We start from the raw sequence: 41,874 nt of genomic DNA, 5'->3' as shown, positions 1-41,874 counted from the left end.
GAGCGCGGCAGAATACCGCGCTCTCCTCACCGAACTCTTTGAGAAGCTCACAGACCAGCTGAGTTTCGCGGCCTCTTGGATCGATAATCATCTCGGCAATTATCTTCAAAAGTTACGCTAGGTACTAAGGTCCCTCTGGCAGCCGGCGCGTAGCGCCGGCGACCTCGCGCGTGCTGGCTTCGCGACCGCCGAAGGCGGCCGCTCGCAGGCACGCGCCACCGCCGCGTCCGGGCGACTTCTATCGTCGGCGCCGGGCGCTCCGCCCGCCCGCAACTCGCAGCCTTTTTACCTGCGCTGGCGGTAGAAGTGGCTACTATGACTGAGGACAAGGCTCGAAGCACCGGCAGCGCGGGCCGATTCGGCGCTCGCTACGGCCGGGTCTCCCGCAAGCGGGTCCAGGACATCGAAGAGGAGATGCGCAACGCGACCGTCGACGGCGACGACGTCAAGCGCGTGGGTACCGGCATCTGGGTCAACGAGGAGACCGGCGAGACGTTCACGGGCGGCGCGTACCGCCCCGAGACGCCCGGCGGTCGCACCGTCCGCCGCTCCATCCGCGCCGCGCTCGCCGACGAGGAATAGGACGATGAGCTACAAGTGCTCCCGCTGTAAGCGCGACGTCACCCTCGACGAGTACGGCGGCGTGCGCTGTCCGTACTGCGGCCACCGCGTCCTCCTGAAGGAGCGCGGCGGCGGCATCAAGGAAGTCGACGTCGAGTAACGTCGTCTCCCGGACCGTGACGGCACCGCGCGCACACGAGACGGTCCTCTCGTTCACCTACCCCTCCGAGCGGCGCGCTCGCGTCGTGGCCGACGCGCTCGGGCCCGAGATCGGCGAGATCGACGACGCGCGCTCCGGCGCGACCGTCGACCGCGACGGCGACGCGGTCCGCGTCCGCGTGCGCGCCGACGACCTCGTGGCGCTGCGCGCCGGCGTCAACAGCTGGTCGCGGCTGGTCGCCGTCGCCGAGCGCGTCGGCGCGCGCCGGGATTGAGCGTCGGGCGGAGACGCCGATAACGGCCTTTTTCAGGGCGCTAGGCTCCGAATTGCTCCTCGTCGGAGAAGTCGGGGGTTTTTCCGTCCGGGCCGCCTCGGTTCGTCCATGCAAGGGAACATGCCGCCCGAGGCACAGGAGAAGATCGAGGAACTGCAGGAGCTTCAGGAGACCGCACAGCAGGTCGCCGAGCAGAAGGAGCAGGCGCAGTCCGCGCTCAACGAGTCAAAGACCGCCCTCGACGCTCTCGAAGACGTCGACGAGGATGCGGGTATGTACCGAGAGATCGGCGAGGTCCTCGTCGAGACGGACTACGAGTCCGCCTACGACGACCTCGAGGACAAGGTCGACTCGCTCGAAGTCCGCGTCGAGCAGCTCGCGAAACAGGAGGAGCGCGTCGAGGAGCAGTTCGACGACCTCCAGAGCGAGCTCCAGCAGATGCTCCAGGGCGGCGCCGGCGGCGGCGGCCCGATGGGACCGGGCGGCCCGGGCGCTGGCGGCGCGTAAGGCCGTGACCGACGACGCCGACGCCGCCTCGGAACCGAGCGACGACGAAGTCGTTCGCACCGCCGCCGAGGCGGCCGAGGGGATCGTCTTCAAACACTACGACCAGTCGGCCGTCACGGACCTCGATATCACCGTCACCTTCGAAGACGGGGTCCTCGACGTCGACGTCTACCTCAACGCCCCCGCGGACGCCGAGCCCGACCGAGAGGCGGTCGCGCAGGAGGCGGTCGAGACCGCGGGCGAGGCCGTCGACGAGCTGTTCGACGGGTAAGCGCTCGCTGCCTTCCGTTTTTTCCACCCGACCACTGACGGGTCTCGCGGTTCGCGCGACGCCGTCAGGCCGACTCGCAGATCGCGACGAAGTTCTCGAAGACCTCCTCGCCGCGCTCCGTGTGCGCGACCTCCGGGTGCCACTGGACGCCGTACAGCCCCGCGTCCGGGTCGGCCATCGCCTCGATGCCGCAGACGTCGGAGGTGGCGGTGCGGGCGAACCCGTCGGGGAGTTCCGTCACCTCGTCAGCGTGGGACGCCCAGACGCGTGTCTCCGGCGCGAGCGAGCCGACGAGCGGGTCTTCATCGTCGACGATCTCGACGTCGACGTCGGCGTAGCCGCCGTAGTCGCCGGCGCCGACCGCACCGTCGAGCTCGCCGGCGATCAGCTGCATCCCGAGGCAGATCCCGAGGACGGGGACGTCGCGGTCGAGGTAGTCCGGGGCGTTGCCGACGCGGTCCATGTCGGGGCCGCCCGAGAGGACGATCCCGTCGGCCTCGACCTCGTCGGCCGGCGTCTCGGCGGAGACGATCTCGGTGTCGACGCCGAGGTCGCGGAGCGCCCGCCGTTCGAGGTGCGTGAACTGGCCGTGGAGGTCGATGACGACGATCCGGGTCATGGCCCCGATTGACGACAGTCGCACAAAAACGGCTCGGAACGTGTCGCAGTATCGTGATGGTTTCGGCAGTAGATGATCCTCTATAATACACGAACGCGGATCGACTACAGGTCGAGCGGCCCCCGTTTCGTGAACTCGCGGAGCAGCACGGTCGCGTACGACCCGCTCGGCAGCGCGAACGCGAACCGCGGGTCGCCGTCGTCGACCGAGGCGTCGAGGTCGATCCGGAGGAGGATCGCTCGCCGGGTCCCCGCGGAGTCGAACTCGCCCGGGAGCGCGAAGTCGCCCGGCTCGATCCCGGCGTCCCCGAGCACCTCGCGCTCTATCTCGCCGGGCTCGCCCTCACCGAGTTCGGTCTCGGTGCCCACGAGCGGCGCGGTGACGAACGCCCGTCCCCGCTCGCAGTGCCTGGCGACCACGTCGACCCGGTCGGCGTCGACCCGCTGGAGCCGGTCGGTGTCCGGGGCGTACAGCTCCCCGGGCGCGTCGCCGTCGGCGAAACACGCCACGTCGCCGGCGACGGGGCGGTCGAACGGGAGCCCGCGGCGCAGCCGCTCGCTGACGATCCGGTTGAACAGGAACGACTGCGCGGCGTTGACGAACAGCCGCTGGAGGTTCGACGGGACGGCTTCCAGCGCGTGCCACCAGTCCTCGTCGTCGGGCGGCGCGGCGGGGTCGACGCCGCGGTCGGCGAGCCGGTGGACCATCGACCGCTCGAACCGGAGCTTCCCGGGGATCGCGTCGAGACACGCGGCCCAGTCACCGTCGCCCACGCCGAAGGCGGCGGGACCGTCGACGACGTCGGAACCGTCGTTGCCGGCCTCCGAACCGTCGCCCACGCCGAAGGCGGCGTCGACGCGGTCGCGGGCGGCGCGGGTGTCGTCCGGCTCCGTCTCGGCCGGGTTGCCCGCGTACAGCCGGACCGCCTCGCGTGGGTCCTCGCGGGCGATCGCGAGGCCGACGACGTGGGTGACGGGCCGCCGGCTGCCGAAGCGCTGCTGGCCGAAGTAGTTCGGGACGCCGACGGTCGCGTCGAGCGGAAGGCCTCCCGCACCGCCGGCCGAATCTGCCGCGCCGCCCGCGAACGCCCGGAGGTCCCGCACCGTCTCGGCGACGCGCTCAGGGGCCGCCGCGACCGCGTCCGCGACCCGGATCTCGAAGGCGTTGCCGGCGAGGTCGCCGAACGAGAGGCTCCGCCCCGCCCGGCCGAGCGCCTCGATCTCCGCGCCGCGGATATCGGGGAGCGCGTCGGCGTCGATTCCGCGGACGGTGAACAGCTGCGTCGTGACGGCGCGCTTGTCCTTCGTCCCCGCCCACGAGACGCGCTCGCGGCTGATCCCGAGGGCGTCGGAGAGCCGGCGCGCGAAGTCGTTCGTGTCCCAGTCGCGGAGCGTCGCCCGGAGGACGAGCTCGGGGTAGCTCCCCGTCTCGGCGGCCAGCGGTTCGGCGTCGAACGCCTCCAGCTCGCGGACCCGGAAGTCCTCGGGCGACTCGCGGAGCCGCCCGCCGATCCCGTCGGCGTCGCTGACGTAGTGGTCGATCCCGACCGCCCGCTCGGTCGGGTGCGCCTCGCGGAGGGTGCGTTCGGGGGCCATTCAGTACAGCGAGAGGTCGCCGGTCACGCGGTCGACGCTGTCGTCGCGGGCGGGGCCGACCGCAAGCGCGGTGACGGTGCCGGGCTCCAGCTGGGTGTGTCCGGCGTCGCGGACGATGGCGTACGGGAGCCCCTCCGTATCGGCCTTATCGGCCAGCTTGAACAGCTGACTCTCGGAGTCGCCCTTGAGGACGACCTTCTTCTGGCCCTCCCCCTGCCACTTCTTCCGCGCCCGCTCGCTCGCGTCCTGATACGCCGACAGCGACGCGTGCGCGACCTGCGCGGCGAGTTTCCCCTCGCCCATCCCGATGTCTGTCCGCGCGACGATCGCCTGCTTCATACGGTCTCCACCCCCGCCGCGGGTTTAGCGCTTGTCTCTCGGTCGCCACGGCCGCGGCTGGCGGGGGCGGAGCGATGCGAAAGAAAACCGTCAGATTAGGACCGCGTCGTCAGTCGTCGGCCGGTGCGGCGCCGCTGCGGGCGGCCGACCCGAGCCCGGACGCCATGTCGGCGACCGTGCGCTCGTTCTCGACGACCCAGCGGAGCAGGAGGAACGCGAAGAGGTACTTCGCGATGATGTCCATCCCGCTGTAGGCCCAGGACGTGATCGCGACGTCGAGGACCGCGAGCCCCTCGGCACCGAGGGCCCAGAAGATCGGGTAGCCCAGCCAGAGCACGACGGTGAGCACCTTCAGCGTGTTGAAGATGTCCGCCGTGCCGGCGACCTCCGCGTCCCGCGCCCACTCGGCGAGCAGGATGTAGAGGACCACCACGAAGAACGCGCAGCTGATGGCGTACCAGACCCACCGGAGCAGGAGCGAGGACGTGGTCAGCGCGGCCGCGAGGCCGGTGACACACATCCCGACGTCGGCCACCACCGCCGTGAACAGCTTGCTCAGGTTCGACCCGGCCAGCAGGCCGAGCGCGACGAGGATCATCGGCGTCGAGAACGCCCACGTGAGGTAGCGTCCCCACGGCGTGAACACGCCTCCCTCGGGTCCGGCACCGGCGCCGGCGAGCGCGTGCCCGGCCGGCATTTCGAGGAAGCTGACCGTCAGTCCGGAGACGAGCCCGGTGTAGCTGGAGATGGACACCAGCGGTACCATCAGCGTCGCGACGAAGATCAGCTGCGCCCGGGGGTCCTCCACGTTCCGCCCCATATAGACGAACAGGAGGATCGACAGGCCGGCGAGAGCGATGTTCACCCAGAGCGACGCGCTCAGTAGGGCGTTGTCCTGAATGAACTGGAAGATCTCCGTCTGGGTCATTTCGAGCGGGACCATTCCGCTTGCGAGTAAGTCGGCCGCTGCTGTTTCGATCATGCGTCGGTAACGATCACGTGGCGTGTTTATTAAATGTACTAACCTGACTGGTAAGGTTTTCTAACCGATTTCGATATTCGGCGACGTTTTTTTGAATTTCTCTCACTTCATCCGAAAAGAGTGGACGAGTGTCGCACCCCGGCGGAGCTCACCGACCGACGAGCGGCAGCCGGTCGAACCGCCCCCCGCCGACGTCCGCCTCGACGGCGGCCGCGCAGTGCTCCCCGCCGAGCAGGCACATCGGCACGCCGATCCCCGGGTTGCTGCTGCCGCCGACGTAGTAGAGGCGGTCGGTCCCCCGGACGCGCGGCCCGGGGCGGAGCGGGCCGGTCTGTCGCATCGTGTGCGCGAGCCCGAGCGCGCTCCCGCCGGGCTGATCGAAGCGGTCCGCGAACTCCGAGACGCACGCCGACTCCTCGGCCACAATCCGGTCGCGGAGGTCGACGCCGGTCCGCGACGCCACCGCATCGAGGACCCGCTCCCTGAGCGCCGTGCGCCGGTCCGGCGTGTCGTCGAGCCCCGGCGCGAGCGGCACCAGCGTGACCACCGCCTCGTGGCCGTCGGGTGCGACCGACGGGTCGGTTCGAGACGGGACGTTGACGTACACGACCGGCTCGATATCTCCCGTCGGCCACCCGGGGTCGTCGAATATCGCCGCGAAGTGCGGGTCCCAGTCCGTCGGCAGCGCCAGCGTGTGGTGTTCGAGCTCCGGCAGCTCCCCCTCGACGCCGAGGTACAGCAGGTGCGCCGAGGGGCCGTACGTCCGCCGGTCCCAGTAGTCGCCGAGCCGCGAGACGGTCCCGTCGGGGAGCAGTTCTCGTTCCACGTGCGCGGGCGGCGCGTTACAGACGACCCGGTCGTGGACGTAGCGATCGCCCCCGAGCTCCGCCGCGACGCCTCCCTCGATCGGTTCCAGTCCCGTCACCTCGACGCCCGTGTGAACGTCCGCGCCGGCGTCGCGGGCGACCGTCTCGACCGCCTCGACCACCTCGTACATCCCGCCCATGGGGTAGTAGACACCGAGCCCGTAGTCGACGTGGCTCATCAGCTGGTACAGCGCCGGCGTGTTGTGCGGCGACCCGCCGAGGAACACCAGCGTGTACTCCAAGAGCTGTCTGAGCTTCGGGTGGTCGACGTACGACCGCACCGTCTCGTCGAGGCTGGAGAGCAGGTCGAGCTCTCGCCCCCCGGCGACCACGTCCAGTGAAAGGTAGTCCCGGAACCGCGACCGGCCGGGGAGGACGAACCGCTCCATCCCGGCGTCGTACGCCCGCTCGGCGTCGTCGAGGTACTCGCGGAACGCCGCCCCCGCGCCCGGCTCGTACGACTCGAACAGGTCCGCCGCCGCGTCCGGGTCCGCTGGCACGTCGGCGCTGTCGCCGTCGTCCCAGAACACGCAGTAGTGCGGGTCGAGCCGCGTCAGCTCGTAGAACTCGTCCGTGGACCGCCCGAAGTCCTCAAAGAACCGGTCGAACAGGCCCGGAAGGAGGTACCACGACGGGCCGGTGTCGAACCGGAACCCGTCGAGTTCGAGCCGGCCGGCGACCCCCCCGACCCGCTCGGCCCGCTCGTACACCGTCACCTCCGCCCCGGCGGCCGCGAGGTAGGCGGCCGCCGAGAGCCCGCCGATGCCGGCCCCGACGACCCCCACCGACTGCTCGCGGAGCGACTCGTCGCTCATGGTCGCTGTACGGGTTCGCGCCCTGTGAGTCGTTGCCAACTCTCGACGGGACTTTATCAGGACGGCGGCGCCGCCGCCGCGAGGCGTACTCGTTCGGCTCGCTTTTTTTCCGACCTCGACCGCATAGATCGACGTATGGGACGGCGGTCGCGATCGTCGGAGTCCAGTCCCGCCGAGCGCCTCGGGGCCGGGTCGACCGGCGCGGCCGGCTCCGAGGAGGGGGGTCGCTCGGCCGCGGGCGAGACCGGCGCGGTCGACGCCGGCAGCGCCGGCGGAGCCGCGGACGTGGACGCGCACCGGAACGGCTCGGACGCGCCGCGCTCCGGGGGCCGCCCGGGCGACGCCGGCGTCCGGGTCGAGATCGTGGTCCGCGACCCGACGCCCGCGCCGGTCGCGGAGTCGCTGCCGCCGGGCGCGGTCGCCGAGGACGTCGACCGCGTCCGGGTCGACGGCGCGGTCGTCTCGCAGTTCCGCGCGGACCGCGCGGTCGACGCCGAACTCGTCTTCGACGGGGGCGACGAGTTCGTCTACCGCTGTCGGAGCCCGCCGGCGGGGTCGTTCCCGTCGGACGCCGTCGAGTCGCTCGGCTATCCGGTCTCGTCGGTCACGGTCCGGACGGCGCCGAACCGCGTCCGGCTCGGACTGTCGCTACCGGCGGCGGACCCGCTCGGCGACGTGATCGACGCGCTGGAGGCGAACGGCGGCTCGGTCCGGCTCGAACGGCTCACGAGCTCCGGCGGCGCCGACACCCGGTCCGACCCGGTCGTCGTCGACCGCGGGCGGCTCACCGAGCGCCAGCGCGAGGTCGTCCGGACCGCCCAGCGGCTCGGCTACTTCGAACACCCCCGCGGGGCGAGCGCGACGGAGGTCGCCGACGCCATCGGCATCGCCCGCGCCACCTTCTCGGAGCATCTCGCGGCGGCGCAGCGCCGCGTCTTCGAGGACCTCGTCGGCGGGTAATCCGTTCTCACGCGCCGGGGGCGACCGCGGTATTGAAACCGTTCTGGCCCCGAGGAGAGGTATGTACCGGAGACGGTTCCTTCGACGGGTCGGCGCCGCCGGGAGCGCCGCGACCGCGGTCGGGCTCGCCGGCTGCGCGGGCGTCGGCGGCGAGCCCGACTTCGACGTCGGGATGCTCGCCTCCGCCTACCAGCCCCGAGAGATCACGGTCGCTGTCGGCGACACCGTCGTCTGGGAGAACACGAGCGCGCGGTCCCACACCGTCACCGCGACGGCGGGTGGGCTCCCGGAGGGCGCGGAGTTCTTCGCCTCCGGCGGCTTCGACGACTACGCGACCGCTGAGGTGGCGTGGCAGTCCGACTTCGGCGGCATCTTGGAGAACGGCGACCGCTTCGAACACACCTTCACGGTTCCCGGTGCCCACGAGTACGTCTGTATCCCACACCGCGAGGGCGGCATGTACGGAACCGTCGTCGTCGAGGAGTGAGCCGTGCCTCCGTCCGACGACGCCCGTCGAAACCGGTTCCCGCCCGCCCGCCGAACGAGGGGTGACTGACGAATGGACCTCTCGCTGCTCCTCGGGACCGATGTCCTGCTGTTCGTCGCGATCGGCCTGCTCGGCGGGGCCCACTGTATCGGGATGTGCGGCCCGCTCGTCACGGTGTACGCGAGCCGGATGGACGCGGATGCCGGGCGGACCGACGGCGGCGGGTCGGGGACCGCGAGCGCCGCGGGCGCGGCGACCGGCCGCGAGGGGCACCTCACCACCTACGAGGTCCGCCAGCACGCGCTGTTCAACCTCGGGCGCGCGGCGAGTTACGCGACGATCGGGACCCTCCTCGGCGCGCTCGGCGGCGCGGTGTTCGTCACCACCGCGACCCTCACCGGCGCCGCCGAGACCGTCCGCGGCGGAGTCGGCCTCCTCGTCGGCGCGGCCGTCATCGTCGTCGGCGTCCGCTACCTCCTCGGGGGCGCGACCGGCGGGGTCCACCTCCCCGGGCTCGAGCGCGTCACCGGCTGGCTCACGGGGTACGTCGACCGGCTCGCGAACGGCCCCGGGATCGTCGCGCTCGGCGCGGTCCACGGACTGTTACCCTGCCCCATCCTCTACCCGGCGTACCTCTACGCGTTCGCCAGCGGCTCGGCGGCCGCGGGCGGCGTCGCGCTCAGCGCGCTCGGGCTCGGCACGATCCCGGCCGTCTTCGCCTACGGGACGCTGATCGAGAGCGTCGACCCCGTCCACCGCCGCCGGGTCCACCGGCTGCTCGGCGTCGCGTTCGTCGCGCTCGGCTACGTGCTGTTCGCGCACGGGCTGATGTCCGTCGGGATCCACGTGCCGCACCCGCGCCTGCCGTTCTGGAACCCGCTCGACGCCGGCATGGGGGGGATGTGAGATGAGCGGGACCGCGCGGTCGACAGACGCGGGCGACGACCCCTCGGCGTGTACCCTCTGCGAGCTCCCGACCGAGGGCGTCGACGTCACCGACGGCGACGGGACCCGCTTCTGCTGTACCGGCTGCCGCGACGTGTACGGCGCGCTCGGGGACGTCGACGTCGACGCGGACGCGGTCCGCGAGCGCCGGCAGGAGCGCGGCGACGACGGCGCGGGCGAGCCGGACGCCCCCGACGGCCACGAGGCGACGTTCCTCGAGGTCGACGGGATGCACTGTGCGACCTGCGAGGCGTTCATCGAGACGGTGGCGACCGACGCCGACGGCGTCAGCGGCGCGAGCGCGAGCTACGTCACCGACACGGTGCGCATCGACCACGACCCGGACGCGGTCACCATCGACGACCTCACGGAGACGGTGAGCGGCCTCGGCTACAGCGCGTACGACCGCGAGGACGCCTTCTCCCGCCGTCAGGCGAACAACATGGCGACGGCGCGGCTCGCGGCGAGCGTCCTCGTCGGGATGGCCGTCATGCTCCAGTACATCGTCCTCATCTACCCGACGTACTTCGCGTTCCCCTTCTACGACGAGCGCACCCTCACGTACCTCAACGAGGCGATGGCCTCGACCTCCGGCACGTACTTCTTCATCGTCATCGCCGTGCTGACCACCATCGTCCTCTTTTTCACCGGGAAGCCGATCCTCCGGGGCGCGTACGTCAGCGCGAAGACGCGCTCGCCGAACATGGACCTCCTCGTCGCCATCGCGGCGGTGAGCGCCTACCTCTACAGCACGCTCGCGGTGATCTTTGTCGAGTCGCCCTCGATCTACTACGACGTGACCGTCGCCATCGTCGTCATCGTCACCGTCGGCAACCACTACGAGGACTCGGTGAAGACGCGCGCGACGGAGCTGCTCTCCGAGGTCACCGCGGTTCAGGTCGACGACGCCCGGCGGCTGACCGCGGACGGGGAGACGGAGTCGGTCTCGGTCGACGCGCTCGAACCGGACGACCGGCTCCTCGTGCGCGCCGGCGAGCGGATCCCGGTCGACGGCGAGGCGGTCGACGGCGACGCCGCGGTCGACGAGTCGGTCGTCACCGGCGAGTCGCTGCCAGTCCGGAAGGTCGCCGGCGACGCGGTCGTCGGCGGCTCCGTCGTCGCGGACGGCTCGCTCACGGTCGCCGTCGGCCCGGACGCGATATCCAGCCTCGACCGCGTCGCGGAGCTCGTCTACGACCTCCAGAGCGGGAACCACGGCGTCCAGAAGCTCGCCGACCGGCTCGCGACCGTGTTCGTCCCCGCGGTCCTCGTCATCGCCGCCGTCGCCGCCGGGGCGTCGCTCGCGCTCGGCGGGGCCCCGACCGACGCGATGCTCGTCGGGTTGACGGTGCTGATCGTCTCCTGTCCGTGCGCGCTCGGGCTGGCGACCCCGCTCGCGGTCGCCGCCGGGATCCGCGACGCGTTGGAGCGCAACATCGTCGTGTTCGACGACACCGTCTTCGAGCGCATCCGCGACGCTGACACCGTCGTCTTCGACAAGACCGGGACGCTGACGACCGGCGAGATGCGGCTGACCGCCCGCGAGGTCGACGACGACCTGCTCCGGCTCGCGGCCGCGCTCGAGTCGCGGTCCGCCCACCCGGTCGGGCAGGCCATCGCGGCGGCGCGGGCCGACCCCGACGACGCGGCCGCCGGTCCCGGCGAAGCGACCGACGACGGCGCGGCACCGGCGGTCGCCGACGGCGGCGCGGCGGCGGCCGAGCCCCCCGCGGGCGACGCGCCGACGGTCGAGTCGTTCGAGAGCCACGCCCGCGGCGTCTCGGGCGTCGTCGACGGCGTCGAGGTGGTCGTCGGGCACCCCGACCTGTTCGACGAGCGCGGCTGGACCGTCCCCGACGCGATCCGCGAGGCGGTCGCCGACGCGCGCGACGTCGGCCGCGTTCCGGTCGCCGTCGGCCGCGACGGGGCCGCGGCGGGGTACGTCGTGGTCGGCGACGAGTTGCGCGACGGCTGGGCGGAGACGGTGACGGCGCTCGACGAGTCGGGCGTCGAGGTGATCGTCCTCACCGGCGACGACGAGCGCGCGGCGACCGTGTTCGCCGAGCACGACACGGTCTCGTCGGTGTTCGCCGGCGTGCCGCCGGAGGGGAAGGCCGAGGCGGTCGGGCGGCTGAAGGAGCGCGGCGTCACCGTGATGGTCGGCGACGGGACCAACGACGCGCCGGCGCTGGCCGCGGCCGACCTCGGCGTCGCGCTCGGCGGCGGCACGGCGATGGCGGCCGACGCCGCCGACGTGGCCATCGTCGACGACGAGCTCGGCTCCGTGGCGACCGTCTTCGAGCTCGCGCGGGCGGCCGGCCGGCGCGTGAAGGGCAACATCGGCTGGGCGTTCTGTTACAACGCGGTCGCCATCCCGCTCGCGGCGACCGGCCTGCTCAACCCCCTCTTCGCCGCGGTCGCGATGGGCGCGTCGAGCCTGCTCGTGGTGACGAACTCCTCGCGGGCGCTGCTGTCGGACGACTGAGCGCGGCCCGCCCGCGACGCGGCCGTGCCCGCCCCTACCGCAAGGGACTTTCGGCTCACGCGAGTAGACGTGAGCGATGACAGACCAACAGCAGCAGCCCGCGACGCCGACGCGGAACGGAATGCCCGTGTTCGGGCTCGGCACGTGGGAGAACGACGACCCCGCCCAGTGTACCGAGTCGGTCGCGAACGCGCTCGACGCCGGCTACCGCCACGTCGACACCGCCCAGATCTACGGTAACGAGGCGGCCGTCGGCGAGGGGATTGCGAACAGCGGCGTCGACCGCGACGACATCTTCCTCGCATCGAAGGTGTGGATCGACGAGCTCGCGCCCGCGGACGTCGCCTCCTCGACCCGCGAGAGCCTCGACAAGCTCGGTGTTGACGCGGTCGACCTCATGTACGTCCACTGGCCGGCCGGGGAATACGAGCCCGCGGAGACGCTGCCGGCGTTCGCGGAGCTCCGCGACGACGGGCTGATCGACCGGATCGGCGTCTCGAACTTCGAGCCGCACCACCTCGACGCCGCGACCGACGCGCTCGGCGAGGCGCCGTTCGCGAACCAGGTCGAGATGCACCCGCTGCTCCGCCAAGAGGAGCTCCGCGAGTACGCTGACGCCAACGACGTCGAGCTCGTCGCCTACTCGCCGCTCGCCCGCGGGGAGATCCTCGACGACCCGGCGATCGCCGACATCGCCGAGAAGCACGGCGTCAGCGCGGCGCAGGTGAGCCTCGCGTGGCTGCGCGAGTCCGGCGTCACCGCCATCCCGAAGGCGACCGGGATCGACCACATCCGCGACAACCTCGCGAGCGTCGACTTGGAGCTCGACGACGAGGACGTCGCGGCCATCGACGGGCTCGGTCGGACCGACCGCCAGCTCAACCCCGACTTCGGGCCGGACTGGTAGCCGTCGAGCGCGCCCCGCTCACTCCGCCGCCCGCGGCAGCGACACCGTGATCCGGTTGCCGCGCTCGCGCCCCTCAATGTCGGCGTCGACCGCGATGCTGCCGTTCGACAGCTCCACGCTCCAGTAGACGAGCCAGAAGCCGAGGCCACTGCTGTGGTAGACGTTGGTCATGTCGTGGTCGCCGGTGAGCACGTCGGCCTCGACCGCCGGTATCGTCCCGAGGTCGTCCTCGATCACGAGCGTCGCCCCGTCGTCGGTCCGGCTGAGCCGCACCGTCACCGTCGGCGCGCCGTCGTCGCTGTGCTGGAACGGGTTCTCCAAGAGCTCTATCACCGCCGAGCGAAGCTCGCAGCGCCCGTCGACCGTGACCGCGTCGAGCCCCTCGACCGCGATCGACCCCTCGGAGTACCGGTCCCTGACGGTCTCGACGCACTCCTCGACCACGCTCCGGAGGTCGATCCGAGCGGTCTCGCGCTGGTCGGTGATGAGCTCGATGACCTCGCGCTCCTTCTGGGCGCTCTCTAAGAGCCCCTCGCTCACCCGCCGGATCACCGCGGTGCGTTCCGCCACCTCCGGGACCTCGTCGTCGAGTAGCTCCAGTTCGCCGAAGACGACGTTGAGGTCGTTCCGGAGGTTGTGACGCAGGAGGTTGTCCATCACCACCAGCTGTCGCTCGCGCCGCCGCCGGTCCGTGACGTCCTTCGTGAACCCCGTGATCCGGACCACCTCGCCGTCCTCCGTTATCGGCTCCCCCTGGACCCAGACCCACCGGTTGTAGCCCTCGTCGGCGTTCACCCGGTACTCGATGTCCACCGACGAGCCCGCGGCGAGCAGCTCCATCGCCTCCCTGACCGCGGCTCGATCGTCCGGGTGAGTCGCGTCGAGGAACCGACTGGGGTCGCCGCGGAGCTCCTCGACCGACGCGCCATAGATCTCCTCGTACGCGGGGTTGACGAAGAGGAGCTCCGACCAGTCCGCGTCGAACATCCAGAGGACGTCGCTGGAGACCGCCGCGATCTCCTGGAGGTGCGACGTGGCCTCCGCGCGCTGCCGCTCCGCGCGGACGCGGTCGGTCACGTCGCGCGAGCTGATCACGTACCCGTCGAGGTCCTCGTCGGTGAGGTTCGACATGCGGCTCTCTAACCACACCCACGAGCCGTCGCGTGTCCGGTGCCGGTAGTCCACGGTCACCTCGGTGAACTCGGCGGCCCGGATCGCCTCCTCGAAGGTGCGCCGCGCGGCCGCCCGCTCGTCCGAGTGAATGTACTCGAAGGCGTTGGTCCCGATCAGGTCGTCGCGATCGAACCCGAGGATCCGCTCCGCGGCCGCGTTGACGTACGTGTACGTCCCCGTCTCGTCTAACAGGGCCACCTTGTCTTGGGCCTGGTCGAGCAACACCCCGTGCGAATCGGACCGACTCATCCCGTAACTATCTCTCGCGTGTCAGTATAACCGTCACGGCCGGGGTATCGGCGGCTCCGACGGCGCGGCAGTGCCGCCGTCTCGCGTCGTCACGCCGCCACTACCCCCGGAGATCAGACGTGCTCGGCGAGGAAGTCGACGATCTCGCGGTACGCCTCGATCCGGTTGTCGAGCTTCGCGAAGCCGTGCCCCTCGTCTTCGAATATCAGCTTCCGGACCGGGACGCCCTGCTCGCGGGCCTCCTCGACGATCTGTTCGGCCTCGCCGACGGGCACCCGCGGGTCGTTCTCGCCGTGGAGGACGAACAGCGGCGCCTCGATCCGCTCGATGTTGTTGATCGGCGAGACGGACTCCAAGAACTCGCGGTCGTCTTCGAGCGAGCCGTACTCGGCCTCGCGGAGCGACCGCCGCCAGTCGCCGGTGTTCTCCAAGAACGTGACGAAGTTCGCGATGCCGACGATGTCGACCCCGGCGGCCCACAGCTCCGGATACTCCGTCACCGACGCCAACACCATGAAGCCGCCGTAGGAGCCGCCCATCGCGACGACGCGGTCCGGGTCGACCTCGGGGTGGTCGTGTAGCCAGTCGACCCCCTCTCGGATGTCCTTCACCGAGTCCATCCGGTTCTCCACGTCGTCGAGGCCGGAGTACGCCTTGCCGTACCCCGAGGAGCCGCGGACGTTCGGCTCGAACACGGCGTACCCGTTGTTCAGCAGGTACTGGGTGACGGAGGCGAAGGAGGGGCGCCGCTGCGACTCCGGCCCGCCGTGGATGTCGACGACGACCGGGTAGCCCGACTCCGGCGGCTCCGTCTCGGGCACGGAGAAGAAGGCGGGGATCTCGCGGCCGTCGAACGTCGGGTAGTGGACCAGCTCGCGCTCGACGAACGTGTCCGCGGGGATCCCCGCGGTCGAGGCGCACGTCCACCGCTCCGCCTCGCCGGTGGTCGCGTCGACGACGTAGACATCCGCGTTGTGGGTGCTGCCCGTCGTCGTCACCGCGAACCGGTCGCCGCCGGGGCCGAAGCTCACGCCGCCGGCGACACCGCGGGGGAGGTCCGGCTCCGGGAACTCGTCGACGCGGTCCGGCGCGACCAGCTCGCCGGCGGTGAGTTCGGTGTAGCCGTCAACGTTCCGGGAGTAGACGACCCGGCGGGTGTCCTCGTCTATCGCGACGCCGTCGACGTTCCACTCGCCGCCGTCGGCGACCACGGCGAACTCACCGGTCTCTAGGTCGAGCCGCTCCAAGCGGAGCGTGTCGGTGTCGCGGTCGGTGACGAGGTAGATCCCCTCGCTGTCGGGCCCCCACTCCGGGCCGGCGTACCGCACGTCCCCCTCGTGCGGGGTGTGGTGGGTCAGGTCGCCGGTCGCGAGGTCGAGGGTGTACACGTCGTGGTCGAACGAGGAGTGCGCCTCGTGGACGATCAGCCGATCGTCGCTCGGCGACCAGCCGGCGACGGAGAGCCAGCCGTCGCCCTCGTGGACCAGCTCCGCGTCGTCGCCGGTGTCGTCGCGGCCCTGGACGTACACGTCGAAGACGGCCTCGTCGCGGCGGTTCGACGCGAACGCGAACCGGTCGCCGGCCGAGTCCCAGCCGCCCCACCGGTGTTTCGCCTCCGGCATGGCCGTCAGGTCGGTGATCGCGCCGGACTCGTAGTCGAGCCGGTACAGCTGCGCGCGCTCGTTCCCGCCCTCGTCCATCCCAAAGACGGCCTCGGACCGCTCCGGCGACGAGTCGACGAAGGAGACGGACTCCTCGAAGAACGTGTGCTGCTCGGGCCACGACTCGGGCTCGCGGACCGACCACACCTGCCCCGTACCCGTCGTGTCGAGCAGGAAGGAGAGCCGGCCGTCGGGACCGAGGTCGGCGCCGCCGGCGTTCCGTACGTTGAGATAGCGCTCGATGTCGTACTGTCGCATGGCACTTGATCCCACGCCTGCGGTGAAACCGTTTCGGGTGACGGAACCCGCACGGCGGCCCGCCGCGCCGACGAGATGCCGTGTCTTTTTATCAGCGCCACCCGTGCGGTCGGCGTATGCGTGTCGCGTTCGTCTCGCTCTTCGCCCCCGGACACGGGGAGACCCCGGCGCGAACGCGAACCCTCCGGACCGCTCGCGGCCTCACCGACCGCGGGCACGACGTGATCTGGCTCTGCGCCCGGTGGTGGGGCGGCGACCACGACGCCTTCGAGGAGGACGGGATCGAGTACCGGGCGGTCACTGCCGAGCCCGCGCCAGCCGCGTTCGCCGCGCGACTCCCGGCCGCGGTCCGGCGCGCGGGCGCCGACGTCGTCCACGCGGTGAACAGTCCCCCCACGCCCGGGCTCGCAGCGACGGTCGCCGGGTCGCTCTCGCGGGTCCCGGTCGTCGTCGACTGGTGGCGCGACCACCCGGCCGACGCACGCCGGTGGTACCGACCGCTCGCCCGGCGCGCGGACGCGGTCGCGACCCCCTCGCGGACCACGAAGACCCGCGTCCGCGAGCACGGCGCAGACGGCGAGGATGTCCGAGTGCTCCCCGAGAGCATCGACTTCGACGCCGTCGAGTCCGCCGGCGTCGACGACCGCTTCGACGCGGTGTACGCCCGCCGGCTCGACCGCCACGCTAACGTCGAGACGTTCCTGCTCGGGCTCGCCGAGCTGCGCGGCCGCGACTGGACTGCGGCGGTGATCGGCGACGGTCCCGAGCGCAGCCGGATTGAGGCGACCGCCCGCGACCTCCGGGTCGCCGACCGGGTCGAGTTCCTCGGCGACCTCCCGCGCCGCGAGCGCATCGAGATTTTTAAGGGGACCCACGTCGTCGCCGCGACGGCGACGTGGGACACGTTCGCGACGGAGCTGCTGTGGGCGCTCGCGTGCGGCTGCGTCGCTCTCGTCGAGTACCAGGCGGACTCCAGCGCTCACGAGCTCGTCGAGGGACGCGAGCGCGGCCGCCTCGTCACGAGCCCGGCGGAGCTCGCGGACGAGTTCGTCGCGGTCGGCGACCTCCCGCGACGGACCGTCGAACCCGACTTCGCGGAGTACGACCGCGAGCCGATCTTAGATCGGGTATTCGACGTGTATACGCGACTTCTCGACGGCGACTGAGGGTGTCGCTGTCCGACCCGCTCGAAACGTTCTTTCGATTTCGTCTCTTAACACATGTAATGCGACTGTTCCATACGGACGGGTCCGGGGGCGGCGATGGCACAGCGGCCGAGGTGCCACGCTCCCGCCGGCAGTTGCGGGCGGACCCCGTGGTGACAAACTGCGAACCGTCGCGACTGCGCCGGCGAAACCTTCTCAGCGCGGTCGCGACCGGCGCAACGGCTTTGACGGTGGTTGGCGGCACGCCGGGAACGGCGACCGGCCAGTCTGACTCGGCGCCCGAACCGGACGCGACCCTGATCCTCGACAACGTGTACGCGAATGCTTGGGAAGTGACATCGATCGACGGGGAGGGCGCGACTGCCGACGTCGGTGCGGAGAACCCGGAGCTCACGCTCCGGATCGGGAACCGGTACGCCGTGCGGAACACCGCCGGACAGAATCATCCGCTGGCCTTCCGCGACGCGGACGAGAACCCGGTGCTGAGTCAGTCCGGTCGGGGGTCCTTCGAGGCGGACGACGAGGTACAGTGGACAGACGAGGACGGGACCGTCTCGTTCACGCTCACGCCCGACTTGGCGGCGGCGATGTCCGAGTACGTCTGTACGCTCCACTCGAGTATGGCCGCCCCAGTCGCCGTTGCGCCTCAGAAGGCGACCATCGACGTGACGGCAGCTGCGACGTCGACGACGTCCGCGGCGGCGGAGCCAATCACCGTTGAGACCGCTGTCGAGCGGACGACGGACGTCCCGCCGGTGAACGCCAGCGTCGATCTCACTATCGCGACCGTGGAGGGCGACCTCGTCTACTCGTCGACGGCCCCGATCGGCGAGTTCTCCGGGCCCGACGTGCGGGTGGCGTTTCCCGGCGACGCGTCGAGCGAGACGACGGAGACGGGAGCTCGGACGACAGTCACCGAAAACGGTATCGTAATCGACCCTGAGACGGCTCGCGAGTACGCGATAACGGTCACCGCGAACGCCGACAACGCGGAGCGCGCGAGCGCGGAGACCTCGTTTTCGGTGGTCGTCGAGGCGGATCCGTCAACGTCGAACAAGACGAGCGGAGCGGCGAGCGGCGATAACGCCGACGGGAACGCGAGTTCGTCGAACGAGACGAGTGAGAGTGATGCCCCGGCTGAGGGCGAGGCCGCCGCGGATGATTCGGCGATGGAGACGAATCAGCGCGACGAGCCGACGAGCGACGACGTCCCCGGGTTCGGCGTCGGGAGCGCGCTCACGGCGCTCGCAGGCGTCGCGTACGCCGCCCGCCGCCGCAAGGGGAGTGAGTGATCCGCAGGGATACCGGCCGAAGGGGGAAGCAAAGCGTGTTTGAGTCACCCTTTTAATTGACCGACTGTGACGAAATCTCCGTCGAACGTGGCGCTGTCGCTCCGGCCCTCGATTTGCTCACCAGCGGCAGCAGGGGCGACAAGATACACAGACCGGGGCAGCGGACGACCGACGTGTTCTACCGATCGAGCGCCGTGCGAGAACGGGAGGACCGACTGCCGTCCGCTACGCCTGCTCCTGACCGGTGATCGTGCCGCCGTACTTCATGAAGACGAACGCCAGCCCCAGCGTGCTCACCATCGCGATGAACGTCGCGACGCCGAGCGCGCGGGCAGCGTCCGGGACGAACACCGCGTCCGACCCGCCGCCACCGACCTCGACGGTGGCGACGTCCTCGCCGACGGCGAGGCCGGCGTGCATGCCGACCGCGGTGTGGGGGACGCAGTGGTAGTGAGTGATTCCAGCGTCCTCGCTCGACGTCTCGTACTCGTAGGTGGCCCCTTCCTCGCCGACGGGGTCGCCGCTGTCGAGGCTGGCCGGGCCGCCATCGTCGACCGTCTGGACGTTGTGGGAGCCGCCGGCGCCGGTCCACTCCCAGGTGATCGTCGTCCCCTCGTCGACCCACACCAGCGTCGGGTCGAATGCGAGCCCCTGGTCGCCGGCACCGACCGAGATGGTCACCGAGTCCTGGCCGCGGGCGTCGGTGTACGACCCGACGTTCCCTTGGGTCCCGCTGGGCCAGTCGGGTTCCACTTCCTGTGCCGCCGCCGTCCCCGCCGTCGCCGTCGCCGCGCCGGCGGCGGCCGCCGCACCGCCGGCCGTCCGCATGAACGCGCGCCGAGAGACGTCGTCCGAACTCATACGCCTCGGTTCGTGGTGGCCCGTAGTGAATATGTTGATCCGACGGCGGTCTCGAGGACCGTCGATCGCGAGGCGTCAGCCTCTGGTCGGTCTCCGAAACAACTACCGAGCGGAGCGCTACCGCCGGATCCGGTCCAGGTCGTCGAAGAAGGCCCGCAGCGCCGACCGCGTCACGTGCGGCATACACACCACGCGGAGCTCGCCAGTCCCGGTCCGCGACACCTTCCAGCCCGCGTCGCGGAGCGCCGAGAACGTCGAGTCGGGGACCGCCGCGGCGACGAGCGGGAGCTCGGGTTCGACGACGTCGTACCCGCGGGCGGCGAGCTCGCCGGCGAGCCAGTCGGCGTCGTCGGCCGCGCGCTCGGCCGCCTCGCGGTAGCCGTCCGGCCATAGCGCGTCCATCGCCGCGACGGCCCCGGCGACGCCCGCGCCGCTCCGGGTCCCGGTCAGCGTCGCCTGCGACCGCGTCTCCAGGTACGGGGTGTCGACCGCGAGTGCGTCGAGCGCGGCGTCCTCGCGGGCCAGCAGGCCGCCCGCCGGGACCGGCGCCTGCCCGTACTTGTGGGGGTCGATCGTCAGCGTGTCGACCGCGGCGTCGGCGAACGACCAGGCGTGGTCGGTGAACGGGAGGACGAACCCACCCCACGCCGCGTCGACGTGGAGCCGCGCCCCGACCTCCTCGGCGATGGCCGCCAGCTCCGGGATCGGGTCGACGCGGCCGTACTCCGTGCTCCCGGCGACGCCGACGACCAACGCGGTGTCCTCGTCGACCGCGGCCGCGACGGCGTCGGGGTCCGCCCGGTAGTCGTCGTCGAGGGGGACAGTCCGGAGCTCCACGCCGAGCACCTCGGCCGCCTTGGTGAACGAGAAGTGCGCGCTCGTCGGCGCGACGACGTTGACGTCGCTCCCGTCGTGTCGGTTCCGCGCCGACCGGACCGCCTGGACGTTCGCCTCGGTGCCGCCGGAGGTGACGTACCCGGCGGCCTCGGCCGGCGTCGGGTGGGCCGCGAGCGTCGCGAGCCCCTTGACCGCACGGCGCTCCAAGTCGGCCACTGTCTCGTAGGTCGCGGGGTCGCCGGGATTCGTCGCGAGGAACCGCTCGGCGGCCTCGCGGGCCGCCGGATGCGGCTCGGTACACATCGAGGAGAGCACCCGGTCGAACGACTGCGGTTCCGGCTCCGGCTGTTGCATCCGCCCTGCTGTTACGGGGGACGGCTCTTACCCGTTCCGCTCTTGAGGTCGGTCGAGAGACGCGGCCGTTGCTCGGCTCAGCGGACCGAATCGAGCAGGAGGCGCTGCTCGGTCCGCTTGACCTCGTGTTGGACGTCGCGGACCGCGTCGATGTTCGCGGAGATGGAGGAGACCCCCTTCTCGACGAGGAACTCGACCATCTCCGGCTTCGAGCCGGCCTGCCCGCAGATGCTGGTGTCGACGCCGAGCTCGCGACAGGTCTCGATCGTGTCGCCGATGAGCCGCAACACGGCGGGGTGGAGCTCGTCGAACCGGCCGGCGACGTGCCCGTTGTTGCGGTCGACCGCGAGCGTGTACTGCGTGAGGTCGTTGGTGCCGAAGGAGGCGAAGTCGATCCCCGCCTCGGCGAGGTCCTCGATCTGGAGCGCGCTCGCCGGGGTCTCGATCATCACGCCCCAGCGGTGTGTCTCGGGGTCGATCCCGGCCTCCCGCATGTGCCGCGTGATCCCCTCGATGTCCTTCGCGTCGTTGACGAGGGGGAACATCACCTCCAGATTGTCGTACCCCATGTCGTAGAGGCGCGCGAACGCGGCCAGCTCCTGCTGGAACGGCTCCGGCTTGTCGAGGCTCCGGCGGATCCCGCGCCACCCCAGCATCGGGTTGTGCTCGGCCGGCTCTCCCGCGCCGCCCTCCAGCTCGCGGAACTCGTCCGTCGGCGCGTCGATGGTCCGCACCCGGACGGGCCGCGGGTAGAACTCGTCCGCGACCCGTCGGACGCCCTCGATGAGCTCGTCTTGGTAGGCGCGGGCGCCGTGGTCGGCGATGTACCTCTCGGGGGTCTTCCCGAGCGACAGCACCATGTGCTCGATCCGGAGCAGGCCCACGCCGTCCGCTCCCGTCGCCGCGGCGCGCTCGGCCGCCTCCGGGATCGAGACGTTCACCTTCACCTCCGTCGCCGTCATCGGCTTGACGGGGGTCTCGGGGCGCGCCGCCTCGACCGGCTCGAACTCGTCGCCCGGCTCGGCCGACGCCGACTCGCCCGCCCGGATCGTCCCCTTGTCGCCGTCGAGCGTGACCTGTCGGCCGTCCTCGAGGACCCGGGTCCCGTTCCCGGTCCCGACGACCGCGGGGACGCCGAGCTCGCGGGAGATGATCGCCGCGTGGCTCGTCATCCCGCCCTCGTCGGTGACGATGCCGGCGGCGCGTTTCATCGCCGGCACCATGTCGGGCATCGTCATCTCCGTTACCATCACGTCGCCGTCTTGGACCTGATCGAGGTGGTCGAGCTTGTGGACGATCCGGACGGCTCCGGAGACGACGCCCGGGCTCGCGCCGAGCCCGTCGACGAGCACGTCCGCCTCGTCCTCCCCGCCGACCGCGCTCGCTCCCCCGTTGACGGCGCTCCCCGCCGCGCCGCCGTCGCCGGTCGCAGCGCCCGTCGCGGCGTCCGCGCCGTCCGTGGCGGCCGCCTCCTCGCCGCCGGCGTCCTCGCGGATCGTCGTGATCGGCCGCGACTGGAGCATGTATATCTCGCCGTCGTAGATCGCCCACTCGACGTCCTGCGGGGTGCCGTAGTGGTCCTCTACCCGCTCGCCGAGCGCGACGAGGTCGTCGATCTCGGCGTCGGAGAGGACCCGCTCGGTCCGGCGGTCCTCCGCGACGTCGAGTTGGACCGTCTCGCCGGTCTCGGCGTCCTTCACCATTTCCACCTTCTTGTCCGCGACGGTGACCTCGTCGACCTCGGCCCGCCCGCGGTCGTACACGTAGTTGTCCGGGGAGACGGTGCCCGAGACGACCGCCTCGCCGAGCCCCCACGCGGCCTCGATGGTGACCTGCGGCGCGCCCGTCGACGGGTGACTGGTGAACATCACGCCGGACTTCTCGGCGTCGACCATCCGCTGGACGACGACCGCGATGTCGACGTCCTCATGCGGGAACCCGCGCTGCTGGCGGTAGTAGATCGCCCGCTGGGTGAAAAGCGAGGCCCAGCACTCCTTGACGCGCCGCAGGAGGTCCTCCTCGCGGACGTTGAGGAACGTCTCCTGCTGGCCGGCGAACGAGGAGTCTGGCAGGTCCTCGGCGGTCGCGGAGGAGCGGACTGCGACGAACACCTCCTCGCCGTCCTCGCCCATCGCCCGGTACTCCGAGAGGATCTCCTCTCGGACCGAGTCAGGGAACGGCGTCTCCAGAATGAGCTCCGCCGCGCGCTCCTCCGCCTCGCGGAGCGCCGCGGAGTCCTCGGGGTCGACGTCGACGGCGTCGAACAGCTCGACGTCGATCCCGGCCTCCTCGATGAAGGTACGGTACGTGCCCGCGGTGACGGCGAACCCCGGCGGGACGGGGAGTCCCGCACCGATGAGTTCGCCGAGCGACGCGGCCTTTCCGCCGACGGTCCCGACGTCGTCGGCGTCGACGTCCTCCAGCAAGAGTACTGCCATTCGTGTACTCGGAGGATCCGCGAGGCGACCTATGAAGGTTCCGGCGGGCGAACGACTGAATAAAATATTACTCGCCGCCGAGTTCTTTTCGGCGGACGCGGCCCCTCGCGACCGCTCGCCGTCCGGGTCCGCATCTGTCGCTCCCGGCGGTTCGGCGCGGCGGACCTCCCGGGCGTCACCGTCACCTTCACCGCGGACGCCGAGGCGCTGGGCGCGTCGCCGGCGGACGTGCGGCTGTTCCGCCTCGTCGACGACGAGTGGACCGCGTTGGAGACCACGGCGCAGGGCGACGCCGTCTACACGGTCGAGACGCCCGGCCTCTCGTACTTCGCCGTCTCGCACGCCGACGCCGGCGCGTCTGACGCCGAGAACTCGTCGAGCGCTGACGACTCCGACACGGGCGGTGACGGAGCGGGTGCGGGCGACGGGTCCGGAACCGACGACGACGCCGGTAGCGGTGCCTCCGGCGAGAGCGGCGAGGGCTCCGACGGAGGTGCCGGCGCTCCGATAATCGAGGAACAGACGCCGGGGTTCGGTCCGCTCGCGGCGGTCGCGGCCGCGCTGCTCGCTTGCCGGCGCTGACGAACTGACTGGTGGCCAGGAGAGACTTAGGCGGTACCGACCGGTAGCCGGGAGAGACGCGACGGAAATCAGCCGCGGTGAACACGCCGCGGCCGCGGGCGAAACGAGGGCCAAAGGTGGGGGACAGCGAACCGAACCGTGGTTCGTATTCCTTTGTAACGGTCAAACCAGGCTATACTTACCTGCCGTTTTGCGGTCAGACCCGGTAACTCGTTACGGGGTCTGTAACACACTCGTATCGACCGGTGCTCACTCCTGGCCGAGCCGCCGCCGTTCGTCGCGCAAGAGCCCCTCCCACACGCCGAACAGCGCGCTGTCGAGGTCGTACGCCTCGTCGACGCGGCGGACCCAGCGGTCGTCAGCGAAGAGGTGGCGCTGGAACCGCCGTACGTCGGGCGAGAGGCGGTCGCGGCCGCCCCCGTAGTACGACAGCGACTCCTCCCGCGCCCGTGTCACGAGGCCGTCCGGCACCTCGATGCCGTCGGCCGCGGCGACGTGGTCGAACCACTCCAGGTGGAGCAGCGAGTCGGCGAGGAGGAACCGGTCGCGGAAGCCCGAGACTCCCGACAGCGCCGGGGCGCCGTCGATCCGAACGTCGGTCGGCCGCGAGAACCGCGGCGCGGTCGCGGTCACGGACGCGCGGTCGGCGACCGCGCCGGCGACCCGCCGCAGCCGCCAGTCGCAGTAGCGCACCGGCGCGATCAGCGCGAGCTCGTACCAGGTCGGCAGCCACTCGCAGTAAGGCTCGGAAAACGCGCCGTCCGCCAACAGGGTTGTTGCGACCGAGCGGGCCTCCTCCGGCGTCAGTTCCTCGGGGGCCGTCCGGAGGCGGCGCTCGACGCGGTCGCCGTCGAGGGAATCGACGCCGGCGAAGTCCATCCCCTCGGCGACGCCGGTCGTGTACGCGCGGCCGGCGGCGTACCAGCTCGCGAAGTCGGCGGTCGCCGTCAGCCGCAGCAGTCGGAGGACCGTGATACCGATCGGACGGGGCGGGCCGGAATAACCGTTCGGTCAGCGACCGACCGCGCCGTCGCTCGCAGCTCCCTCTCCGGCCGCCGCGCCGACGTCGTCCCCGTCCGGTTTGCTCGGGCCGTCGAGCGCATCGTCGAGCCCCCACTCGGCGGCGCGGTCGCGGGCCTCGGCCCGGGCCTGCTCGCGGATCGCGTCAATCCGAGCGTCGTCTGCGAGGAAGGCGGCGACGGCGTCGTCCTCGTCGGCGTCGTCCCGCAGCCGGTCCGCCGGGGCCGCCTCGCGGGTCCGGTCCGCGAGCGCGGCGTCGTCGGCGAGTTCGGTCGCGGCCGCGTCGGGCGCGACGCGCAGGGCGTCCTCCCCGTGGGCCGCGGCCAGTCCGTCGGCGTCGACGGCATACAGCTCGACGCGGTAGGGGCCGGGGACCGCGAGCTCCGCGAGCGCGTCCGGCCCGCCGCTGTCCGTCACGGTGTTGTACGCGAGCACGGGCACGCCGTCTTCGAAGGTGAGGACGCCGCGGGCCTCGCCCGAGAGCAGCAGCGTCTCCTGCGGGACGAGCGTCGCGTAGCCGGTGAGCCCGCGGTCGAGCGCGCGCGACAGCGTCGTCCCGACGTCCGAGACCACTCGCGAACGCAGGAGCGTCCCCCGCGGGATGGTGAGGGTCGGCGACTCCTCCGCCTCGTCGCGATCCGACCTCTCACTCATGGCGCGTCGGGGACAACGGCGCTGCGGAACCGGTCGGCGACCGCGTCGCCGTCGCCGTCGCGCACGTCGAGGCGGCCGGCGGCCCGTCGGTAGCGCGCGGCGGCGTCGCTCTCGGGAGCGTGCGCGAGCAGCGGCTCGCCGGCCCGGCGCGCCGCGCGGACCGCATCGCTCTCGGGGACGTTCGCGAGGACCGGGCCCCCGAAGTGCCGCTCCGCCTGCGCGGCGACGTCGTCCGCCTCGCTCCGGACCTTGTTGAACAGGACGCCGGCCGTCTCCGTGCCGTACGAGCGCGCGTACTCCTGGACCTTCAGCCCATCCGAGAGCGCGGGGATCGTCGGCTCGACGACGACGACGACGCGGTCGGCGAGCACGACCGGCAAGACCGCCGACTTCGACCCCAGCGCGGCCGGCGAGTCGAGCAGGAGCACGTCGGTGTCGCGCGCGAGCTCCGCCACCACGTCGCGGAGGCGCTCCGGCTCCGCGGCCTCGAAGCCCGCCAGCGAGGTGCCGCAGGGGACGACCGAGAGCCCGAACCGCTCGTAGGTCGCCTCGTCGACGTCCGTCGCGGTCCCTTCGACGAGCAGGTCGTGGAGGGTGACCGCCGCGTCGTCGAGCCCGGCGTGAAAGAGCAGGTTCGCCATCCCCGTGTCGGCGTCCACGACCGTCACGTCGTGGTCGGCCGCGAGCGCCATCCCGAGCGCGAGCGTGCTCGTCGTCTTCCCCGTGCCGCCCTTCCCGCTGGCGACCGCGAACGCCTCGACCATACGCCCGCTCGCCGGGCGGTCCGAATAAATCCTCTTCATCGCGGTCGTCCGCTCGGACGGCCCTCGCGCCGTCGACAGCGCTTTTGATTCCTCGGTGCGAGGCTCCGGTATGGCCGAGACGATATCCGCCGACGAGTTCCGCGACAGGATCGACGCGCGTCGGCGCGGCGAGCGCTCGTTCGCCGTGGTCGACACGCGACCCGAGGAGAGCTTCGCGGGCTGGCGCGTGGCGGACGCGGTCCACTACTTCTACAAGCCGTTCCACGAGTTCGATGTCGACGACTTCGAGCGGGAAACCGGGCTCTCGCCGGACGACAGCGTGGTCACGCTGTGCGCGAAGGGGAAGGCCTCCGACGACTTCGCCGCCGAGCTCTCCGCCGCGGGGTACGCGGACGTCACCGTCGTCGCCGACGGGATGCGCGGCTGGTCCGCGGTGTACGACCGCGCCGAGGTCCCGCTCCCCGATCGACGGGACGCGGCCCCGCCGCTCGACGTCGTCCAGGTACAGCGCCGTGCGAAGGGGTGCCTGGGCTACCTCGTCGTCGGCGGTCGCGAGGCCGGCGGAGCGGATCATATCCCCGCTGCCGGCTCAGACGATGACCGCGTCGCCGTCGCTGATTCCGACGGCTCTGACCGCGTCGCCGTCGCCGTCGACGTCTCCAGACACGGCGACGAGTGGGTCGCGGCGGCCGCCGAACGCGGCGCGTCGATCACGGCCGTCCTCGACACGCACGTCCACGCCGATCACCTCTCCGGCGGCCGGGCGCTCGCGGACGACCTCGGCGTCCCGTACTACTTGCCCGCGGCGGCCGCCGCCCGCGACGTGGCCTCCGACTTCGAGCCGATCGAACGCAACGAGACGCTCGACGTCGGCGGCGTCGACCTGAAGATGCTCGCGACGCCGGGCCACACCGACGACGGCGCGAGCTACCTCGTCGGCGACGCCGCGGTGCTCACGGGCGACACGCTGTTCACCGACAGCGTGGGCCGGACGGAGCTCCAGTTCTCGGCCGGCGACGACGGTGGGGACGCCGGAGACGCCTCGGACGCGGGCGCGGCGGCTGCGGCCGGGCGGCTGTACGACTCGCTCCATGGGACGCTGCTCGCACAGCCCGACGACGTCGTCGTCTGCCCCGGCCACTTTGCGGTCGCGAACGACGGCACGACCGGTGACGTCGAGCCCGGTACACCGGTCGCCACCACGGTCGGGACCGCGCGCCGCGAGATCGAGGTCCTCAGCCTCGACGCCGACGAGTTCGTCGAGCGCATCACCCGTACGCTGCCGGAGAAGCCGCCGAACTACGAGTCGGTGATCGCGGCCAACCGCGGCGGCGAGTCGCCCCCGGACGAGACCGCGGCGATCGAACTCGAACTCGGCCCGAACCGCTGCGCCGCCGGCCCGGACGCGGACTCCGCCGCGAACGACGACTGACGGCCGCGACGCCCCGATCGCCGTCGATGTCGTCGCCGCCGGGCTGCGACGCTCACTCGTCGTGGATGAAGACGAGCCGCTTCGACTCCGTGTTGACCAGACAGAGGTCGATCCCGTCGCGGGTCGCGCCGATCTGCTGCCAGCCGTGGTCGCTGACGAACAGCGTCTGGAAGACGCCGCGGTCGCAGTCCGGGTTCGGACAGCCGACTCCCGCGGCGTTCTTGTAGACAGTCGTCCCGCCGCCCGAACTCTGGCGCACCAAGCCGTCGGTCAGCGACCGGAACTCCTCGGCGGACATCGGTCTCTCCGCGTCGTCGTCTCCCATGTCTCCGCGTTCGCGGGCGATCGTCTAAAAACCGCCTGCCCGTGGCAACAGGTGACACGGAGCCGCCATCGTACGGCCTCCACACTCACTCCGCGTCGCCTTTCGCCCGCTCCGCGTGCGCGTCCGCGAGCCGCGTCGGCTCGGGGAGCTTGTAGCCCGCGCACAGCGCCGCGACAAGGTCGACCGCGGTCGCCGCGGACACGCGGTGTCCGGGACTGACATAGAGGGGGTTCACCCGCCTGCTGTTCGGGTACTGGCGCGACTGGAACGCGTGGCCGACCACCGTCCCCGGCTCGGCCGTCGTCACCGCGTCGTCCGCGCGGATCGGCGTCCGCCAGCCCGCGGGGCGCTCGGCCGTCGGCTCGTCGGGCTCGCCACAGAGGAGGCTCTTCGCCACGCCGACGCTCGGCACGTCGCACAGGACGCCGACGTGGGTCGCCAGCCCCGCCTCGCGGAAGTGGATCCGCCCGGAGCCGTCACAGACCAGCAGGTCGGCGTCGGCGTCGAGCGCGTCGAGCGCGGCTAGGATCGGCTCACCCTCCCGGAACGCGAGCAGGCCGGGGATGTACGGGATCGACAGCGGCGTCGTCGCGCTCGCGTACTCGACTACGGTCCCGCCGCGGAGCGCGACCGCGGCGGAGACGGCGGCGTTGGGACGGTCTCCCGCGCGATCGGTGCGGAACGCCTGGTCGACGCCGACGACCGTCGGGGGGTCAGATCCGTCTCCGGTGCCGCCCGTCCCGGGGAGCGTCTCGTTCGCGACCGCGTCCGATCGCGCCGGCGGCAGCCCGTCCGCGAGGGAGGCGGCCTCCTCGACCGCGACGGCATCCGGGTCGAGCGCATGGTCGTCGTCGAACGTCGCGGCCGCGGCGATCTCGCGCTGGAGGTCCTCCATCTCGGCCGTCGACAGCGACGGGTCGGGCCGGAGGTCCGGCCGCGCGAGGGCCATCAGAACCGGCCGCCCGGACCGCCGGGGCCACCCGGCCCGCGCGGGCCGCGCGCGCCGCCCATCGAGACGCCGCCCATGCCGCCTGCGGAGCGCGCGAGCCCCTCGTTGCGCTTGCCGAACGCGAGCCCGATGGCGAAGCCGATCAGGTGCGCCAGGTGCGCGATGTCGCCCGCGCTGCCCGCGCCGCCCGCCATGACGCTCTGGACGACGAGGGCCGCGGAGACGAGCGCGATCCCCCACGTCAGGTACTTGATCTTCATCGGAACGACGAAGAAGAGGAGCACCTGCATGTTCGGCCGCCAGACGGTGAGTACGCCGAGGATCGCGAAGCCGGCGCCGCTGGCCCCGAGCACGCCGGTCGACGTCGCGCCCGTCGCGAGCGCGAACAGGATGTGGCCGAGCCCAGCGATCATCCCCGAGAGGAAAAAGAACCCGGCGAAGCGCTTCGACCCCATCGCCCGCTCGACGAGCGGGCCGAAGAAGAACAGGACGACGCTGTTGCCGATGATGTGGTAGAGGCTGACCGGCGAGTGGGAGAGGACGGCGGTCAGCCAGGTCCAGACCCGCCCGAGCGCGTCCGCCCGGAGCACGAACAGCTGGTCGTGGAGCGCCGGGCTCACGCCCCAGAACACGACCAGCTGGGCGAGAAACGTGACCCATATCGCCAGGAGAATCGTGTACGTCGCGTTCCCTCGGAAGTAGCTCACCAGCCCGCCCGTGCTGGTCTCGCGGTCGACACGGCGCTTGACGCGGTCGACGAACCCGCTCCCATCGCCCCGGGCCTCCGCGCCGCCGCCCGCGGACCCGCCCTCGATGGTCTCGTCGAAGCCGCTGTCGAAGACCCCGCCGGGGTCGTCCCACTCGGCGAGCCCCGGACAGTTGTGGTTCTCGGGCAGTCGGTGTTCGGCGCAGAACGTCTGGCCGCACCGTTTACACTGGTACGGGAGGTTCTCGTACTCCCCGCACACGTCGCACGTCGCCATTGTCGACACTTACGGGGGCGGTCGTAAAGCGGTTTGGCTCCGTGCCGGACGCGGCAGGGGAGCCGACGACGCGACGAGCCGGTGGCTGGCGACGGGCTCGAACGGGCCCGAGGGGCGCTCACTCCAGCGCTCGGCCGGCGACGACCGCGACGGCGACCCCGGCGACCGCGACCCCGACGAGGGTCGGGCCGAGCCCGCCGGACCCCCACTCCCAGCCGAGGAAGCGGGTGCCGACGACCGCGACGAGGGCGACGAGGAGGCCGAACGCGGAGACCAGCGAGGACTGACTCGATTCGACGAGCGGCATCTCACCGCCACCATTCGACAGCGATAATAAAAAGTGTCTGCCCCGGCCGACCGACGTCGCGTTCCTACGCCTCCGTCTCGCCCGCCCGCAGCCCGTCGACCAGCTCTCGGAGCGTCGCGAGCGGGTACTGGCCTGGCGCCGTCGCGTCCGCCGGGTCGACGGGCGCGTAGCCGATCTTCGACCCGTACACCGGGGTGACCGCGCGGGTGTGCCGCCCCGGCTCGCCCATACACATCGTGGCGACCAGGTGGCCGGCCGCGGTCGCCTCGTGGGTCGCCTCGATCATCGCGAGCGCGTCGCCCGGCGCGGTCGCGGTCGTCGCCAGCTTCCCCACGTCGCCCTCGCTCGCGGCGTCGGCCAGGAGGTCGACGAGCGCGGCGGGCTCCGGGGTGGACTCGAAGTCGTGGATCGACGCGACCACCGCGACCCCCGCCTCGCGCGCCGCGTCCCGCAGCGCCGTCGCGTGCGACTCCTCCGCCGGGTCGGGGTGCGTCCCGCGCAACGCGGCGAGCTCCACGTCGACCGCGGCGACCGCGTCGTGACCGATCGCCGTCGAGAGCGCGTCGTACCGCCCGAGCCCCGTCGCCTCGCCGCCCTCCCACGACGCCCGGTTCGTGACGAGCAGCGGGAGGTCGCCGTCGTACGCGTCGAGCTGGGCGAGCGGGTCGCCCGCGAGATCCAGTCGGAACTCCACGGCGTCGGCGTGGTCGCGAGCCGCCGGCTCCGCCGAGAGGTCGGCCGTGCTCGCGGCGAGAACGAACTCCTCGAACATACGCGGGCGTTCCGCGGGTGAGAACTTAGGTGTGTGCCTCCGGGGCGGACCGAGCGAAGGGGATGCCGAGTCGCGTCAGGCGACGAGGCCGTCCTCGGCCTCCAGCAGCTCGTGGTACCGGTTCCGGATGGTGACCTCGCTGATGTCGGCCACCTCCGACACCGCGGCCTGGGTCGTCTTCTCGTTGGTGAGGAGGGCGGCGGCGTAGACGGCGGCCGCGGCGAGGCCCACCGGCGACTTGCCGGAGTGAACGCCCTTCTCCTTCGCGTTGCGCAGGAGGCTCTTCGCGCGCATCTCGGACTCCTCGGAGAGTTCCAGGTCGGAGGCGAACCGGGGGACGTACTGCTCGGGGTCGGCCGGCTTCACCTCGAGCTTCAGCTCGCGGACGACGTAGCGGTACGTCCGGGCGATCTCGGCCTTCTCCACCCGGGAGACGTCGGCGATCTCGTCGAGGCTGCGCGGGACGCCGGCCATCCGGGCGGCGGCGTACACGCAGGAGGTGGAGACGCCCTCGATGGAGCGGCCGGGGAGCAGGTCCTCGTCGAGCGCGCGGCGGTAGATGACGGAGGCGGTCTCGCGGACGTTGTCCGGGAGCCCCTGCGCGCTCGCCATGCGGTCGATCTCGCCGAGCGCCTGCTTCAGGTTGCGCTCCTTGGAGTCGCGGGTGCGGAACCGCTCGTTCCACTTGCGGAGCCGCTGCATCTTCTGGCGCTGGCGCGCGCCGAGCGACCGGCCGTACGCGTCCTTGTCGCGCCAGTCGATGTTCGTCGAGAGCCCCTTGTCGTGCATCGTGTTGGTCGTCGGGGCGCCGACGCGGCTCTTCTCGTCTTTCTCGCGGGAGTCGAACGCGCGCCACTCCGGCCCGCGGTCGACCGAGTCGGCCTCGACGACGAGCCCGCAGTCGCTACAGACCGTCTCCCCGTGCTCCTCGTCGTTGATGACGTGGCCGCCGCACTCCGGGCAGCTGAGCGTCTCGTCCGTGTTCTCCGATTCCTCCTCCTTCGTCTCCGTTCGGGAGCGACTCCCCCGTGTGTGTAGTCGTTCACTCATAGCTCGGTAGCCCCCGGAAACTGAAACTGCCCGAGAGCGATCTTACGTTACAGTCGACGGAACATAACTTAAAACGACCGGAACGTGTCGCCCGGATCTCGACAAAAGAACATGATCTATCACGCGTTTTCGCCGGTCTCCCATCCGCCCACTTCTCCCCGACCGGCTTCTCCCCCTGCGGACTCCTCGCCGCCGCCGCGTTCGGCCCCGCGACGTTCGACCCCCTTCCCCGACTCGCCGCCGGGACCGAAACGGTTGACACCGTCGCGGCCGGATCGGACCCCATGTCCGCGCCCCGCGTCGTCTCGCTCGCGCCGAGCGCGACCGCCACCGTCGCCGCGCTCGGCGCGGCCGACCGCCTCGTCGGCGTCACCGCTCACTGCGACCTCCCGGGCGACGCCCCCGGGTCGGCGCACGGAGCCGACGCCCCGACCGTCGTCGGCGGCTGGCTGAACCCCGACCTCGACCGCGTCGCCGCGCTCGACCCCGACGTCGTCCTCACCAGCGACGAGCTCCAGGTTGACCTGGCCGACGACTGCCGCGACCGCGGCCTCGACGTCGCGCACCGCGAGCCAGCGACCCTCGACGACGCGGTGGACGGGTTCGCGGCGCGCGGGAGCGACGTCGGCCGACCCGACGCGGGCGAGTCGATCGCGGCTGACGCCCGCGACCGACTCGCCCGCGTCGCCGAGCGCGTCGCCGACCGTCCCCGCCCGACCGTCTACTGCGAGGAGTGGTCCGACCCGCCGATGGCGGCCGGCAACTGGGTCCCCGACGCGGTCCGCGCCGCGGGCGGCCGCTACCCGTTCGTCGAGCCGGGCGAGCGCTCCCGCGAGGTCGACCCCACCGCCGTCGAGCGCGCCGCCCCGGACCGCGTCGTCGTCCACGTCTGCGGGCACGGCGACCGCGTCGACCCCGCCGGCGTCGCCGAGCGGGACTGGATCGACGCCCCGGTGAGCGTGATCGACGACTCCCTCCTAAACCAGCCGAGCCCCACCCTGATCGACGGCGTCGAGCGGCTGGCGCGCTTGCTCCATCCCGAGGCGTTTTCGGCCGCGGCCGACGACTCCCGCACATGACGATCCTGCGAGTCGGCGTCGGCAGCGGCAACCCGGTGAAGCGGCGCGCGGTCGAACTGGCGCTCGGCGCGGCGGCGGACGACGACCTCCCCGGCGCTCCGACCGGCGTCGCGGTCGAGTCGGTCCCGGTCGACTCCGGGGTGAGCGAACAACCGCGGGGCCACGCGGAGACGATCGCGGGGGCGGAGAACCGGGCGACGGCCGTCCTCGACGTGGCGCCCGAGGAGAGCGGCGCGGAGCCCGACCACGCCGCGGGGTGCGACCTCGGCGTCGGCATCGAGGGCGGTGTCGCCGGGTTCGACGGGACCGACGATCGGTACCTGATCATGTGGGCGGCGGTGACGGACGGCCACCGCGTCGGCCGCGGGGCCGGGCCGAGCCTCGCGCTTCCGTCGACCATCGCCGCCCGGATCGATGACGGGGCGGAGCTGGGGCCCGTGATGGACGACCGCCTCGACACCGACGGGATCGCTGAGCGCGGGGGCGCGGCGGGCGCGCTCACGAACGGCCGCGTCGACCGCGCCGAGGCGCTCGCCGCCGGCGTGAGCGGCGCGCTCGGCCCGTTCGTCACTGCCCTCTACTGACCGCTTCGAGCCCCGTGCGCGGTTCGAAGACCGTACCCAAACCCGCACCTGGGCCCGGACTCTCTCCCGCCTCATCGCGGAAAACCGCACGACTGCGACGTGTTAACCCGACCTACCAACCGCCTTATGCGGGGTGCTGCCGTGGTATCGGTATGAGCACGGCTCACCTAGACGCGGTCGCAGCCGAATCGGCCGGCCTCTCCGCGAAACAAGCGCGTATCCTCCGCTACCTCCGCGAGAACGCCGCGGACCGGACGTACTTCAAATCGCGGCTGATCGCCGACGACCTCGACCTCTCGGCGAAGGAGGTCGGCGCGAACATGAGCGCGGTCGTCGACGCGGCCACCGACATCGACGTCGAAAAGTGGGGGTACTCCTCCGGGACGACGTGGATGGTCACGACCTGACCAGGAATCTGTACCCGCGACGCGGCGGTTTCTAGGGGGCGTACGCGACCAGCGACGCGGCGTCGTCGGCGAACGCGACCGCCTCGGCGTCGAAGGAGTCGGCGTACCGGACGACAAGCGTGAGCAGCCGCTCCGGCTCGGTCAGCGCGTAGCCGTCGGTCCGGTCGAGCAGGCCGGCGTCCTCTAGATCGGCAGCCGCGGAGCTTATTGTCGGCCGCGAGACGCCGAGGACGCCGGCGAGGCTGGCCCCCGTTGCGTCCGGGTCGCGCAGCAGAGCGAGGATCATCCCGCGGGGCGTCTCCCGGCGGAGGTAGCCGAGCGCCCGCTTGTCGGTCTCGTCGAACCGGCCCGCCGGGAAGTACCGGCGGTAGTCGGCGTCCTTCACCGACTCGATTGCGCCTGCCTCCTCGAGCTTCCGGAGGTGGTACTGCGCTTCCCCGGTGCCGAGGCGGAGGTCGTCGCGGAGCTTCGAGAAGTGCGCGCCGGGGGTCGTCGGCACGTAGCCGCGGATCGCCTCCCTGGTCTCGTTCGTGTCCTCGCTCGCGTCGTCCGCACTCGCGGTGCCGACGAACGGCGCGGCCGCTCCGACCGCGGCGAAGCGGCGGAGCGTCTCGCGTTTCCGTCCGTCGAACCCCTCTGTCACGGCAAGTACTAGCCTACGCCTTGACAAAAACACTTCGTTCGGGTCAGATCGCGGTGGCGAACCGGTGGTCCGGCGGCGCTCCGCGCCGACCTACTGTTCCTTCTCGACTTCCGCGGCTGCCTCCTCGTCGTCCATCTCCTGGATGACCTCGTCCGCGGACCTGATGCTCGCGCCGGCGTCGCCCGCCTTCACGGCCTCGGCCTCCTTCTCTAACTCCTCGACGTTCATCTCGGCGGACTCCTCGATCTGGCCGAGGATCTCGTCGATGTCGTCGAGGCCGAGCATCTTCCGCGTGTCGGCGTCGAACTCCTTCCCGTCGAGCCCCTCCATCTCCTGAACGTCGGAGCCGGAGAGAGCCTTGCCGTAGCGGCCGACGAGGCTGGTGAGCTCCTGCGGCAGGACGAACGTCGTGGACTCGCCCTTGCCGATCTCTTCGAGCGTTTCCATGCCGCGCTCGATGATGGCACGCTCGCCCATCGACTCGGCGGAGCGCGCGCGGAGGACCGTCGAGATCGCGTCCCCCTGCGCTTCGAGGATCTGGCTCTGCTTTTCCCCCTGCGCGCGGATGATATTGGACTGCTTGTCACCTTCAGCCTGCTCGACCGCGGAGCGGCGTTCACCCTGCGCCTCGAGGATCATCGCGCGGCGGCGGCGCTCGGCGGAGGTCTGCTGCTCCATCGCCTGCTGGACGTCCTTCGAGGGGTTGACCTCGCGGACCTCGACGCTCTCGACGCGGATCCCCCACTCGTCGGTGGGCTCGTCGAGCTCCTTGCGGATCTTCGCGTTGATCTCTTGGCGCTTGTTCAGCGTGTCGTCGAGCTCCATGTCGCCGAGGACCGCCCGCAGGGTGGTCTGCGCGAGGTTCGAGACGGCCTTCTTGTAGTCGTCGACCTCGAGGAACGCCTTCTTCGCGTCCATCACCTTGATGTAGACGACCGCGTCGGCGGTCACGGGCGAGTTGTCGCGCGTGATCGCCTCCTGTCGGGGGACGTCGAGCGTCTGGGTCCGCATGTCGAACGGGTACGTGCGGGAGACGAACGGCGGGATGAGGTTGATGCCCGGCTCGAGCAGCTTCCGGTACTCGCCGAACACGGTGAGCGTCTTCTTCTCGTACGCGTCGACGATCTCGAACGACTGCCAGAGCGTGACGACGACGAGCAGGAGCGCGAGCAGGCCGACGCCCACGAGCCCGAAGCCGAGGCCAGCTTGGAGGGTGATCGGTTCCATGCCCCCCAGTTAGGCTATCCCACGGTTAATAGTTCGCCCGTCGACGGCACACCGTCTCGCAGTCCCCCGGTCGCGGCGCCGCGGACCGGTCGCGGCGCGTTCGCCGGGGCGTCACTCGCCACCGTCGAACTCGGCCGCGACGTTCTCCAGCGCCGCCCGGAGCTGTCGCTCGTTGAACCGGCGGATCACGGGAGAGCCGACCCTAGTGAGCGCGTTCTCCGGGAGGCCGTACGTCGCGGCGTACGTCAGCTCCGTCCCGCCGTCGGCGGGCTCGAGCCGGAGGTCGATAGTGCCGGTGAGCCGCCCGCGGAGCTCGAAGACGTGGCGCTCCGGCGGCTCGTGGACCGTCTGGACGATCTCGCCGTCGATCCCGATCCCCGCCATCCGGTAGGTGTACGCGAGGCGCTTCCCGCCGTTCGCCAGCGGCTCGACGTCCCGGACGTCCGTGAGGCCCGGCGTGATCGCCGCGTGGTTGGCCGGGTCGTCGAGGAACGCGAACACGGTCTCGGGGGCGGCCGCGACGACGATGGCGTCGCTCGCGGCGAACGGGTCGTCACCCGCGACGGACGCGTCGCTCGCCTCGTCGGTCGGTTCGCCGCCGGACTCCGGACGATCGTCGGTCACGCGTCGGCGCTCCCCCGCGGCAGGTCCCGCGTCATCAGTTCGACCGGGGGTTCACGTACGCCTCGACCAGCTTCCGCTCCGCGGCGCGGAGGTGCTGGTGGAACGTCTGTCGGGTGATCCCCATCCGCTCTGCGATCTCCGACCCGTCGACCGGCCGCGGCCACTCGAAGTAGCCGTTCAGCTCGGCGGTCTTCAGCGCGGCGCGCTGCCGCTCGGTGAGGCGCTCGTCGACCGCCGCCGCGAACTCCGCGACGGTGCGGTCCCGGCTCTCGCGCTCGACGCGCGACCGGAGCTCGACCCCCTCGTACTCGCCGCGGAACACGTCGAGGATCGACCGGACGTCGTGCTCGGGCGGGGCCTCGATGGTCAGAGTCGCCCCGTCGGCCGTGGCGGTCGCCTCCGAGACGACGACGCCGTGGTCGGCCAGCTGTGTGAGCGGCGGCGACTCCGTGACGGTGACGGCGAAGCTGGCCCCGTCGTTCGTCTCCGAGACCGTCCGCATCGACTCGACCAGCGGGAGCGACTCCAGCTCGTCGAGGCTCACGCCCTCGCCGTCGACGCGGAAGTACAGCTCGCAGGCGTCGTCGTCGAGGCGCGTCGTCCCGAGGTGCGTGACCTCCCTGCCGACGGCGTCGGCGATCTGCGCGAGCGACGCGGTGGGGTCGCGGACCCCGACGACGATCTCGACGACGCGGTCGGTCGTGAGTATCTTCGTCGTCTCCAGCGAGTGGAGCCCGTTCGCGATCATCTTCCCGACCGAGTCGCACACCTTCCGCTCCCGACGGTCGAGGACGTCCGCGCCGCTGCCGTAGATCCCCAGCAGGCCGTACTGTCGCTCTCCGTACGTGAGCGGGACGACGAGGAGCCGGCGGCCGCCGGCGCTCTCCGGTTCGAGCGGTCCGTCGGATGCGTGCTCTATCGACCCGGTGCTAAGCTCCTGGCTCTCGAGCGCCTCCCGGACCTCCTCGGGCGTCTCGTCGAGGTCGAACGTCGCGCCCGCCTCGACCGACAGGCCGCTCGCGGCGCGTATCTCCAGTTCGCCCGTCGCCGAGGAGACCTCGCCGATCCACCCGCCGGCGTACCCCGGCTCGCCGGCGATGGTCTCGCACACGCGCGCCGGGATGACGCTCGGGTCTCGATTCTCGACGAGGATGCGGCTGATGTCGCTGAGCAGTCCGTTCACTCGGCCGAGGACCCTGTCGAGCGAGCGCCTTTCCGTCGCGAGCTTCTCGGCGCGCTCCTGCGCGAGCCGCTCCGCCTCCTTCCGCTCGCTGACGTCGTTCTGGAAGCCGACGTAGTGGGCCAGGTCGCCGTCTTCGTCGTATATCGGCGCGACCGTCAGCTCGTTCCAGAACGGCGTCCCGTCGCGCCGGTAGTTCCGGATCTCGACGGTCACCTCCTCCTCGTTCCCGAGCGCCTCCGCGATCTTCTCGACCGTCTCCGGGTCCGTCCCCGGCCCCTGGAGGAACCGGGGGTTGCGCCCGAGCGCCTCCTCGATCGGGTACCCGGTATGGTCTTTCCACGCGTCGTTGACGTACACGAGCGGGTAGTCCGGGAGGTCCGGATCGCTGATGCTGATCCCGATCGGCGCGTCCTCGACCGCCCGCGTCACCTCCGCCGCGGACGGTTCGTGCTCCGAGACGTCCTGCCGCGGCTCGGAGGTCGGGACCCCCGAACAGACCGTCGTGACGTCCGAGACTAACTTGTCGATCGACGCCGACCCGTTCTTTTGGAGGAACCGGTCGACCCCGTTCTCGAAGGCGGCCTCCGGGACGCCCTCCTCGTCCGTCTCCGTGAACATCACGATCGGGACGCCGGCGTCGGACTCCTCGATCGCGGTCGCGAGGGCGACCCCGTCGTCGCCGCGCAGCGCGTACTCGCTGACGACGCAGTCGTACTCCCCGGTCGTCGCCTTCGCGACCGCGGAGGCCGCGGTGTCCGTGCGGGTCACGTCGAACCCCGCGGCACCGAGGGCCGTCTCGATCCGATCGCTCCCCTCCTCCGGGTGGACGAGGAGAGCCCGAGCGTTCGCCATGGCGATCCGTTCACACCGATAGGGGTTAATGCTTGCCGGTCTCGGGACGCGCCGAAACCGACCCACGGTCCGCCGACTCGCCGGTGCCGACCCGACTCGACTGTCCAGTCAGGCCGTGGTTACTTCAGGATCGGTAGGCGTGAGATCGACGTATGGTGTCGACTATCTCCCGTACAGGTACATCTCCCGCCCGAACCCGCAAACGATGAGCGTGCGCGTCCCGGTCCGAGAGCCGCCCACGTCGGTCCCCGGCGACCGGATCGGTCTCCCGGACGCCGTCCTCGCCGACCTCGGCGTCGGCCTCGGCGACTCGGTCGTCGTCGAGGGGGCGCACCGCGTCGTCGCCTCCGTCGTCGCGGTCGACGATGGGCCGGAAGCCGCTTTCGTGCCCGAGCGACTCCGTCGGACCGCCGGGCTGGAACCGGGCGACACCGCGACCGTGAGCGCGTCGGACCTGCCGGTCGCGTCGTCGCTCACTCTGCGGCTCCGGCAGTCGGTCGACCTCGAACGGAGCGAGGACGCCATCCGCCAGCGGCTCGACCGCCGCGTGGTCGCCGTCGGCGACGAGGTCGAGGTCACCCGCCTCGGCGGCGCGCTCACGCTCCGGTTCGACGTGCGGGCCGTGACCCCCTCCTCGCCCGCGGTCGTCGGCGGCGGGACCGAGATCACCGTCGCGGCCGACGACGGGAAGCCGGCCGTCGTCGACGAGTCCCCGGGGAGGGACGACGACGTCGTCGAGACCGCGACGTTCGAGCGGCTCAGAGAGGCGGTCGCGACCCGGTTCGACGCTGCGGAGACGTTCGCGTCAGCGGGCTCGCCGACGCTCGGGCTGCTCCTCCACGGGCCGCGCGGCTCGGGGAAGACGACGCTCGTCGAAGCCGTCGCGGCCGCGACCGACGCGGCGCTCGTCCGCGTCTCCGCGGCGCGCCTCCGCGGCGAGCGCGCCGGCGACCAGTCCGAGGGGCTCGAGCGGGTCGTCGAGGCCGTCGCGGCCGGCAAGCCGACCGTGGTCCTCCTCGACGACCTCGAGGCGCTCGGGGCCGACGACGGCGGCGGCGCGCTGGCCGACCGGTTCCGATCGACCGTCGACGAGCTCCGCGCCGGTGACCGGACCGTCGTGATCGGCGCGACGACGGACCCCGGCAGCGTGCCGTCAGCGCTGCGCCGCGGCGGGCGGTTCGACCGCGAGATCGAGGTCGAGCCGCTGACGACCGCGGAGCGGCGCGACGCGCTCGAGTCGCTGTGCGAGGGCGCGTCGCTCGCGATGGACGTCGACTTCGACGCCGTCGCCGCGCGGCTCAACGGGTACGTGTTCGCCGACCTGGCCGTCCTCGCGGACGCCGCCTTAGAGCGCGCGGTCCGCCGCGAGGGCCGCACCGCCATCCGGATGGACGACTTCGACGACGCGCTCGACGAGACCGAGCCGACCGGCCTCCGCGAGGTCACCGTCGAGTTCCCCGCGGTCGGCTGGGACGAGGTCGGCGGCCTCGAGGAGGCCAAGCGCGAGCTAGTGCGCGCGGTGTACTGGCCCCTGGAGTACGCCGACCGCTTCGCGGCGATAGGGATCGACCCCCCGTCCGGCGTGCTCCTCTACGGGCCGCCGGGGACCGGCAAGACGCTGCTCGCCCGCGCGGCGGCGAGCCTCAGCGACGCGAACTTCATCCCGGTGAACGGGCCCGAGCTCCTCGACAAGTACGTCGGGGCGAGCGAGCAGGCGGTCCGCGACCTGTTCGCCACCGCCCGGGAGAACGCGCCCGCCGTGGTCTTCTTCGACGAGGTCGACGCCATCTCGCCGAAGCGTCGCGGCGACGACACGGGGGCCGGCGAGCGCGTGGTCTCGCAGCTCCTGACCGAGCTCGACGGGTTAGAGCCGCTCACCGACGTCGTGGTGATCGCGGCCACGAACCGCCCGGACAACATCGACGAGGCGCTGCTCCGCCCCGGCCGCATCGAGAAGTCGGTTGAGACGCCGCTCCCGGACCGGGACGCGCGCCGCGAGATACTCGGGATCCACGCGCGCGAGATGCCGATCGCGTCCGGCGTCGACCTCGACGCCCTCGCCGACCGTACCACCGGGTACAGCGGCGGCGACATCGCGGCACTAGTCAGGGAGGCCGGCCTGCTCGCGATCGAGGACGCGATCGTCGACGACGGTCCGCCCGTCGAGCCGACGGTCGGGCGCGATCACTTCGAGCGCGCGCTCGCCGAGACATCGCCGTCGACCCGCGACGGGCGTGGCGACGCCGAGCGAGCGACGGACTAGTTCGGTCCGCCGGGACGTCCCCGGCGGAGATAGAGCGTCGCTGGCGGCGCTTACGAGCCGACGGCGACGCCCCGCGACGGCGGCGGGCCGCCGTGCGGTTTACTCCTCGTGGAGGTTGAGGACGAAGTACGCGACGCCGACCATCGCGAGCAGCTCCATCGCTGCCATCGTCCAGAACGTCACGCCGAATCCCGCGCGAGACTCGAACGTCGGGATCAGGAAGATCCCGGAGAGAGCGATCACGAGGCAGACGGCGAGCCCGACGACGGATCGCATGTTCAGTACCGGTGTCTGTTGAGCGTTGGTGTCAGTCATATCAAAAAATGAATGGTGAAAGTCGGTTAGTGCGATGCGATACGGTTACCGAACGGTCGACGGGTCGACCGTTAGTCCGCGGCCTGGGCATCGGCGCCCGCGGAGGGCTCCGGCGCCTCGGTGTCGCCGAGGATGGCGCGGCTGCGGAGCAGGACGAACCCGAAACCGACCTTCGCGGTCACGTCGAGCACCATGAACGCGAGGGTCTCGACGCCGAGGCCGACGACGCCGGCACCCTCGGTCCCGACAATCCACAGGATCGGGTACGCCGTCCAGAGGACGGCGACCAGCACGGTCAGCGTATTGAAAGTACTCTGGACCGCTTCAGAGCGCTGCGCGGCGGCGCTACGCAGACTCGTCAGGAGGTAGTACAGCACGAACAGGAACGCGATCGTGCTGAACAGCCACCACGTGTACCGCGCGAGCGGCGTCTTCGACAGTGCGCCGATGAGACCGGTGACGATCATCAGCGCGTCAACGCCGATGAGCGTCCCGATGGTGACGCGGTCGACCTTCGCCAGCAGGGCGAGGTCGAGCAGCAGCAGCGGCGTCGTGAACAGCCAGTCCGCGTACCGGGCATAGTAGATGTCCAGCACCGTTCCGCTGGCGAGTTCGACTTCGCTCACACCGATGCCGAAGAACATCGCCAGATACGCGGCCGAAGCGATCCCCGGCACGAGGATCGTGATCGCGTAGTATTCACGGGCCTCCTTGTCTGTCACGCCCCAACCGCGGGCGATGAAGTAGAAGGTCCCGATGATCATTAGTAGCGTGCCGATACCCAACCAGAGTGTCTC

Annotated in this window: 43 protein-coding genes and 1 pseudogene (1 of these 44 only partly in view); 19 read left to right on the top strand and 25 right to left on the bottom strand. The window is 71.4% G+C overall.

What is annotated here, in order from left to right; genetic code table 11:
- The 6 genes and pseudogenes from ABNG04_RS13435 to ABNG04_RS13410 all read left to right on the top strand — a co-directional run.
- Positions 1 to 121: pseudogene (locus ABNG04_RS13435) on the top strand (IS630 family transposase); the annotation flags it as partial.
- A gap of 194 nt (positions 122 to 315) precedes the next feature.
- A complete protein-coding gene (locus ABNG04_RS13430; protein WP_371162906.1) occupies positions 316 to 582 on the top strand; it encodes a 50S ribosomal protein L37ae in 267 nt (88 codons plus the stop codon).
- Positions 583 to 586: 4 nt separating this feature from the next.
- Complete coding sequence (locus ABNG04_RS13425; protein ID WP_006114270.1) at positions 587 to 721, top strand: DNA-directed RNA polymerase subunit P; 135 nt, start codon at positions 587 to 589, stop codon at positions 719 to 721.
- A gap of 16 nt (positions 722 to 737) precedes the next feature.
- Entirely contained in the window at positions 738 to 995 is a 258-nt protein-coding gene (locus ABNG04_RS13420; protein ID WP_371162905.1) for a KEOPS complex subunit Pcc1, read from the top strand.
- 120 nt (positions 996 to 1,115) lie between these two features.
- Entirely contained in the window at positions 1,116 to 1,502 is a 387-nt protein-coding gene (locus ABNG04_RS13415; protein ID WP_371162915.1) for a prefoldin subunit beta, read from the top strand.
- 4 nt (positions 1,503 to 1,506) lie between these two features.
- Positions 1,507 to 1,773: a DUF3194 domain-containing protein gene (locus tag ABNG04_RS13410; protein ID WP_371162904.1), complete on the top strand. Its 267-nt coding sequence runs from the start codon at positions 1,507 to 1,509 to the stop codon at positions 1,771 to 1,773.
- A gap of 64 nt (positions 1,774 to 1,837) precedes the next feature.
- On the opposite strand, the gene ABNG04_RS13405 is transcribed toward ABNG04_RS13410, so the two are convergent.
- From ABNG04_RS13405 to ABNG04_RS13385, 5 genes are all read right to left on the bottom strand, one after another.
- Complete coding sequence (locus ABNG04_RS13405; protein ID WP_371162903.1) at positions 1,838 to 2,392, bottom strand: GMP synthase subunit A; 555 nt, start codon at positions 2,390 to 2,392, stop codon at positions 1,838 to 1,840.
- Positions 2,393 to 2,496: 104 nt separating this feature from the next.
- On the bottom strand, positions 2,497 to 3,987 hold the full coding sequence (truD, locus tag ABNG04_RS13400; RefSeq protein WP_371162902.1) for a tRNA pseudouridine(13) synthase TruD: 1,491 nt from the start codon (positions 3,985 to 3,987) through the stop codon (positions 2,497 to 2,499).
- On the bottom strand, positions 3,988 to 4,326 hold the full coding sequence (gene pth2 / locus ABNG04_RS13395; RefSeq protein WP_297888925.1) for a peptidyl-tRNA hydrolase Pth2: 339 nt from the start codon (positions 4,324 to 4,326) through the stop codon (positions 3,988 to 3,990). It abuts the gene before it with no gap.
- A 109-nt stretch (positions 4,327 to 4,435) separates the two neighbouring features.
- Positions 4,436 to 5,254, bottom strand: a complete 819-nt coding sequence (locus ABNG04_RS13390; protein WP_371162914.1) for a bacteriorhodopsin — start codon at positions 5,252 to 5,254, stop codon at positions 4,436 to 4,438.
- 202 nt (positions 5,255 to 5,456) lie between these two features.
- On the bottom strand, positions 5,457 to 6,989 hold the full coding sequence (locus tag ABNG04_RS13385; RefSeq protein WP_371162901.1) for a phytoene desaturase family protein: 1,533 nt from the start codon (positions 6,987 to 6,989) through the stop codon (positions 5,457 to 5,459).
- 135 nt (positions 6,990 to 7,124) lie between these two features.
- On the opposite strand from ABNG04_RS13385, the gene ABNG04_RS13380 reads away from it, so the two are divergent.
- From ABNG04_RS13380 to ABNG04_RS13360, 5 genes are all read left to right on the top strand, one after another.
- On the top strand, positions 7,125 to 7,949 hold the full coding sequence (locus ABNG04_RS13380) for a helix-turn-helix domain-containing protein (RefSeq protein WP_371162900.1): 825 nt from the start codon (positions 7,125 to 7,127) through the stop codon (positions 7,947 to 7,949).
- A 61-nt stretch (positions 7,950 to 8,010) separates the two neighbouring features.
- Positions 8,011 to 8,436 (top strand): cupredoxin domain-containing protein, encoded by a 426-nt coding sequence (locus ABNG04_RS13375; protein WP_371162899.1) that lies wholly within the window; start codon positions 8,011 to 8,013, stop codon positions 8,434 to 8,436.
- Positions 8,437 to 8,508: 72 nt separating this feature from the next.
- Positions 8,509 to 9,342, top strand: a complete 834-nt coding sequence (locus ABNG04_RS13370; RefSeq protein ID WP_371162898.1) for a sulfite exporter TauE/SafE family protein — start codon at positions 8,509 to 8,511, stop codon at positions 9,340 to 9,342.
- 1 nt (position 9,343) lies between these two features.
- On the top strand, positions 9,344 to 11,866 hold the full coding sequence (locus ABNG04_RS13365; RefSeq protein ID WP_371162897.1) for a heavy metal translocating P-type ATPase: 2,523 nt from the start codon (positions 9,344 to 9,346) through the stop codon (positions 11,864 to 11,866).
- Between the two features lie 121 nt (positions 11,867 to 11,987).
- A complete protein-coding gene (locus tag ABNG04_RS13360; RefSeq protein WP_371162913.1) occupies positions 11,988 to 12,773 on the top strand; it encodes an aldo/keto reductase in 786 nt (261 codons plus the stop codon).
- Between the two features lie 18 nt (positions 12,774 to 12,791).
- Here the strand turns inward: ABNG04_RS13360 and ABNG04_RS13355 are convergent, their stop codons facing one another.
- Both ABNG04_RS13355 and ABNG04_RS13350 read right to left on the bottom strand, forming a co-directional pair.
- Positions 12,792 to 14,195 carry a PAS domain-containing sensor histidine kinase gene (locus tag ABNG04_RS13355; protein WP_371162896.1) on the bottom strand — a complete coding sequence of 468 codons (1,404 nt, stop codon included), beginning with the start codon at positions 14,193 to 14,195 and terminating at the stop codon, positions 12,792 to 12,794.
- A gap of 113 nt (positions 14,196 to 14,308) precedes the next feature.
- On the bottom strand, positions 14,309 to 16,114 hold the full coding sequence (locus ABNG04_RS13350; protein WP_371162895.1) for a S9 family peptidase: 1,806 nt from the start codon (positions 16,112 to 16,114) through the stop codon (positions 14,309 to 14,311).
- 116 nt (positions 16,115 to 16,230) lie between these two features.
- On the opposite strand from ABNG04_RS13350, the gene ABNG04_RS13345 reads away from it, so the two are divergent.
- Positions 16,231 to 17,280: a glycosyltransferase gene (locus tag ABNG04_RS13345; RefSeq protein WP_371162894.1), complete on the top strand. Its 1,050-nt coding sequence runs from the start codon at positions 16,231 to 16,233 to the stop codon at positions 17,278 to 17,280.
- 59 nt (positions 17,281 to 17,339) lie between these two features.
- Entirely contained in the window at positions 17,340 to 18,572 is a 1,233-nt protein-coding gene (locus ABNG04_RS13340; RefSeq protein WP_371162893.1) for a PGF-CTERM sorting domain-containing protein, read from the top strand.
- Between the two features lie 225 nt (positions 18,573 to 18,797).
- Here ABNG04_RS13340 and ABNG04_RS13335 read toward each other — a convergent pair whose 3' ends face one another.
- The 3 genes from ABNG04_RS13335 to ppsA all read right to left on the bottom strand — a co-directional run bounded on the left by ABNG04_RS13335 (position 18,798) and on the right by ppsA (position 23,062).
- Positions 18,798 to 19,433, bottom strand: a complete 636-nt coding sequence (locus ABNG04_RS13335; RefSeq protein WP_371162892.1) for a halocyanin domain-containing protein — start codon at positions 19,431 to 19,433, stop codon at positions 18,798 to 18,800.
- Positions 19,434 to 19,550: 117 nt separating this feature from the next.
- On the bottom strand, positions 19,551 to 20,624 hold the full coding sequence (mfnA, locus tag ABNG04_RS13330; protein ID WP_371162891.1) for a tyrosine decarboxylase MfnA: 1,074 nt from the start codon (positions 20,622 to 20,624) through the stop codon (positions 19,551 to 19,553).
- 77 nt (positions 20,625 to 20,701) lie between these two features.
- The gene (ppsA, locus tag ABNG04_RS13325) at positions 20,702 to 23,062 is read right to left on the bottom strand and encodes a phosphoenolpyruvate synthase (RefSeq protein ID WP_371162890.1); all 2,361 of its coding nucleotides are present in this window, start codon (positions 23,060 to 23,062) and stop codon (positions 20,702 to 20,704) included.
- Positions 23,063 to 23,290: 228 nt separating this feature from the next.
- On the opposite strand from ppsA, the gene ABNG04_RS13320 reads away from it, so the two are divergent.
- Positions 23,291 to 23,644, top strand: a complete 354-nt coding sequence (locus ABNG04_RS13320) for a hypothetical protein (protein ID WP_371162889.1) — start codon at positions 23,291 to 23,293, stop codon at positions 23,642 to 23,644.
- A 249-nt stretch (positions 23,645 to 23,893) separates the two neighbouring features.
- Here ABNG04_RS13320 and ABNG04_RS13315 read toward each other — a convergent pair whose 3' ends face one another.
- Genes ABNG04_RS13315 through ABNG04_RS13305 form a run of 3 tightly spaced genes read right to left on the bottom strand, consistent with a single transcriptional unit; the run spans position 23,894 to position 26,082 of the window.
- Complete coding sequence (locus ABNG04_RS13315; protein ID WP_510952323.1) at positions 23,894 to 24,619, bottom strand: DUF8116 family protein; 726 nt, start codon at positions 24,617 to 24,619, stop codon at positions 23,894 to 23,896.
- 36 nt (positions 24,620 to 24,655) lie between these two features.
- Entirely contained in the window at positions 24,656 to 25,318 is a 663-nt protein-coding gene (locus ABNG04_RS13310) for a DUF8054 family protein (RefSeq protein ID WP_371162887.1), read from the bottom strand.
- On the bottom strand, positions 25,315 to 26,082 hold the full coding sequence (locus ABNG04_RS13305; protein WP_371162886.1) for a nucleotide-binding protein: 768 nt from the start codon (positions 26,080 to 26,082) through the stop codon (positions 25,315 to 25,317). Before ABNG04_RS13305 ends, ABNG04_RS13310 begins: the two co-directional genes overlap by 4 nt.
- 109 nt (positions 26,083 to 26,191) lie before the next feature.
- Between ABNG04_RS13305 and ABNG04_RS13300 the strand changes: the two genes are divergently transcribed.
- Positions 26,192 to 27,514: an MBL fold metallo-hydrolase gene (locus ABNG04_RS13300; RefSeq protein WP_371162885.1), complete on the top strand. Its 1,323-nt coding sequence runs from the start codon at positions 26,192 to 26,194 to the stop codon at positions 27,512 to 27,514.
- Positions 27,515 to 27,566: 52 nt separating this feature from the next.
- Here the strand turns inward: ABNG04_RS13300 and ABNG04_RS13295 are convergent, their stop codons facing one another.
- The 6 genes from ABNG04_RS13295 to ABNG04_RS13270 all read right to left on the bottom strand — a co-directional run bounded on the left by ABNG04_RS13295 (position 27,567) and on the right by ABNG04_RS13270 (position 31,900).
- Entirely contained in the window at positions 27,567 to 27,839 is a 273-nt protein-coding gene (locus ABNG04_RS13295; protein WP_297884423.1) for a DUF7385 family protein, read from the bottom strand.
- 85 nt (positions 27,840 to 27,924) lie between these two features.
- Positions 27,925 to 28,788 carry an endonuclease V gene (locus ABNG04_RS13290; RefSeq protein WP_371162884.1) on the bottom strand — a complete coding sequence of 288 codons (864 nt, stop codon included), beginning with the start codon at positions 28,786 to 28,788 and terminating at the stop codon, positions 27,925 to 27,927.
- A complete protein-coding gene (locus ABNG04_RS13285) occupies positions 28,788 to 29,771 on the bottom strand; it encodes a rhomboid family intramembrane serine protease (RefSeq protein WP_371162883.1) in 984 nt (327 codons plus the stop codon). Before ABNG04_RS13285 ends, ABNG04_RS13290 begins: the two co-directional genes overlap by 1 nt.
- 118 nt (positions 29,772 to 29,889) lie before the next feature.
- Positions 29,890 to 30,078, bottom strand: a complete 189-nt coding sequence (locus ABNG04_RS13280) for a multidrug transporter (RefSeq protein WP_371162882.1) — start codon at positions 30,076 to 30,078, stop codon at positions 29,890 to 29,892.
- A gap of 64 nt (positions 30,079 to 30,142) precedes the next feature.
- The gene (locus ABNG04_RS13275; RefSeq protein WP_371162881.1) at positions 30,143 to 30,850 is read right to left on the bottom strand and encodes a type I 3-dehydroquinate dehydratase; all 708 of its coding nucleotides are present in this window, start codon (positions 30,848 to 30,850) and stop codon (positions 30,143 to 30,145) included.
- A 75-nt stretch (positions 30,851 to 30,925) separates the two neighbouring features.
- Positions 30,926 to 31,900: a transcription initiation factor IIB gene (locus ABNG04_RS13270; RefSeq protein ID WP_371162880.1), complete on the bottom strand. Its 975-nt coding sequence runs from the start codon at positions 31,898 to 31,900 to the stop codon at positions 30,926 to 30,928.
- A gap of 284 nt (positions 31,901 to 32,184) precedes the next feature.
- Between ABNG04_RS13270 and ABNG04_RS13265 the strand changes: the two genes are divergently transcribed.
- From ABNG04_RS13265 to ABNG04_RS13255, 3 genes are all read left to right on the top strand, one after another.
- Positions 32,185 to 32,979, top strand: a complete 795-nt coding sequence (locus tag ABNG04_RS13265; RefSeq protein ID WP_371162879.1) for a cobalamin-binding protein — start codon at positions 32,185 to 32,187, stop codon at positions 32,977 to 32,979.
- Positions 32,976 to 33,563 carry a DUF84 family protein gene (locus tag ABNG04_RS13260; protein WP_371162878.1) on the top strand — a complete coding sequence of 196 codons (588 nt, stop codon included), beginning with the start codon at positions 32,976 to 32,978 and terminating at the stop codon, positions 33,561 to 33,563. Before ABNG04_RS13265 ends, ABNG04_RS13260 begins: the two co-directional genes overlap by 4 nt.
- Before the next feature lie 152 nt (positions 33,564 to 33,715).
- A complete protein-coding gene (locus tag ABNG04_RS13255) occupies positions 33,716 to 33,970 on the top strand; it encodes a DUF7123 family protein (protein WP_371162877.1) in 255 nt (84 codons plus the stop codon).
- Between the two features lie 31 nt (positions 33,971 to 34,001).
- On the opposite strand, the gene ABNG04_RS13250 is transcribed toward ABNG04_RS13255, so the two are convergent.
- The 4 genes from ABNG04_RS13250 to ABNG04_RS13235 all read right to left on the bottom strand — a co-directional run bounded on the left by ABNG04_RS13250 (position 34,002) and on the right by ABNG04_RS13235 (position 38,499).
- Positions 34,002 to 34,613, bottom strand: coding sequence for a winged helix-turn-helix transcriptional regulator (locus ABNG04_RS13250; RefSeq protein WP_371162876.1), 612 nt, complete (start codon positions 34,611 to 34,613; stop codon positions 34,002 to 34,004).
- 90 nt (positions 34,614 to 34,703) lie between these two features.
- Positions 34,704 to 35,840, bottom strand: a complete 1,137-nt coding sequence (locus tag ABNG04_RS13245) for an SPFH domain-containing protein (RefSeq protein WP_371162875.1) — start codon at positions 35,838 to 35,840, stop codon at positions 34,704 to 34,706.
- Between the two features lie 111 nt (positions 35,841 to 35,951).
- Positions 35,952 to 36,464: an SRPBCC family protein gene (locus tag ABNG04_RS13240; protein ID WP_371162874.1), complete on the bottom strand. Its 513-nt coding sequence runs from the start codon at positions 36,462 to 36,464 to the stop codon at positions 35,952 to 35,954.
- A gap of 34 nt (positions 36,465 to 36,498) precedes the next feature.
- Positions 36,499 to 38,499 carry a bacterio-opsin activator domain-containing protein gene (locus tag ABNG04_RS13235; RefSeq protein WP_371162873.1) on the bottom strand — a complete coding sequence of 667 codons (2,001 nt, stop codon included), beginning with the start codon at positions 38,497 to 38,499 and terminating at the stop codon, positions 36,499 to 36,501.
- A gap of 205 nt (positions 38,500 to 38,704) precedes the next feature.
- Between ABNG04_RS13235 and ABNG04_RS13230 the strand changes: the two genes are divergently transcribed.
- Positions 38,705 to 40,762 carry an AAA family ATPase gene (locus ABNG04_RS13230; RefSeq protein ID WP_371162872.1) on the top strand — a complete coding sequence of 686 codons (2,058 nt, stop codon included), beginning with the start codon at positions 38,705 to 38,707 and terminating at the stop codon, positions 40,760 to 40,762.
- Positions 40,763 to 40,861: 99 nt separating this feature from the next.
- Here the strand turns inward: ABNG04_RS13230 and ABNG04_RS13225 are convergent, their stop codons facing one another.
- Both ABNG04_RS13225 and ABNG04_RS13220 read right to left on the bottom strand, forming a co-directional pair.
- Positions 40,862 to 41,077, bottom strand: a complete 216-nt coding sequence (locus tag ABNG04_RS13225; protein WP_371162871.1) for a hypothetical protein — start codon at positions 41,075 to 41,077, stop codon at positions 40,862 to 40,864.
- A 71-nt stretch (positions 41,078 to 41,148) separates the two neighbouring features.
- Positions 41,149 to 41,874 carry the 3' portion of a bacteriorhodopsin gene (locus tag ABNG04_RS13220; RefSeq protein ID WP_371162870.1) on the bottom strand. The gene runs 54 nt beyond the window's last position, so 726 of the gene's 780 nt are visible here — the last part of the coding sequence; its start codon lies beyond the right edge, outside the window — the gene reads right to left on this strand; its stop codon occupies positions 41,149 to 41,151.

It is taken from the genome of Halorubrum miltondacostae (assembly GCF_041379815.1).
Lineage (GTDB): Archaea > Halobacteriota > Halobacteria > Halobacteriales > Haloferacaceae > Halorubrum > Halorubrum miltondacostae.
Note: the sequence above shows the minus strand (reverse complement) of the source record. Positions and strands in the feature narration are given on the sequence as shown.

Bases quoted from the DNA above. Each gene is read 5' to 3' on its own strand.
- ABNG04_RS13430 (WP_371162906.1), top strand. From the start codon at position 316: ATGACTGAGGACAAGGCTCGAAGCACCGGCAGCGCGGGCCGATTCGGC.
- ABNG04_RS13425 (WP_006114270.1), top strand. From the start codon at position 587: ATGAGCTACAAGTGCTCCCGCTGTAAGCGCGACGTCACCCTCGACGAG.
- ABNG04_RS13415 (WP_371162915.1), top strand. From the start codon at position 1,116: ATGCCGCCCGAGGCACAGGAGAAGATCGAGGAACTGCAGGAGCTTCAG.
- ABNG04_RS13405 (WP_371162903.1), bottom strand. From the start codon at position 2,392: ATGACCCGGATCGTCGTCATCGACCTCCACGGCCAGTTCACGCACCTC.
- truD (WP_371162902.1), bottom strand. From the start codon at position 3,987: ATGGCCCCCGAACGCACCCTCCGCGAGGCGCACCCGACCGAGCGGGCG.
- pth2 (WP_297888925.1), bottom strand. From the start codon at position 4,326: ATGAAGCAGGCGATCGTCGCGCGGACAGACATCGGGATGGGCGAGGGG.
- ABNG04_RS13390 (WP_371162914.1), bottom strand. From the start codon at position 5,254: ATGACCCAGACGGAGATCTTCCAGTTCATTCAGGACAACGCCCTACTG.
- ABNG04_RS13385 (WP_371162901.1), bottom strand. From the start codon at position 6,989: ATGAGCGACGAGTCGCTCCGCGAGCAGTCGGTGGGGGTCGTCGGGGCC.
- ABNG04_RS13380 (WP_371162900.1), top strand. From the start codon at position 7,125: ATGGGACGGCGGTCGCGATCGTCGGAGTCCAGTCCCGCCGAGCGCCTC.
- ABNG04_RS13375 (WP_371162899.1), top strand. From the start codon at position 8,011: ATGTACCGGAGACGGTTCCTTCGACGGGTCGGCGCCGCCGGGAGCGCC.
- ABNG04_RS13370 (WP_371162898.1), top strand. From the start codon at position 8,509: ATGGACCTCTCGCTGCTCCTCGGGACCGATGTCCTGCTGTTCGTCGCG.
- ABNG04_RS13365 (WP_371162897.1), top strand. From the start codon at position 9,344: ATGAGCGGGACCGCGCGGTCGACAGACGCGGGCGACGACCCCTCGGCG.
- ABNG04_RS13360 (WP_371162913.1), top strand. From the start codon at position 11,988: ATGCCCGTGTTCGGGCTCGGCACGTGGGAGAACGACGACCCCGCCCAG.
- ABNG04_RS13355 (WP_371162896.1), bottom strand. From the start codon at position 14,195: ATGAGTCGGTCCGATTCGCACGGGGTGTTGCTCGACCAGGCCCAAGAC.
- ABNG04_RS13350 (WP_371162895.1), bottom strand. From the start codon at position 16,114: ATGCGACAGTACGACATCGAGCGCTATCTCAACGTACGGAACGCCGGC.
- ABNG04_RS13345 (WP_371162894.1), top strand. From the start codon at position 16,231: ATGCGTGTCGCGTTCGTCTCGCTCTTCGCCCCCGGACACGGGGAGACC.
- ABNG04_RS13340 (WP_371162893.1), top strand. From the start codon at position 17,340: ATGCGACTGTTCCATACGGACGGGTCCGGGGGCGGCGATGGCACAGCG.
- ABNG04_RS13335 (WP_371162892.1), bottom strand. From the start codon at position 19,433: ATGAGTTCGGACGACGTCTCTCGGCGCGCGTTCATGCGGACGGCCGGC.
- mfnA (WP_371162891.1), bottom strand. From the start codon at position 20,624: ATGCAACAGCCGGAGCCGGAACCGCAGTCGTTCGACCGGGTGCTCTCC.
- ppsA (WP_371162890.1), bottom strand. From the start codon at position 23,062: ATGGCAGTACTCTTGCTGGAGGACGTCGACGCCGACGACGTCGGGACC.
- ABNG04_RS13310 (WP_371162887.1), bottom strand. From the start codon at position 25,318: ATGAGTGAGAGGTCGGATCGCGACGAGGCGGAGGAGTCGCCGACCCTC.
- ABNG04_RS13305 (WP_371162886.1), bottom strand. From the start codon at position 26,082: ATGGTCGAGGCGTTCGCGGTCGCCAGCGGGAAGGGCGGCACGGGGAAG.
- ABNG04_RS13300 (WP_371162885.1), top strand. From the start codon at position 26,192: ATGGCCGAGACGATATCCGCCGACGAGTTCCGCGACAGGATCGACGCG.
- ABNG04_RS13295 (WP_297884423.1), bottom strand. From the start codon at position 27,839: ATGGGAGACGACGACGCGGAGAGACCGATGTCCGCCGAGGAGTTCCGG.
- ABNG04_RS13290 (WP_371162884.1), bottom strand. From the start codon at position 28,788: ATGGCCCTCGCGCGGCCGGACCTCCGGCCCGACCCGTCGCTGTCGACG.
- ABNG04_RS13285 (WP_371162883.1), bottom strand. From the start codon at position 29,771: ATGGCGACGTGCGACGTGTGCGGGGAGTACGAGAACCTCCCGTACCAG.
- ABNG04_RS13280 (WP_371162882.1), bottom strand. From the start codon at position 30,078: ATGCCGCTCGTCGAATCGAGTCAGTCCTCGCTGGTCTCCGCGTTCGGC.
- ABNG04_RS13275 (WP_371162881.1), bottom strand. From the start codon at position 30,850: ATGTTCGAGGAGTTCGTTCTCGCCGCGAGCACGGCCGACCTCTCGGCG.
- ABNG04_RS13270 (WP_371162880.1), bottom strand. From the start codon at position 31,900: ATGAGTGAACGACTACACACACGGGGGAGTCGCTCCCGAACGGAGACG.
- ABNG04_RS13265 (WP_371162879.1), top strand. From the start codon at position 32,185: ATGTCCGCGCCCCGCGTCGTCTCGCTCGCGCCGAGCGCGACCGCCACC.
- ABNG04_RS13260 (WP_371162878.1), top strand. From the start codon at position 32,976: ATGACGATCCTGCGAGTCGGCGTCGGCAGCGGCAACCCGGTGAAGCGG.
- ABNG04_RS13255 (WP_371162877.1), top strand. From the start codon at position 33,716: ATGAGCACGGCTCACCTAGACGCGGTCGCAGCCGAATCGGCCGGCCTC.
- ABNG04_RS13245 (WP_371162875.1), bottom strand. From the start codon at position 35,840: ATGGAACCGATCACCCTCCAAGCTGGCCTCGGCTTCGGGCTCGTGGGC.
- ABNG04_RS13235 (WP_371162873.1), bottom strand. From the start codon at position 38,499: ATGGCGAACGCTCGGGCTCTCCTCGTCCACCCGGAGGAGGGGAGCGAT.
- ABNG04_RS13230 (WP_371162872.1), top strand. From the start codon at position 38,705: ATGAGCGTGCGCGTCCCGGTCCGAGAGCCGCCCACGTCGGTCCCCGGC.
- ABNG04_RS13225 (WP_371162871.1), bottom strand. From the start codon at position 41,077: ATGACTGACACCAACGCTCAACAGACACCGGTACTGAACATGCGATCC.